At 66.5% G+C, this 54,692-nt stretch carries 55 protein-coding genes (2 of these 55 cut by a window edge); 29 read left to right on the top strand and 26 right to left on the bottom strand.

Annotation, left to right across the window (positions count from 1 at the left end; translation table 11 throughout):
* Both C6P64_RS03195 and C6P64_RS03190 read left to right on the top strand, forming a co-directional pair.
* On the top strand, positions 1-756 hold the end of the coding sequence (locus C6P64_RS03195) for an AMP-binding protein (protein WP_105747141.1). Its footprint begins 963 nt before the window's first position; only the last 756 of its 1,719 coding nucleotides appear in the window; its start codon lies off the left edge, out of view; its stop codon occupies positions 754-756.
* 7 nt (positions 757-763) lie between these two features.
* On the top strand, positions 764-1,519 hold the full coding sequence (locus C6P64_RS03190; RefSeq protein WP_105747140.1) for a 5'-methylthioadenosine/adenosylhomocysteine nucleosidase: 756 nt from the start codon (positions 764-766) through the stop codon (positions 1,517-1,519).
* A 42-nt stretch (positions 1,520-1,561) separates the two neighbouring features.
* Here C6P64_RS03190 and C6P64_RS03185 read toward each other — a convergent pair whose 3' ends face one another.
* Positions 1,562-2,551 carry a magnesium and cobalt transport protein CorA gene (locus C6P64_RS03185; protein WP_105747139.1) on the bottom strand — a complete coding sequence of 330 codons (990 nt, stop codon included), beginning with the start codon at positions 2,549-2,551 and terminating at the stop codon, positions 1,562-1,564.
* Between the two features lie 171 nt (positions 2,552-2,722).
* Positions 2,723-2,917, bottom strand: coding sequence for a hypothetical protein (locus tag C6P64_RS17855; protein WP_170073034.1), 195 nt, complete (start codon positions 2,915-2,917; stop codon positions 2,723-2,725).
* Positions 2,918-2,945: 28 nt separating this feature from the next.
* On the opposite strand from C6P64_RS17855, the gene hpf reads away from it, so the two are divergent.
* The 3 genes from hpf to hprK all read left to right on the top strand — a co-directional run bounded on the left by hpf (position 2,946) and on the right by hprK (position 4,842).
* Positions 2,946-3,278: a ribosome hibernation-promoting factor, HPF/YfiA family gene (gene hpf, locus C6P64_RS03180; protein WP_105747138.1), complete on the top strand. Its 333-nt coding sequence runs from the start codon at positions 2,946-2,948 to the stop codon at positions 3,276-3,278.
* Between the two features lie 129 nt (positions 3,279-3,407).
* The gene (locus C6P64_RS03175) at positions 3,408-3,878 is read left to right on the top strand and encodes a PTS sugar transporter subunit IIA (protein ID WP_105747137.1); all 471 of its coding nucleotides are present in this window, start codon (positions 3,408-3,410) and stop codon (positions 3,876-3,878) included.
* 10 nt (positions 3,879-3,888) lie between these two features.
* A complete protein-coding gene (gene hprK, locus C6P64_RS03170) occupies positions 3,889-4,842 on the top strand; it encodes an HPr(Ser) kinase/phosphatase (protein WP_105747136.1) in 954 nt (317 codons plus the stop codon).
* A gap of 10 nt (positions 4,843-4,852) precedes the next feature.
* Here the strand turns inward: hprK and fur are convergent, their stop codons facing one another.
* Positions 4,853-5,290: a ferric iron uptake transcriptional regulator gene (gene fur, locus C6P64_RS03165; protein WP_105747135.1), complete on the bottom strand. Its 438-nt coding sequence runs from the start codon at positions 5,288-5,290 to the stop codon at positions 4,853-4,855.
* A gap of 155 nt (positions 5,291-5,445) precedes the next feature.
* On the opposite strand from fur, the gene C6P64_RS03160 reads away from it, so the two are divergent.
* The 5 genes from C6P64_RS03160 (at position 5,446) to C6P64_RS03140 (ending at position 13,591) form a co-directional block, all read left to right on the top strand.
* Positions 5,446-6,012, top strand: coding sequence for an outer membrane protein assembly factor BamE (locus C6P64_RS03160; RefSeq protein WP_211296788.1), 567 nt, complete (start codon positions 5,446-5,448; stop codon positions 6,010-6,012).
* Between the two features lie 6 nt (positions 6,013-6,018).
* Positions 6,019-6,828: a 4-hydroxy-tetrahydrodipicolinate reductase gene (gene dapB, locus C6P64_RS03155; RefSeq protein ID WP_105747134.1), complete on the top strand. Its 810-nt coding sequence runs from the start codon at positions 6,019-6,021 to the stop codon at positions 6,826-6,828.
* Positions 6,829-6,967: 139 nt separating this feature from the next.
* Positions 6,968-10,105, top strand: a complete 3,138-nt coding sequence (locus C6P64_RS03150; protein WP_105747133.1) for an MASE3 domain-containing protein — start codon at positions 6,968-6,970, stop codon at positions 10,103-10,105.
* Between the two features lie 115 nt (positions 10,106-10,220).
* Entirely contained in the window at positions 10,221-13,001 is a 2,781-nt protein-coding gene (gene leuS / locus C6P64_RS03145) for a leucine--tRNA ligase (protein WP_105747168.1), read from the top strand.
* 5 nt (positions 13,002-13,006) lie between these two features.
* Positions 13,007-13,591 carry an LPS-assembly lipoprotein LptE gene (locus C6P64_RS03140; RefSeq protein ID WP_245911612.1) on the top strand — a complete coding sequence of 195 codons (585 nt, stop codon included), beginning with the start codon at positions 13,007-13,009 and terminating at the stop codon, positions 13,589-13,591.
* On the opposite strand, the gene C6P64_RS03135 is transcribed toward C6P64_RS03140, so the two are convergent.
* A complete protein-coding gene (locus tag C6P64_RS03135; RefSeq protein ID WP_105747131.1) occupies positions 13,522-13,824 on the bottom strand; it encodes a DUF2917 domain-containing protein in 303 nt (100 codons plus the stop codon). The two genes, C6P64_RS03140 and C6P64_RS03135, sit on opposite strands and share 70 nt — an antisense overlap.
* Positions 13,825-14,007: 183 nt before the next feature.
* Here C6P64_RS03135 and C6P64_RS03130 point away from each other — a divergent pair, with 183 nt between their 5' ends.
* A complete protein-coding gene (locus tag C6P64_RS03130) occupies positions 14,008-15,483 on the top strand; it encodes an aminotransferase-like domain-containing protein (protein WP_105747130.1) in 1,476 nt (491 codons plus the stop codon).
* 20 nt (positions 15,484-15,503) lie between these two features.
* Here the strand turns inward: C6P64_RS03130 and rocF are convergent, their stop codons facing one another.
* Positions 15,504-16,445, bottom strand: coding sequence for an arginase (gene rocF / locus C6P64_RS03125; RefSeq protein ID WP_105747129.1), 942 nt, complete (start codon positions 16,443-16,445; stop codon positions 15,504-15,506).
* Positions 16,446-16,490: 45 nt separating this feature from the next.
* Between rocF and holA the strand changes: the two genes are divergently transcribed.
* On the top strand, positions 16,491-17,543 hold the full coding sequence (gene holA, locus C6P64_RS03120; RefSeq protein WP_105747128.1) for a DNA polymerase III subunit delta: 1,053 nt from the start codon (positions 16,491-16,493) through the stop codon (positions 17,541-17,543).
* Between the two features lie 28 nt (positions 17,544-17,571).
* Here the strand turns inward: holA and C6P64_RS03115 are convergent, their stop codons facing one another.
* A complete protein-coding gene (locus C6P64_RS03115; protein WP_105747127.1) occupies positions 17,572-18,537 on the bottom strand; it encodes an AraC-like ligand-binding domain-containing protein in 966 nt (321 codons plus the stop codon).
* Positions 18,538-18,694: 157 nt separating this feature from the next.
* Between C6P64_RS03115 and C6P64_RS03110 the strand changes: the two genes are divergently transcribed.
* From C6P64_RS03110 to C6P64_RS03090, 5 genes are read left to right on the top strand one after another with little or no spacing between them, the layout of a single operon-like run.
* Positions 18,695-20,146 carry an aldehyde dehydrogenase gene (locus C6P64_RS03110; protein WP_105747126.1) on the top strand — a complete coding sequence of 484 codons (1,452 nt, stop codon included), beginning with the start codon at positions 18,695-18,697 and terminating at the stop codon, positions 20,144-20,146.
* A 53-nt stretch (positions 20,147-20,199) separates the two neighbouring features.
* Positions 20,200-20,487 (top strand): c-type cytochrome, encoded by a 288-nt coding sequence (locus C6P64_RS03105; RefSeq protein WP_105747167.1) that lies wholly within the window; start codon positions 20,200-20,202, stop codon positions 20,485-20,487.
* Positions 20,488-20,498: 11 nt separating this feature from the next.
* The gene (locus tag C6P64_RS03100; protein ID WP_105747125.1) at positions 20,499-21,023 is read left to right on the top strand and encodes a hypothetical protein; all 525 of its coding nucleotides are present in this window, start codon (positions 20,499-20,501) and stop codon (positions 21,021-21,023) included.
* A 16-nt stretch (positions 21,024-21,039) separates the two neighbouring features.
* Entirely contained in the window at positions 21,040-22,590 is a 1,551-nt protein-coding gene (locus C6P64_RS03095) for an FAD-binding oxidoreductase (RefSeq protein ID WP_105747124.1), read from the top strand.
* A gap of 41 nt (positions 22,591-22,631) precedes the next feature.
* The gene (locus C6P64_RS03090) at positions 22,632-23,516 is read left to right on the top strand and encodes a SphA family protein (protein WP_105747123.1); all 885 of its coding nucleotides are present in this window, start codon (positions 22,632-22,634) and stop codon (positions 23,514-23,516) included.
* A 65-nt stretch (positions 23,517-23,581) separates the two neighbouring features.
* On the opposite strand, the gene C6P64_RS03085 is transcribed toward C6P64_RS03090, so the two are convergent.
* The 4 genes from C6P64_RS03085 to C6P64_RS03070 all read right to left on the bottom strand — a co-directional run bounded on the left by C6P64_RS03085 (position 23,582) and on the right by C6P64_RS03070 (position 26,245).
* The gene (locus C6P64_RS03085) at positions 23,582-23,962 is read right to left on the bottom strand and encodes a rhodanese-like domain-containing protein (RefSeq protein ID WP_105747122.1); all 381 of its coding nucleotides are present in this window, start codon (positions 23,960-23,962) and stop codon (positions 23,582-23,584) included.
* A gap of 73 nt (positions 23,963-24,035) precedes the next feature.
* Positions 24,036-25,145, bottom strand: coding sequence for a 3-deoxy-7-phosphoheptulonate synthase (locus tag C6P64_RS03080; RefSeq protein WP_105747121.1), 1,110 nt, complete (start codon positions 25,143-25,145; stop codon positions 24,036-24,038).
* Positions 25,146-25,158: 13 nt separating this feature from the next.
* Positions 25,159-25,776, bottom strand: a complete 618-nt coding sequence (locus tag C6P64_RS03075; protein ID WP_105747120.1) for a 3'-5' exonuclease — start codon at positions 25,774-25,776, stop codon at positions 25,159-25,161.
* 43 nt (positions 25,777-25,819) lie between these two features.
* Positions 25,820-26,245, bottom strand: coding sequence for a hypothetical protein (locus C6P64_RS03070; protein ID WP_146115853.1), 426 nt, complete (start codon positions 26,243-26,245; stop codon positions 25,820-25,822).
* Positions 26,246-26,397: 152 nt separating this feature from the next.
* Here C6P64_RS03070 and C6P64_RS03065 point away from each other — a divergent pair, with 152 nt between their 5' ends.
* From C6P64_RS03065 to C6P64_RS03055, 3 genes are all read left to right on the top strand, one after another.
* Positions 26,398-27,606: a sensor domain-containing diguanylate cyclase gene (locus C6P64_RS03065; protein WP_146115852.1), complete on the top strand. Its 1,209-nt coding sequence runs from the start codon at positions 26,398-26,400 to the stop codon at positions 27,604-27,606.
* Positions 27,607-27,752: 146 nt separating this feature from the next.
* Complete coding sequence (phaP, locus tag C6P64_RS03060; protein ID WP_105747117.1) at positions 27,753-28,307, top strand: TIGR01841 family phasin; 555 nt, start codon at positions 27,753-27,755, stop codon at positions 28,305-28,307.
* A 69-nt stretch (positions 28,308-28,376) separates the two neighbouring features.
* The gene (locus C6P64_RS03055) at positions 28,377-28,820 is read left to right on the top strand and encodes a BLUF domain-containing protein (protein WP_105747116.1); all 444 of its coding nucleotides are present in this window, start codon (positions 28,377-28,379) and stop codon (positions 28,818-28,820) included.
* A 281-nt stretch (positions 28,821-29,101) separates the two neighbouring features.
* Here the strand turns inward: C6P64_RS03055 and C6P64_RS03050 are convergent, their stop codons facing one another.
* Complete coding sequence (locus tag C6P64_RS03050; RefSeq protein ID WP_105747115.1) at positions 29,102-30,811, bottom strand: ABC transporter ATP-binding protein/permease; 1,710 nt, start codon at positions 30,809-30,811, stop codon at positions 29,102-29,104.
* A 192-nt stretch (positions 30,812-31,003) separates the two neighbouring features.
* Between C6P64_RS03050 and C6P64_RS03045 the strand changes: the two genes are divergently transcribed.
* Positions 31,004-31,537: a superoxide dismutase family protein gene (locus C6P64_RS03045; protein WP_245911611.1), complete on the top strand. Its 534-nt coding sequence runs from the start codon at positions 31,004-31,006 to the stop codon at positions 31,535-31,537.
* A 39-nt stretch (positions 31,538-31,576) separates the two neighbouring features.
* Here the strand turns inward: C6P64_RS03045 and ydfG are convergent, their stop codons facing one another.
* Positions 31,577-32,323, bottom strand: a complete 747-nt coding sequence (gene ydfG / locus C6P64_RS03040) for a bifunctional NADP-dependent 3-hydroxy acid dehydrogenase/3-hydroxypropionate dehydrogenase YdfG (protein ID WP_105747113.1) — start codon at positions 32,321-32,323, stop codon at positions 31,577-31,579.
* Positions 32,324-32,401: 78 nt separating this feature from the next.
* Complete coding sequence (locus tag C6P64_RS03035) at positions 32,402-33,436, bottom strand: TRAP transporter substrate-binding protein (RefSeq protein WP_105747112.1); 1,035 nt, start codon at positions 33,434-33,436, stop codon at positions 32,402-32,404.
* Positions 33,437-33,584: 148 nt separating this feature from the next.
* Here C6P64_RS03035 and C6P64_RS03030 point away from each other — a divergent pair, with 148 nt between their 5' ends.
* Positions 33,585-34,016 (top strand): acyl-CoA thioesterase, encoded by a 432-nt coding sequence (locus tag C6P64_RS03030; protein WP_105747111.1) that lies wholly within the window; start codon positions 33,585-33,587, stop codon positions 34,014-34,016.
* Positions 34,017-34,026: 10 nt separating this feature from the next.
* On the opposite strand, the gene C6P64_RS03025 is transcribed toward C6P64_RS03030, so the two are convergent.
* The gene (locus C6P64_RS03025) at positions 34,027-34,965 is read right to left on the bottom strand and encodes a LysR family transcriptional regulator (RefSeq protein ID WP_105747110.1); all 939 of its coding nucleotides are present in this window, start codon (positions 34,963-34,965) and stop codon (positions 34,027-34,029) included.
* Between the two features lie 467 nt (positions 34,966-35,432).
* Between C6P64_RS03025 and C6P64_RS03020 the strand changes: the two genes are divergently transcribed.
* Together C6P64_RS03020 and wrbA are read left to right on the top strand one after the other, a co-directional pair.
* On the top strand, positions 35,433-36,998 hold the full coding sequence (locus C6P64_RS03020; RefSeq protein WP_105747109.1) for a methyl-accepting chemotaxis protein: 1,566 nt from the start codon (positions 35,433-35,435) through the stop codon (positions 36,996-36,998).
* Positions 36,999-37,207: 209 nt separating this feature from the next.
* Entirely contained in the window at positions 37,208-37,810 is a 603-nt protein-coding gene (gene wrbA, locus C6P64_RS03015) for an NAD(P)H:quinone oxidoreductase (protein WP_105747108.1), read from the top strand.
* A 47-nt stretch (positions 37,811-37,857) separates the two neighbouring features.
* Here wrbA and C6P64_RS03010 read toward each other — a convergent pair whose 3' ends face one another.
* The 10 genes from C6P64_RS03010 to dnaA form a co-directional block, all read right to left on the bottom strand.
* Positions 37,858-39,042, bottom strand: coding sequence for an acetyl-CoA C-acyltransferase family protein (locus tag C6P64_RS03010; protein ID WP_105747107.1), 1,185 nt, complete (start codon positions 39,040-39,042; stop codon positions 37,858-37,860).
* 141 nt (positions 39,043-39,183) lie between these two features.
* Positions 39,184-39,657, bottom strand: a complete 474-nt coding sequence (locus tag C6P64_RS03005; RefSeq protein WP_105747106.1) for a hypothetical protein — start codon at positions 39,655-39,657, stop codon at positions 39,184-39,186.
* A gap of 102 nt (positions 39,658-39,759) precedes the next feature.
* Positions 39,760-40,719, bottom strand: a complete 960-nt coding sequence (locus C6P64_RS03000) for an HNH endonuclease (protein WP_105747105.1) — start codon at positions 40,717-40,719, stop codon at positions 39,760-39,762.
* A 28-nt stretch (positions 40,720-40,747) separates the two neighbouring features.
* Complete coding sequence (locus C6P64_RS02995) at positions 40,748-41,581, bottom strand: protein NO VEIN domain-containing protein (RefSeq protein WP_245911610.1); 834 nt, start codon at positions 41,579-41,581, stop codon at positions 40,748-40,750.
* A gap of 181 nt (positions 41,582-41,762) precedes the next feature.
* A complete protein-coding gene (locus C6P64_RS02990) occupies positions 41,763-42,185 on the bottom strand; it encodes a hypothetical protein (RefSeq protein ID WP_146115851.1) in 423 nt (140 codons plus the stop codon).
* Positions 42,173-42,742 (bottom strand): type II toxin-antitoxin system MqsA family antitoxin, encoded by a 570-nt coding sequence (locus C6P64_RS02985; RefSeq protein ID WP_105747165.1) that lies wholly within the window; start codon positions 42,740-42,742, stop codon positions 42,173-42,175. Before C6P64_RS02985 ends, C6P64_RS02990 begins: the two co-directional genes overlap by 13 nt.
* A gap of 13 nt (positions 42,743-42,755) precedes the next feature.
* Positions 42,756-43,196, bottom strand: a complete 441-nt coding sequence (locus C6P64_RS18330; protein WP_211296787.1) for a hypothetical protein — start codon at positions 43,194-43,196, stop codon at positions 42,756-42,758.
* A gap of 37 nt (positions 43,197-43,233) precedes the next feature.
* Positions 43,234-45,864, bottom strand: a complete 2,631-nt coding sequence (gyrB, locus tag C6P64_RS02975) for a DNA topoisomerase (ATP-hydrolyzing) subunit B (protein WP_105747103.1) — start codon at positions 45,862-45,864, stop codon at positions 43,234-43,236.
* A gap of 92 nt (positions 45,865-45,956) precedes the next feature.
* Positions 45,957-47,063: a DNA polymerase III subunit beta gene (dnaN, locus tag C6P64_RS02970; protein ID WP_105747102.1), complete on the bottom strand. Its 1,107-nt coding sequence runs from the start codon at positions 47,061-47,063 to the stop codon at positions 45,957-45,959.
* A 58-nt stretch (positions 47,064-47,121) separates the two neighbouring features.
* On the bottom strand, positions 47,122-48,525 hold the full coding sequence (gene dnaA / locus C6P64_RS02965) for a chromosomal replication initiator protein DnaA (RefSeq protein WP_105747101.1): 1,404 nt from the start codon (positions 48,523-48,525) through the stop codon (positions 47,122-47,124).
* 250 nt (positions 48,526-48,775) lie between these two features.
* Here dnaA and rpmH point away from each other — a divergent pair, with 250 nt between their 5' ends.
* The 5 genes from rpmH to mnmE all read left to right on the top strand — a co-directional run bounded on the left by rpmH (position 48,776) and on the right by mnmE (position 52,943).
* Positions 48,776-48,910, top strand: a complete 135-nt coding sequence (rpmH, locus tag C6P64_RS02960; protein WP_105728622.1) for a 50S ribosomal protein L34 — start codon at positions 48,776-48,778, stop codon at positions 48,908-48,910.
* A gap of 42 nt (positions 48,911-48,952) precedes the next feature.
* Positions 48,953-49,408, top strand: coding sequence for a ribonuclease P protein component (locus tag C6P64_RS02955; RefSeq protein WP_245911609.1), 456 nt, complete (start codon positions 48,953-48,955; stop codon positions 49,406-49,408).
* Positions 49,395-49,685 (top strand): membrane protein insertion efficiency factor YidD, encoded by a 291-nt coding sequence (gene yidD / locus C6P64_RS02950; RefSeq protein WP_425436676.1) that lies wholly within the window; start codon positions 49,395-49,397, stop codon positions 49,683-49,685. The genes C6P64_RS02955 and yidD overlap by 14 nt, the downstream gene beginning before the upstream one ends.
* Positions 49,678-51,366, top strand: coding sequence for a membrane protein insertase YidC (yidC, locus tag C6P64_RS02945; protein WP_105747099.1), 1,689 nt, complete (start codon positions 49,678-49,680; stop codon positions 51,364-51,366). Before yidD ends, yidC begins: the two co-directional genes overlap by 8 nt.
* A 122-nt stretch (positions 51,367-51,488) precedes the next feature.
* Positions 51,489-52,943, top strand: coding sequence for a tRNA uridine-5-carboxymethylaminomethyl(34) synthesis GTPase MnmE (gene mnmE, locus C6P64_RS02940; protein ID WP_105747098.1), 1,455 nt, complete (start codon positions 51,489-51,491; stop codon positions 52,941-52,943).
* Positions 52,944-53,003: 60 nt separating this feature from the next.
* On the opposite strand, the gene C6P64_RS02935 is transcribed toward mnmE, so the two are convergent.
* Entirely contained in the window at positions 53,004-53,738 is a 735-nt protein-coding gene (locus C6P64_RS02935) for a heme-binding beta-barrel domain-containing protein (protein WP_245911608.1), read from the bottom strand.
* Positions 53,739-53,794: 56 nt separating this feature from the next.
* Positions 53,795-54,692, bottom strand: the 3' portion of a protein-coding gene (locus tag C6P64_RS02930) for a GGDEF domain-containing protein (protein ID WP_105747096.1). 257 nt of this gene lie beyond the right edge of the window; only the last 898 of its 1,155 coding nucleotides appear in the window; its start codon lies off the right edge, out of view — the gene reads right to left on this strand; the stop codon is at positions 53,795-53,797.

Raw genomic sequence — 54,692 nt, 5'->3', positions numbered from 1 at the left:
CTGGCCCATCCCGATTTCGACCGGGTCGACTGGAGCCACCTGCTGGTCTCGGTCGGCGGCGGCATGGCGGTGCAGCCCGAGGTCGCGCAGCGCTGGCTGGAACGCACCGGCAACCCGATCTGCGAGGGCTATGGCCTGTCCGAGGCCAGCCCTTCGGTCAGCTGCAATCCGGTCGTCGGCGCTGCCTTCGACGGCTCGATCGGCATGCCGCTGCCGGGCACCGGGATGATGTGCGTCGACGAGGCCGGCGTCGAGGTGGCCGTCGGCCAGCCGGGCGAGATCGCGATCCGCGGTCCGCAGCTGATGGCGGGCTACTGGCAGCGGCCCGAGGAGACCGCGCAGGCCATGCTGCCGGGTGGCTGGTTCCGCACCGGCGACATCGGCAGCATGGACGAACGCGGCTATTTCCGCCTGCTCGACCGCAAGAAGGACCTGATCCTGGTCAGCGGCTTCAAGGTCTATCCGAGCGAGGTCGAGGCCGTCGTGGCCGAGCTGCCCGGCGTGCTCGATTGCGCCGCCGTCGGCATGCCCGATCCGCATTCGGGCGAGATAGTCAAGCTCTGGGTCGTCAGGCGCGACCCGCAGCTCGACGAACAGCTGATCCGCGACCATTGCCGCAGCCGCCTGACCGGCTACAAGCGGCCGCGCCGGATCGAGTTCTGCACCGAGCTGCCGAAGAACCCGCTCGGCAAGGTGCTGCGCCGCCAGCTGCGCGACGCCGAGCTCGAGCGCGCACGCCATGCCCAGGCTCGATAATCGCGCCATGGGACAGACCATCGCGATCATCAGCGCCTTGCAGCAGGAACAGGCTGGCCTGCTGGCACTCATGCCCGGGCAGCAGCCCGAGCGCCTGGCCGGGCGCGAGTTCTGGCGCGGCCAGCTGCACGGCCACCAGGTGATCGCGGTGCTGTCGGGCATCGGCAAGGTGGCGGCGGCCACCACCACGGCGGTGCTGATGGAGCGCTTCCAGCCGCAGCAGCTGATCTTCACCGGCGTGGCGGGCGGCATAGCTGACGGGGTGGCGGTCGGCGACATCGTCGTCGGCAGCAGCTACCTGCAGCATGACATGGATGCCTCGCCGCTGTTCCCGCGCCACGAGCTACCGGGCTACGGCCGCTCGCGCCTGGCGGCCGACCCAGCCCTGCTGGCGCTGCTGCAGCAGGCGGCCGAACAGGCCATCGCCTGGCTGCCGCAGCAGCTCGACCCGGCCACCCGTTCCGCCTTCGGCCTGCATGCGCCGCGCGTGCATGCCGGCAAGATCATCACCGGCGACCGCTTCGTCGCCACCGCGGCCGAGAGCCATGCCTTGCGCGCCGAACTGGCGGCGGCGTTGGCGGTCGACATGGAGAGCGCGGCGGTGGCCCAGGTCTGCCACGACTACGGCGTGCCCTTCTGCGCCGTGCGAACCATCTCGGACCGCGCCGACGACCAGGCCCATGTCGATTTCCCGGCCTTCCTGCAGCAGGTCGCGCGCCACTACAGCGGCCGCATGCTGGAAGTGGCGCTCAGCCTGCTCTGAGTCGGCGCCCGCGACTGGCCTGCGGGCCCCGGTCCGCCCGGCTCACTTGAGCCAGCCGCGCTTGCGGAAATACCACATCGGTCCCAGCGCGCTGGCCACCATCAGGCTGACGACATAGGGGTAGCTGGCCGCTCCCAGGAACTGCAGCTCGGGGAACTGCAGGTTCATGCCATAGATGCTGGCGATCAGCGTCGGCGGCAGCAGCGCGACGCTGGCGACCGAGAAGATCTTGATGATCTTGTTCTGGTTGATGTTGATGAAGCCGACGGTGGCATCCATCAGGAAGTTGATCTTGTCGAACAGGAAGGCGGTGTGGCTGTCGAGCGAGTCGATGTCGCGCAGGATCTGGCGCGCGTCCTCGAACTGCTCGGCGCCCAGCATGCGGGTGCGCATCATGAAGCTGACCGCGCGCCGGGTGTCCATCATGTTGCGCCGGATGCGGCCGGCCATGTCCTGGTGGCGCGCGATCGCGGCCAGCGCCTCGCCGGCCATCTCGTCGCTCACATTCCCCGCCAGTACCTTGCTGCTGACCTCGTCGAGCTCGTCGTAGATCTCCTCGACCGTGTCGGCGCAGTACTCGGCATCGGTGTCGTACAGGCTCAGCAGCACGTCCTTGGCGTCCGAGATCAGGCCCGGCATGCGGCGCGCGCGCAGCCGCAGCAGGCGGAACACCGGCACGTCCTCGTCGTGGATCGAGAACAGCACGCCGTGGCTGTTGAGCCCGGCGTTCTGCTGGTTCAGGATGAAGGCCACCCGCACCGAGCGCGGTTCGTCCTCGTCGTCGATCAGGAAGTCGGAGCGGATGTGCAGCTCGCCGTTGTCCTCCTCGAAGAAGCGCGCCGACTCCTCGATGTCCTCGTCCATCGCGTCCTCGGGGATCGAAAGGCCGAAATGCTGGCGCACCCAGCGCCGCTCCTCGGGCGTGGGCGATTCGAGGTCGACCCAGATCGGCTTGAAGCGGGTCAGCTCCTCGAGGGATTCGATTTCTTCCTGGAACAGGCGGCCATTGGCCAGGGTGAAGACGTTGAGCATGGGCGGGCTCCCGTGGCAAGTTGGGGGGCGAACCGGGTTCGCGAGGGCGGTGAGGTGCTTTCAGCCGCCAGCCCGGCCCCCTCGCCAGCCCTAGCCGGTGTCAGGAGCGCAGCGCCGGCACTGAAAGCATGCGACTGGGGCTGCTTTCCATGGTGATTTCCGGAGGTGAGTTCAACCCGGATTATGGCATCCGCCGGCGCGCTTTTCCGGCTTCCGGGCCGACGTCGTGCAGGGTTTGCGACCTGGATCAACGGTCATGAAAATGGCGATCGAAAAATCGGGCGGACCCGCTTGCCAGTCCCGCTTTATGACGGCATAGTGGAGTCGGAAATAGCGATTTCCGCCACTGGCAAGTTGCAGTGGCATGGTCAATCCGAGCATAGGAGGCTCTTTTATGAACCTGACGATCAGCGGTCACCACCTCGAAGTCACGCCTGCCCTGCGCAGCTACGTCGCTGAAAAACTCGATCGCATCACCCGGCATTTCGATCAGGTTGTCGATATCAAGGTTCTGCTGTCCGTGGACAAGCTCACGGAAAAGGATCTGCGCCAGAAGGCTGAGTGCAACATCCACGTCAAGGGCAAGGACATCTTTGCCGAGAGCGTGCATGCCGACCTGTATGCGGCCGTCGACGAGCTCGCCGACAAGCTCGACCGCCAGGTCCTGCGTCACAAGGACAAGCTGCAGGAGCATCACCACGACAGCGCCAAGCGCACCCTGCAGTGAGCCCTGAGCCCGCTGTGGCACAATGCCTGTAGCGCAAAAAGCCGCTTGACGCCTCAAGCGGCTTTTTCGTTTTTCCGCGTCAGCTGATGTGGTTAGGCATAATTTGCGCTCCCATCCCGAGGCTGTCACATGAACCGACTCTCCGTCATATTGCCTGCTGACCAAGTTCTGGTGGCCGTTGAGGCCACCAGCAAGAAACGCGCGTTCGAGGAAGCAGGCCTGTTGTTCGAATCCCTGCATGGTCTCAACCGGGCTCTGGTCACCGACAGCCTGTTCGCCCGCGAGCGGCTGGGCTCGACCGGCCTGGGCCATGGCGTGGCCATTCCGCACGGCCGCATCAAGGGCCTCAAGCAGCCGCTGGCCGCGGTGTTCCAGCTCGCCCATCCGATCGGCTTCGATGCGCCCGACGAGCAGCCGGTCGGCCTGCTGATCTTCCTGCTGGTGCCCGAGGCCTCGACCCAGAAGCATCTCGAGATCCTGTCCGAGATCGCCGAGCTGCTCAGCGACAGTTCGCTGCGCGAGCGCATGAAGGGCAGCACCGACGCGGGCGCGCTGCACCAGCTGATCGCCGCCTGGCAATCGGCCCACAGCGCCGCCTGAGGCCCCTGCCATGAAACCCAAGGTCATCAGCGCCGATGCGCTGTTCGAGGACCACCGCGAAAGCCTGGGCTGGCAGTGGCTGGCGGGCCAGTCGGCGTCCGAGCGCCGCTTCGACGAGCTCGCGATCCAGCAGGCGCGTTCGAGCGCCGACCTGGTCGGCCACCTCAACTACATCCATCCCTACCGCATCCAGGTGCTCGGCGAGCGCGAGGTGCGCTACCTGATCCATTCGGGCCAGGACGACTGCCGGCGCCGGGTCTCGCGCATCGTCACGCTCGAGCCGCCGGTGCTGGTGGTGGCCGACGACCAGCCGGCACCCGATGCGCTGGTCTCGATGTGCGAGCGCGCGCATATTCCGCTGTTCTCGACCACCGGCTCGGCGGCCCATGTGATCGACGTGCTGCGCGCCTACCTGGCACGCCATTTCGCCGAGCGCGCCACGCTGCACGGCGTGTTCATGGACATCCTGGGCATAGGCGTGCTGATCACCGGCGAGTCCGGCCTGGGCAAGAGCGAGCTCGGCCTCGAGCTGATCTCGCGCGGCAACGGCCTGGTCGCCGACGACGCGGTTGATCTGTACCGGATCAACCAGAACACGATCGAGGGCCGCTGCCCCGAGCTGCTGCAGAACCTGCTCGAGGTGCGCGGCATCGGCCTGCTCGACATCAAGCAGATCTTCGGCGAGACCGCCGTGCGGCGCAAGATGCGGCTCAAGCTGATCGTGCACCTGGTGCGCAAGGAGACGATGGAGCGCGACTACGAGCGCATGCCGTCCGAGCCGCTGCACCAGGACGTGCTCGGGGTGCCGGTGCGCAAGGCCGTGATCCAGGTCGTGGCCGGACGCAACATCGCGGTGCTGGTCGAGGCCGCGGTGCGCAACACCATCCTGCAGCTGCGCGGCATCGACACCTATGCCGAGTTCACGCAGCGCCAGCGCGAGGCGATGGAGCGCGGGCCGCGCTGAAGTCCCGGCCTCAGCGCCGCGCGCGTGCGCGGTGCTCGCAGTCGGGCTTGCTGCAGCTGGCGTAGAGCGACAGCGCGTGCTCCTGCAGCTTGAAGCCGCGCTCCTGCGCGATCTGGTGCTGGCGCTGCTCGATCTCGGGGTCGTAGAACTCCTCGACCCGGCCGCAATCGAGGCAGACCAGATGGTCGTGGTGCTGGCCTTCGTTGAGCTCGTAAACCGCCTTGCCCGACTCGAAGCTGCTGCGCGTCAGCAGGCCGGCCTGCTCGAACTGCATCAGCACCCGGTAGACGGTGGCCAGGCCGATGTCCGAGCGGCCTTCGAGCAGCACGCGGAACACGTCCTCGGCCGTCATGTGGCGTTGCCGGCTGTTCTGGAACACGTCCAGGATCTTGAGCCTGGGCAGGGTGGCTTTGAGTCCGGTGCTTTTGAGTTCTTCGATATTGGACATGGATGACTGGCTGGCTGGGGTCGCCGGCGGACCCGGGCCCGGCGGGGCCCAGGCCGGGCCCGGCTTGGTCACGCCCCAAGGGCTACAATGACCCGGATCATATCGCCATGCGCTCCAGCCTGCGCATAGGTTTCACCTTTGACCGCAGAGACATGATGTTCATCCCTTCCCCGCTGCGCCCCCGCACCGTCGGTGCCACTGTGCTTGCCGTCTCGGCCCTGCTGGCCCTGTCTGCCTGCTCCAGCGCAGGCAAGGTCGGCGAGACCGTCAGTTCGCTCGGCGGCATGCTGACGCCCTATCAGAGCGATGTGCTGCAGGGCAATGTCGTGACCCGCGAGCAGGTCCAGGCCCTGCAGACCGGCATGCCGCGCGAGCAGGTGCGCAACATTTTGGGCACGCCCCTGCTGGCCAGCGCCTTCCATGCCGACCGCTGGGACTATGTCTTCAGTTTCCGGCGCCAGGGCCAGCCCGTGCAGCAGCGCAAGGTGACCCTGTTCTTCAAGCGCGATGCGCTCGAGCGCGTGCAGGCCGACGACCTGCCGTCCGAGCAGGAGTTCGTCTCCTCGCTCGACGTGCGGCGCAAGGGCGCCAAGGTGCCGCCGCTGGTGGCGACCGAGGCCGAGCTCAAGGCCTTCGCCGAGAAGAACCGTGCTGCCGAGCCCGAGAAGACCGTTCCGGCTGCCGCCCCTGCGGCCAGCTACCCGCCCCTAGAATCCCGTTAATCCGCCATGAGCAACCCCCTTCACCGCGTCTGCATCGCAGGCGCCAGCGGCCGCATGGGCCGCATGCTGATCGAAGCCGTCCAGAATGCCGACGACTGTGTCTTGAGCGCCGCGCTCGACCGGGCCGGCAGCCCGGCGCTGGGCCTGGATGCCAGCGGCTTCATGGGCCAGGCCAGCGGCGTGGCGATCGCCTCCGACCTCGACGCGATGGCCGGCAGCCAGTACCTGATCGACTTCACCCGCCCCGAGGGCACGATGGAGCACCTGCGCGCCTGCGTCAAGCATGACGTCAAGCTGATCATCGGCACCACCGGTTTCAGCGATGAGCAGAAGGCCGAGATCGCCGAGGCGGCCAAGACCATCTCGATCGTGATGGCGCCGAACATGAGCGTCGGCGTCAACGTCACCTTGAAGCTGCTCGAGATGGCGGCCAAGGCGCTCTCGACCGGCTACGACATCGAGATCATCGAGGCGCACCACCGCCACAAGGTCGATGCGCCGAGCGGCACCGCGCTCAAGATGGGTGAGGTGATCGCCGACGCGCTGGGCCGCGACCTGAAGGACTGCGCGGTCTACGAGCGCTACGGCCATACCGGCGAGCGCGATCCGTCGAGCATCGGCTTCGCGACCGTGCGCGGCGGCGACATCGTCGGCGACCATACCGTGCTGTTCGCCGGCATCGGCGACCGGATCGAGATCACGCACAAGTCGAGCAGCCGCGCCACCTATGCCCAGGGCAGCCTGCGCGCCGCGCGCTTCCTGGCCGACAAGCCCAATGGCCTGTACGATATGTTCGACGTTCTTGGCCTGCGTTGATCGGCTCTCGGCCTTCCAGGCCGTCGGAGCGTCGGTCAACTAAGGGGACTCAAAGCTGAAATGCAGCATGCGCCATGCCGTGGGGTGATGTCATTCTTGAGTCGGAATCAAGAAAATTTACTCAACAGCAGAGCGTCGCATGAGCATATTCGGCATCGGTAGGCACTATGCCAGCCAGCTAGACAGAGGCAGTCGATACGATCCCTGGAGTCTGTGGGTCTTTCTTTCGCTGGCGCTGGCCATCATGGCGCTGGCGCGCACCGAGCATTACCTGCTGTTCCACACGATGGCCGAGATCATCGCCATCATGGTCAGCTTCTCGGTGTTCTCGCTCGCCTGGGCCACTCGCCATCACCTGTCCAACAGCTATCTGGCCGTGCTGGGGTCGTCCTACGGGGCGATCGGGCTGGTCGATGTCTTCCATGCCCTGACCTTCCAGGGCATGACCCTGCTGCCGGGGGTCACCACGAGCCAGCCGTCCCAGCTGTGGCTGATCGCACGCCTGATCGAGGCCGTCGGCACCGTGCTCGCGGGCCTGTTCGTGCGCCGTCCGGTCGATTTCCTGCGCCTGGCGCTGGGTTTCGGCCTCGTCGGCGGCGTCGGCGTGCTGCTGACGCTCAATGGCTGGCTGCCGCCGACCCTGGTCGAAGGCGTGGGCCTGACCACCTTCAAGGTCGTGATGGAGTACGTGATCATCGGACTGACGTTGGTCGGTGCCTTCCTGCTCTGGCGCGAGCGCGAGGCCTTCCCGCGGCGGGTCTACTGGCTGCTGATGGCCTCGCTGCTGGCGGCGATGATCACCGAGTTCTTCTTCACCCAGTATGTGAACTTCTACGACTTCGCGAACGAGGCGGGGCATTACTTCCGTCTGTTCTCGGTCGTCTTCGTCTACCTGGCGCTGGCCTTTGTCGGCGTGCGACAACCGGCCGAACTGTTCCTGGCCGAGCTGAAGGCGAAGGAGCAGCATCTGCACGACACCAACCGCCAGCTGCTCGAGGCCAGCAACCAGCTCAAGCAGGCACAGAGCATTGCCCATCTCGGCAGCTGGTACCTGGACATCCCGACCGATCGGCTGACCTGGTCGGACGAGACCTATCGCCTGTTCGGCATCCCGCTGGGGACGCCGATGAGCCTCGATTTGCTCTGGTCCCGGCTCTCGCCGGAGGACTTGCCCGTGGTCATGGCGGCCTGGGAGGCTGCGCTGGCGGGCGCCGAGTACGACGTCGAGCACCGCATCATCGTGGCGGGCGAAATGCGCTGGGTCAGGGAGCGTGCCGAGATCCGGCGCGGCCCGACCGGTGTGCCGCTCGAAGGCGTGGGCACCGTGCAGGACATCACCGAGCGGGTGCAGACCGAGCAGATCCTGCGCGAGAGCGAGCACCGCCTGCGCGCGATCATCAATGCGTCGCCGGTCCCGATGGCCATCAGCAACGGGCTGCAGGTGAGCTACGTGAACCGGGCTTTCGTCAAGGTGCTGGGCTACACCCTGGACGACATGCTGGACATGGATGGCTTTCGCATCCAGGCCTATCCCGATCCCGACTATCGCACGCAGCTGCGCGAGGAATGGCGGCGCAGGCGTGAGAATTCCATGTGCGACAGTAGCCCGTTCGAACCGATCGAGGTACGCATCCGCTGCAAGGACGGCAGCTTCAAGACCATGCTCGGCGAATCGGCCATGCTGCCGGGGCGCGACCTGCATCTGACGACCCTGGTCGACATCACCTCGCAGAAGAATGCCCTGACACGCATGGAGTGCCTGCTGGAGACGGCGATCGACGGCATCCATATTGTCGATGCCGAAGGCAATCTGGTGCAGTGCAGTCCGTCCTTCGCGCGCATGCTGGGTTACGAGGAGTCGGAACTCCTGAGCCTCAATCTTTCCGACTGGGACTGCTCCCAGCCCAAGGCCGAGTTGCAGGCCGGCATCCGCCGCCTGATGGAGCAGCCGGCGATCTTCGAGACCCGCCATTACCGCAAGGACGGCTCATGCCTGGAGGTGGAGATCAGCGCCAAGGGCATACAGCTCGATGGCAAGACCTATCTCTATGCCTCGAGCCGCGACATCACCGAGCGCAAGCGCATGGAGTCGGTGCTGGTGGTCGCGAAGGAGACCGCCGAGGCCGCCAACCTCGCCAAGAGCCAGTTCCTCGCCACCATGTCGCACGAGATCCGCACGCCGCTGAACGGCATCCTCGGCATGGCGCAGCTCCTGTTGCCGCCCACGCTGCCGGATGCCGAGCGCATCGACTACGCGCGCACCATCCTCAATTCGGGCCAGACCCTGCTGACCCTGCTCAACGACATCCTCGACGTGGCCAAGGTCGATGCGGGCAAGCTGGTGCTCGAATCGACCGTCTTCGAGCCGGCGCAGATGCTCGACGAGATGCTGTCGCTCTTTGTCGCCTCGGCGCAAGACAAGGGACTGGCGATCGACTGCCGCTGGCTCGGCCAGGCCAGCCACTACCGGGGCGATCCGCATCGCTTCCGCCAGATGGCGTCCAACCTGATCTCGAATGCCATCAAGTTCACCGACCGCGGCTCGGTCCTGATCGAGGCCAGCGAACAGGGCACGCGGGATGGCAAGACCCTGGTGAAGTTCGCCGTCACGGACACGGGCATAGGCATCCCGGCCGACCGGCTGCCCCAGCTGTTCAAGCCCTTCAGCCAGGCCGACAGTTCGACGACGCGCAAATATGGCGGCACCGGCCTGGGCCTGTCCATCGTCAGCAGCCTGGCCAAGCTGATGGGCGGTACGGCCGGGGTCGAGAGCGAACCCGGCAAGGGCTCGCATTTCTGGTTCCAGGTCTGGCTCGACCAGGTCGTCCAGGCCGAGGAGCCGCCAGCGGGTGCGCGGATCGCCCAAGGCAAGGATGCCAAGGCCCCCAGGCTGGCCGGTCGCGTGCTGGTGGTCGAGGACAACGCCACCAATCGCATCGTCATCCATTCCATGCTGAGCAAGATGGGGTTGCAGGTCGCGATGGCCGAGGATGGGCAGCAAGGCGTGCGGGCGGTGCAGGGCGAGCAGTCCTTCGACCTGGTCCTGATGGACATACAGATGCCGGTGATGGATGGCCGCTCCGCCACCCAGGCGATCCGCGAATGGGAGCGCCAGCAGCAGCGCGCCCACCTGCCCATCATCGCGCTGACCGCCGACGCCTATGAGGCCGACCGCCAGCAGGCCCTGGCGGCGGGCATGAACGACTTCCTGGCCAAGCCCATCCTCTACGACGCCTTGCACACGGTCTTGCTGCGCTGGCTGCCCCAGCCGGGCTGAGGCCCGGCTCCGCGGCCTGGCGAGCGGATGATTAGGCAGTATCACGGGCACAACGGCCTAAAATGCCATCCATTGGCCGGGCCAGATGGGCCCGGTTTTTGTTGCCAATATCGCCATGCAAGACAAATACCAGCACCAAGAGATCGAACGCGCCGCGCAGGCCCACTGGACCGCGGCCGATGCCTACCGCGTGAGCGAGGACGGCAGCAAGCCCAAGTACTACGCCTGCTCGATGCTGCCCTACCCGAGCGGCAAGCTGCACATGGGCCATGTGCGCAACTACACGATCAACGACATGCTGACGCGCCAGCTGCGCATGCAGGGCTACAACGTCCTGATGCCGATGGGCTGGGACGCCTTCGGCCTGCCGGCCGAGAACGCGGCGCTCAAGAACAAGGTGCCGCCGGCACAGTGGACCTACTCGAACATCGCCTACATGAAGCAGCAGATGCAGGCGATGGGGCTGGCGATCGACTGGTCGCGCGAGGTCGCGACCTGCCAGCCCGAGTACTACAAGTGGAACCAGTGGCTGTTCCTCAAGATGCTCGAGAAGGGCATCGCCTACCGCAAGACCCAGGTCGTGAACTGGGACCCGGTCGACCAGACCGTGCTGGCCAACGAGCAGGTGATCGATGGCCGCGGCTGGCGCACCGGCGCGCCGGTCGAGAAGCGCGAGATCCCGGGCTACTACCTCAACATCACCGCCTATGCCGAGGAGCTGCTGCAGCATGTGCAGCTCGGCAACGAGGCCGCGACGCTCGACGGCTGGCCCGACAAGGTGCGCCTGATGCAGGAGAACTGGATCGGCAAGAGCAGCGGCGTGCGCTTCGCCTTCCCGCACCAGATTCGCGGCCATGACGGCAACCTGATCCAGGACGGCCATCTCTACGTCTTCACGACGCGTGCCGACACCATCATGGGCGTCACCTTCTGCGCCGTGGCGGCCGAGCACCCGCTGGCCCTGCACGCGGCCGAGGGCAATCCGGCGCTGGCAGCCTTCCTGGAGGAATGCAAGCAGGGCGGCACCACCGAGGCCGAACTCGCGACCCAGGAGAAGAAGGGCATGCCGACCGGCCTGCTGGTGACGCACCCGCTGACCGGCGCACAGGTGCCGGTCTGGGTCGGCAACTATGTGCTGATGAGCTACGGCGACGGCGCCGTGATGGGCGTGCCGGCGCATGACGAGCGCGACTTCGCGTTCGCGCTCAAGTACGGCATCGAGATCAAGCAGGTGGTGGGGGCTCCGGCGGCGTCGGCCGGTACGGCGGGCTCCTCAGTCACAAGCTCCGATTCGTCGCCCGCCGCACCGACCGCCACCGCCTCCCTGGTGTTCGATAACACCCGCTGGCAGGACTGGTACGCCGACAAGGTCAACGGCGTCTGCGTCAACTCCGGCGTGCTCGATGGCCTAGGCCATGCGGCTGCCGTCGACCAGGTCGCCGAGCTGCTGGCCGCCAAGGGCCTGGGCGAGAAGAAGACCACCTTCCGCCTGCGCGACTGGGGCATCAGCCGCCAGCGCTACTGGGGCACGCCGATCCCGATCATCCACTGCGCCCAGCACGGCTCGGTGCCGGTGCCCGAGAAGGACCTGCCGGTCGTGCTGCCCGAGGACTGCGTGCCCGATGGTTCCGGCAACCCGCTGGTCAAGCACGAAGGCTTCCATGCCGGCGTGACCTGCCCGATCTGCGGCGCCGCGGCACGGCGCGAGACCGACACCATGGACACCTTCGTGGATTCGTCCTGGTACTTCATGCGCTACTGCGACCCGAAGAACGCCGACGCGATGGTGGCCGAGGGCGCCGACTACTGGATGCCGATGGACCAGTACATCGGCGGCATCGAGCACGCGATCCTGCACCTGCTGTATGCGCGCTTCTGGACCAAGGTCATGCGCGACCTGGGCCTGGTCAAGGTCGACGAGCCGTTCAGGAAGCTGCTGACCCAGGGCATGGTGCTGAACCACATCTATTCCCGCCGCACCGAAAAGGGCGCCAAGGAATATTTCTGGCCGCATGATGTCGAGCATGTGCTCGACGAAGGCGGCAAGATCGTCGGTGCCAAGCTCAAGAATGCGGTCGAGAGCGCCGATGGCCTGCTGCCGGTCGGCAGCGCGATCGACTACGAGGGCGTGGGCACCATGTCCAAGTCGAAGAACAACGGCGTCGATCCGCAGGACCTGATCGAGAAATACGGCGCCGACACGGCCCGCCTCTACACCATGTTCACCGCGCCGCCCGAGGCGACGCTGGAATGGAACGATGCCGCGGTCGAGGGCAGCTACCGCTTCCTGCGCCGGGTCTGGAACTTCGGCTACAAGCTGTCGCGCACCGACTGGGCCCAGGCCGTCGAGAGCGTGGCCCAGGCGCACAAGCTCAACGATGTCGCCTTCGGCAAGGAAGCCAAGGCGCTGCGCCGCGAGATCCATACCGTGCTCAAGCAGGTCGACTACGACTACCAGCGCATGCAGTACAACACCGTGGTCTCGGGCACGATGAAGATGCTCAATGCGCTCGAGGGCTTCGACGCCGAGGCCACGGCCGGCGGCCAGGTTGCACTGATCGAGGGCTTCGGCATCCTGCTGCGCTGCCTGTACCCGGCAACGCCGCACATCACGCACCAGCTCTGGAGCGGGCTCGGCTATGCCGGCGAGCTCGGCGAGCTGCTCGATGCGCCCTGGCCCAAGGTCGATCCGGTCGCGCTGGTGCAGGACGAGATCGAGCTGATGCTGCAGATCAACGGCAAGCTGCGCGGCTCCATCCTGGTGCCGGCCAGCGCCGACAAGGCCGCGATCGAGGCGGCGGCGGTCGCCAGCGAGCCGGTGCAGAAGCAGGCCAACGGCGCGGCACCGAAGAAGGTGATCGTGGTGCCGGGTCGCCTGGTCAACGTGGTGCTGTAAGGCCCATGCGCGCCGTCCCGACTTCGCCCTTGTCATCCGCTTCGCCGCAGGCTGGCCAGCCTGCGGCCTTGCCGGTCGAGCGCCGCGCCTGGCTGCGCGCTGCCGCTGCCGGCGCCTTGACGCTGGGCCTGGCGGGCTGCGGCTTCCGCCTGCGCGGCGCGCTCAAGCTGCCGTTTGCCAGCCTGCGCAGCAACCTGTCGGAGCGCAGCGAGATCGGGCGCGAGCTGCGGGCCCAGCTGCAAGCCAGCGGGGTGCAGCTGGTCGAGCCGGCGACGACCGGCCAGTCCCAGCCGCCGGCCGACATCGAGCTGACCGTGCTCAAGGAGCAGCGCGAGCGCGCCGTGGTCGGCATCACCTCGATCGGCCAGGTGCGCGAGCTGCAGCTGCGCGTGCGCTTCAAGTTCCGCGTGCGCAGCGGCAAGGGCCGCGACCTGATCGACGACCTCGAACTGCTGCAGGAGCGCGACCTGAGCTACGACGAGGCGCTCGTGCTCGGCAAGCAGGCCGAGGAGGAGCTGCTCTACCGCGAGATGCAGTCCGACATCGTGCGCCAGCTGATGCGGCGGCTGGCGGCGCTCCAGCCTGACTGAGCGGCAGCCGGGCGCAGCAGCGAGTAGCGGGCCGGCCCGGCGTCGGCCTCGAGCACCAGCCGGCCCGGGCCCAGCGTCAGGGTCTGGCCGGCCGCGACGAAATAGTCGTTCGGATCGCCCGTGGCAGTGACCCAGAGCCGGCCGCTCCAGACCCGCAGCCACAGGCCGGGGGCGGCATCCAGGGTGATGGCCTGTCCGGGCCGAAGTTCGATCGGGGATGATGAAGAGGTCATGAGCGGGTTCCTTCCGGTATCGCTCCACTGTGCTTGGACTGCAGGCGGTAGAACAGCCACAATGCGTCCCGATTCGCCGCCTGTCAGTCGTGACGGCGCGCCGATCTGTGTGGCCCGGTCTGGCGGCCATCTGTACTGCTCGACCTGTCCGGTTCCAGGCCTGGATTCGGCACAATAACCCGCATGAGCAACGCGTCGCCATCGGTCAAGACTCCCCTGTACGCCCAGATCGGGCAGCGCATCGGGCAGATGATCGATGCCCAGGTCTTCCGCGTCGGGCAACGCCTGCCATCGCTGCGTGACCTGGCCTCGCAGAACGGGGTCTCGGTTTCCACCGCGGTGCAAGCCTTCCATTGGCTCGAGGAGCGCCACCTGGTGGAGGCAAGGCCGAAAGCGGGTTATTTCGTGGCGCCGCGCAGCCGCCGGCCGGCCTTGCCCGCCGTCAGCTGCCCGCCCCGGCACAGCCTGGCGCTGCAGCGCAAGAGCCGTACCGAGACGATCGCGGTGTTCCAGCCCCAGGGCCAGGAGGTGACCTTCGGCGCCGCCTACCCGGTGGTCAGCTTTGGCGGTGCCTGTCCGAAGGATCCCCTGTTCTTCGATGACGACCGCGTCCGCGTCGCGCTGGCGCGGGCCACCCGCATCCATCGCCACAGCCTGATCGAATACAGCGACTCGCCGGGCACGCAGGCCTTGCGCGAGGCGGTGGCCCGGCGTGCCCTGCACCTGGGCTGCCAGCTGCTGGCCGACGACCTCATCATCACGTCGAGCTGCATCCATGCGGTCGGGCTGTGCCTGCGGGCCGTCACCAAGCCCGGCGACGTGGTGGCGCTGGAGTCGCCGACCCATTTCGGTTTCCTGGATCTGCTCGAGTCACTGAACCTGCGGGTGCTGGAAGTGCCGACCCATCCGAAGCAGGGCCTGTCACTGCCGGCCCTGCAATTGGCGCTGGACACGCAGCCGATCAAGGTCGTGCTGTCGGTGCCCACCCTGTCCAATCCGCTCGGGGCGGTCATGAAGCACTCTGACAAGCGTGCCCTGGTGCAGATGCTGGCGAGCCGGCAGATTCCCCTGATCGAGGACGTGGTCTTCAACGACCTGCTGGCGGCGGACGAGCGGCGCAAGGCCGCCAAGGCCTTCGACCAGGACGGGGGCGTGATGGTCTGCGGCTCGTTTTCCAAGACCGTGGCGCCCGGCCTGCGGCTCGGCTGGGTCGAGGCCGGACGCTGGAAGGACAGCGTGAGCATGCTGAAGCGGGTGCAGGGCGGCCCGACCAATGTGGTGCTCGAGCAGGCGTTGGCCGATCTGCTGTCGCAGGCCGGTTACGAGGCCCGCATGCGCCGTCTGGGTGCGCTGATGAAGGACCGGCTGCAGGAGGCCCGGGGACTGATCAACGACAGTTTCCCCCGCGGCACCCGGGTCAGCGATCCGTCGGCGGGCTATACCCTCTGGGTCGAGCTGCCCGGACAGCTGGATGCCATGGCCCTGTTCCAGCGCTGCGTGGCCGAAGGCATCACCTTCGGGCCGGGCGCGCTGTTCACCGCGACCGACCGCTTCCGCCACTGCCTGCGACTGAGCTTCGCCGGTGCCTGGACCGACGTGGAACGGCGGGCGCTGGCCAGGATCGGGGAGCTGGCCAGGCGCCAGGGCGATGCGCCGTGAGTCCGGGGCGCCACGGGCGCTCAGTCCGTGCTCCCGCTCCTCGGCCGCATCAGCGTGCTCTTGCCGAACAGGCTCTCGACCAGGTCCACCGCCAGCCGCGCGCTGCGGTTACGTTCGTCGAGCGCCGGATTGAGCTCCATCAGGTCCAGGCTGGACAGGCGGCCGCTGTCGGCGATCATCTCCATGCAGAGCTGGGCCTCGCGGTAGCTCGGGCCGCCGCGCACCGGGGTGCCGACGCCGGGCGCGATCTCCGGATCGAGGAAGTCCAGGTCCAGGCTGAGATGCAGGTGGGTGTCCGCATCGACGCCGAGCAGTGCCTGCTGCATCGCGTGCCGCATGCCGTGCTCGTCGATGTAGCGCATGTCGTAGACCTCCAGCCCCAGCTCGTGCACCAGCCGCTTCTCGCCCGGGTCGACGCTGCGGATGCCGAGCTGGCGCAGCTGTTGCGGCTGCAGCGCCGGCGCGTCGCCGCCGCCGAGCCTTGTCAGTTCGGCCGGCCCGAGGCCACACAGGCAGGCCACCGGCATGCCGTGCAGGTTGCCGCTAGGCGTCAGCTCGTTCGTGTTGCAGTCGGCATGGGCATCGAGCCAGAGCACGCGCAGGCGCCGGCCTTGTTCCCGGCAATGGCGCGCCACCGCGCTGATCGAGCCGATCGCCAGGCAATGGTCGCCACCCAGCAGCAGTGGCAGCCGGTCCTGCCGCAGCTCGGCCAGCACGGCCTCGTGCAGGCGCCGGTTCCAGGCGATCACCTGGCCCAGATGACGGTAGCCGCCTTGCGCCGGCTGGTCGGGGTTGGCCGGTCCGGCCAGGTTGCCCTGGTCAAGCACCCGCAGCCCGCGCTGTTCGAGCGCCGCCTGCAGGCCGGCGACCCGCATCGCCTCCGGCCCCATCGAGGCACCGCGCACGCTGGCGCCGATGTCGGTCGGCGCGCCGATCAGGCTGACGGTGCTTGAGCTGTCCATGCCGTTCTCCTCGGGGTTGGAGGTCCCACTCTACAATCAAACGCGATGCAAGTCCCTGCCCCCCAATTGCCCGCGCAGCTGCAGCGCGGGTTGAGAAGCCTCTACACCCTGCACGGTGACGATCCGCTGCTGCAGCAGGAGGCGGCCGACGCGATCCGTGCCGCCGCGCGTGCGCAGGGGCATGGCGAGCGCAGCGTGTTCACCGTCGCCGGCGCCCATTTCGACTGGAGCGCGGTAATGGCCGCCGGCGGGTCCTTGAGCCTGTTCGCCGACAAGCAACTGGTCGAGATCCGCATCCCTTCGGGCAAGCCGGGCAAGGAAGGCTCGGCCGCGCTGCAGCAGATCGCCGCCGCGGCGGCGGGCAGCGACAGCACGCTGACCCTGGTGCTGTTGCCGCGCCTCGATGCCGCGACCCAGAAGAGCGCCTGGTTCGGCGCCCTCGACGCCCATGGCGTGACGGTGCGCATCGATCCGGTCGAGCGCGCCCAGCTGCCGGGCTGGATCGCGCAGCGCCTGCAGCAGCAGGGCCAGCGCGTCGCCGCCGGCGAGCCGGGCCAGCGCATCCTGGCCTTCATGGCCGACCGGGTCGAGGGCAATCTGCTCGCCGCGCACCAGGAGATCCAGAAGCTGGCCTTGCTCTACCCGCAGGGCGAACTCAGCTTCGAGCAGGTCGAGAGCGCGGTGCTCAATGTCGCGCGCTACGACCCCTTCAAGCTGGCCGAGGCCGTGCTCGATGGCCAGCCGGCGCGGGTGCAGCGCATGCTCGACGGCCTGCAGGCCGAGGGCGAGGCGGCGGTGCTGGTGCACTGGGCGCTGGCCGACGACATCCGCGCGCTCAATCGCGTCAAGCGCGCCGTCGCCGACGGCCGGCCGCTGCCGATGGTGCTGCGCGAGCAGCGGGTCTGGGGGGCGAAGGAAAAGCGCTTCGAGCGCCTGCTGCCGCGCCTGTCGGCCGCCCAGCTGGCAGGCTGGCTGCAGGACGCGCACAAGGTCGACGGCATCGTCAAGGGGCTCAAGGATGCCGACTGGCCGGCCGATCCTTGGCAGGCGCTGCACCGGCTGGCGCTGGCGGTCTGCCGCGGCTGCGCGGCGCGCTAGCCGCCGGTCGGGGCGCTCCGCTGCCTGGCTAGTGCTGGCTCGCTGCCAGCGAGGCAGCGCGGAAATCGCTCGGCGACAGCCCGGCATGCTCGCGGAACACGCGGCTGAAATGCGCGCCGTTGTTGAAGCCCCAGGAGAACGCGATGTCGGTGATCGTGCGCGGCTGGTGCAGGGGATTGCGCAGGTCGCGCATGCAGGCCTGCAAGCGCCGCTGCAGGATGAACTGGGCCAGCGTGACCTCCTCGTCGGCGAAGGCTTGGTGCAGGTGGCGCTTGCTGCAGCGCAGCACCTCGGCAATCCGATCCAGCGACAGCGCCGGATCGCGTAGATGCTGGCCGATGTAGTCGCGGATGCGGTCCTTGAACGCCTCGCGCTGGGTCGCGCCATTGCCCCGCCCGGCCAGCTCCTGCAGCGACAGCCGCACCATTTCCAGGATCAGGTCGCCGGCGCCGCGCGCCGCCTCCGGCGTCATGCTCGGCAGCTCCTGGTAGGTGTGGCGCATGGCCTCGAGCGCCACCCGCGAGATGCCGCTGGCGCCGCCGACATGGCGGCCCATCAGCGAGTCGAGCCGCAGGCCGCGCTCGGTCAGCTGTTCCTTCGGCAGCATCACGATCAGGTGATGCGAGCGCTCGGGGTTGGCGACCTCGTAGCTGCCGGTGGTGTCGTAGATGGCCCAGCCGCCGGGCCTGACCCAGGCTTGCCGGCCATGCTGCTCGACGGCGGCATTGCCTTCCCAGGGCGCGATGATCTTGATGTAGCTGGCCTCGCTGGCACGCGCCAGCCGGGGGCTGCGGATCACGCGGTGGCGGTTGGCGTCGAGCCGGGTCATGATCACGTCACCGGCGCAGGCATTGCTCAGATGGCCTTCGAACACCTCGGCGCCATACAGGTCGGACTCCAGCCCGAAGAACAGCGTCGACATCCAGTCACGCCAGGCCTGGGCCCGCTCCTGCGACGGGAGTTCATCGGTGGAGAAGACGGAGCCAGTCATCATCTTTTAATTATCCGACAGACCCGCCGCAGCGACAAGGCGGTGCATTCCCTAGCGGCCTTGCGCTCTCAGTCAAGACTTTTGTGCGCTCAGGGACAAGCCCGCCGGGCTCCGGTTTCCTACCATCTGGCCCTCTTCAGATTTTTCCGGGGTGACCGAAATGAACGAAATCCAGATGCTGATCGGCGGCCAGCGGCAGGCTGCATCGAACGGCGCCAGCTTCGAGCGGCGCAATCCGCTCGACCACAGCGTGGCCACGCGGGCGCCGGCTGCCACGGTCGCCGATGCCCAGGCGGCTGTCGAGGCCGCGGCCAAGGCCTTCCCGGCCTGGGCCGCCATGGGTCCGGGCGAGCGCCGCGGCCTGCTGATGAAGGCTTCGCAATCGCTGGCTGCCAAGGCCGATGCCTTCATCGCCGCGATGGCGACCGAGACCGGCGCCTCTGCCATCTGGGCCGGCTTCAACGTGCATCTCGCCGCCGACATGCTGCTGGAAGCCGCGGCGCTGACGACCCAGATCGACGGCCAGGTCATCCCGTCCAACGTGCCGGGCAACGTCGCGATGGCGGTGCGCCAGCCCGCCGGCGTGGTGCTGGGCATTGCGCCCTGGAATGCCCCGGTCATCCTGGGCGTGCGCGCCATCTCGACCCCGCTGGCCTGCGGCAATACCGTGATCCTGAAAGGCTCGGAGCTCTGCCCGGCCACGCATGGCCTGATCATCGAGGCGCTGCAGGAAGCCGGCCTGCCGCCGGGCGTGGTCAACTTCGTCACCAACGCCCCGGCCGATGCCGGCGCGGTGGTGGAGGCCATCGTGGCGCATCCGGCGCTGCGCCGCGTCAACTTCACCGGCTCGACCAAGGTCGGCAAGCTGATCGCCCAGACCTGCGCCAAGTACCTCAAGCCGGCCGTGCTCGAGCTCGGCGGCAAGGCACCGTTCGTGGTGCTCGACGATGCCGACATCGACGCTGCCGTCGCGGCTGCGACCTTCGGCGCCTTCGCCAACTCGGGCCAGATCTGCATGTCGACCGAGCGCCTGATCGTCGACCAGGCCGTGGCCGACGAGTTCGTGGCCAAGCTGACGGCGCGCGCGCAGAGCCTGCCGCTCGGCGATCCGCGCCAGGGTCCGGTGGTGCTGGGCTCGGTGGTCGACATGGCCACCGTCCAGCGCTGCAACGCCCTGATCGACGACGCGCTAGCCAAGGGCGCCAAGCTGCTGTGCGGCGGCAAGGCCGACAACACCCTGATGCCGGCCACGCTGCTCGACCATGTCACGCCCGAGATGGAGATCTACCGCGAGGAATCCTTCGCGCCGGTCAAGGCCATCGTGCGCGTCAACGGCGTCGAGGAGGCCGTGGCCTGCGCCAACGACAACGAGTTCGGCCTGGCTGCCGCGGTGTTCGGCCGCGATGTCTCGCGCGCCTGGAACGTCGCCGGCCGCATCGAGTCCGGCATCTGCCATGTCAACGGTCCGACCGTGCACGACGAGGCCCAGATGCCGTTTGGTGGCGTCAAGTCTTCTGGCTACGGCAAGTTCGGCGGCCAGGCCGGCATTGACTCCTTCACCGAGCTGCGTTGGATCACGATCCAGAACCAGCCGCGTCACTACCCGTTCTGATCGGGTCGATTCTGAGCCTATACATCACAGAGGAGAAGCAATTGATCAACAAGATGACTTCAACCCTAGGCCTGGCCTTGCTGGCACTGGCTTCGGTCCAGCCGGTGGCGGCACAGTCCGTCAACGCGGGCCAGCAGTATTACCAGAAGATCTGCGCCAAATGCCATGAGGTGGGCACCGGCCCCGTCATCACGGGCCGTGGCCTGCCCGCGATCACCTATGTCAGCATCGCGCGCAACGGCAACCGTGCCATGCCGGCCTTCCGCGTTACCGACATCGACGACGCGACGCTGCAGCAGCTGGCCGACTACCTGGCCAGCACCCCGGTCAAGAACCCGTAAGGAGAGCCGTCATGAGCAATGACCGACGTTTTGTCCTGAAAGGCCTGGCCGCGGCCGGCCTGCTGGCCGCCATGCCCTGGGCGCAGGCGAGCACCCGCGCGGCAGCACCGCTGTCTGATGCCGGCGTCGCCGATGCCGCGACCCGCGTGACTCCGCTGGTCAGCGGTGGCGCGCTCGACGCGGCCTTCCTGGCCGGCGTGCGCAATGGCCTGGGCCAGCCGGCCGCCACCCTGGTCAACCCGCCGCTGCAAGGCCTGGAGGCCGCGACCTACCAGCAGCTCAATCTGCTGCTGAACGACGATACCCCGACCCTGCTGGTCGGCCTGCTCGACGATGCCGCCGCCACCCTGGTGCTGGACCTGGTGCGCTCGGCCGGTGGCCGCGTGCTGTCGGCCGAGGCGCACCGGATCGGCCAGGACAGCATCGGCCAGCAGCGGGCTGGCGAGCTGGGCCAGGCCCTGGTGGCTGGTGCGGCCACTGCCGGCCGCAGGCAAGAGAACGGCAATGCCTATGTGGCATTGCGCTGCGTGATCTGAACAGGAGCAAGATTCCATGACAAGCAAATACCAGGCCCTGCCCAAGGGCGTTAGCGAAAACCGTTTCGACGCCGCGATCAAGAAGTTCCAGGCGGCCCTCGGTGCCGACCAGGTGATGACCTCGGCCGAACACCTGCGCCCCTACACCAAGGTCATGATGTCGGTGCCCGATGCGCGGCACCAGCCGTCGGCCGTCGTCACCGCGACCAGCGTCGAGCAGGTGCAGGCCGTCGTCAAGATCTGCAACGAGTACAAGATCCCGGTCTGGACCATCTCCACCGGCCGCAACTTCGGCTACGGCTCGGCAGCGCCGGTCGAGCGCGGCCAGATCGTGCTCGATCTGAAGAAGATGAACAAGATCATCCACATCGACCCCGAGCTGTGCACCGCTCTGGTCGAGCCGGGCGTGACCTACCAGCAGCTCTACGACTACATCGAGGAGAACAAGCTGCCGCTGATGCTGTCGTTCTCGGCGCCGTCGGCGATTGCCGGCCCGGTCGGCAACACGATGGACCGCGGCGTCGGCTACACCCCGTACGGCGAGCATTTCCTGATGCAGTGCGGCATGGAAGTGGTGCTGGCCAACGGCGACGTGCTGCGTACCGGCATGGGCGGCGTCAAGGGCGACAAGGCCTGGCAGGTGTTCAAGTGGGGTTACGGCCCGACCCTGGACGGCATGTTCACCCAGTCCAACTACGGCATCTGCACCAAGATGGGTTTCTGGCTGATGCCCAAGCCGCCGGTGTTCAAGCCGTTCGAGATCAAGTTCGACAACGAGGCCGACATCAACGAGATCGTCGAGATGCTGCGCCCGCTGCGCATCGCCAACATCATCCCGAACGCGGTGGTGATCGCCGGCACGCTGTGGGAAGCCGCCACCTGTGGCGTGCGCCGCTCCGACTACATCACCGAGCCGGGCGCGACGCCGGATTCCGTGCTGGCGCAGATCCGCAAGGACAAGCACCTGGGCGCCTGGAACGTGTACTGCGCGCTCTACGGCTCGCCCGAGCAGGTCGAGGTCAACTGGAAGATCGTCACCGAGACCATCAAGCGCGCCGGCAAGGGCCGCATCGTCACCCAGGAAGAGGCCGGCGACACCCAGCCGTTCAAGTACCGCGCCCAGCTGATGTCGGGCGTGCCGAACCTGCAGGAATTCGGTCTCTACAACTGGCGTGGGGGCGGTGGCTCGATGTGGTTCGCCCCGGTCAGCCAGGCGCGCGGCAGCGAGTGCGACAAGCAGTTCGCGCTGGCCAAGAAGATCCTGAACAAGCATGGCCTGGACTATGTCGGCGAGTTCATCGTCGGCTGGCGCGACATGCACCACGTGATCGACGTGCTGTACGACCGCAGCAGCGAGGAGGAAACCCAGCGCGCCAACGCCTGCTTCAACGAGCTGCTCGACGAGTTCGAGAAGGAAGGCTATGCCGTCTACCGCGTCAACACCGCCTTCCAGGAGCGCGTCGCCCAGAGCTACGGCCCGGTCAAGCGTTCGGTCGAGCGCAAGATCAAGCGCGCGCTGGATCCGAACGGCATCCTGTCCCCGGGCAAGAGCGGCATCAACATCTAATCCGGTTTGAGAGTCCCCCCTGCGGGGGGCAGAGGAGACTTATGAAATTCAACACGATGAGTGCCGCGCTGGCCCTGGTGGCCACGCTGGCAGGCGGAGCTGCGCAGGCCGAAGGCCATTACGTCACCGGCGTCGAGGGCCTGCAGGGCTCGAGCGTGCCGCCGGCCGGCAACTACTACCTGGGCTATCTGGTCAACTACGACATCAACGGTTTCCAGGCCCCCGATTCCAAGGACGGCATCGGCGGTTCCGGCCAGGTCACCGCGCTGGCCAACCGCATCGTCAAGATCACCGATACCAAGCTGTTCGGCGCCGACTACGGTTTCGAGACCATCATCCCGGTGCTGCGCACCTCGGTGAAGGTCGGCCCGCTCGACGCCAGCGACAGCGGCGTGGGCGATGTCTACGTCGGCCCGCTGGTGCTGGGCTGGCATGGCCCGCAATGGGATGCCGTCGCGGCGGCCGGCATGTGGCTGGACACCGCGTCCAACACCCTGGGCGACCCGACTTCGCCGGGCAAGGGCTACAAGTCCACCATGCTGACCGGCGGCCTGACCTACTACTTCGACCCCTCGAAGACCATTTCCGGCTCGGCGCTGTTCCGCTACGAGTACAACGGCAAGAAGGACAACGGCGTGCGCCCGGGCGAGCAGCTGTCGCTGGAATGGGGCGTCGGCAAGAACTACGGCGCCTACTCGCTGGGCGTGGTCGGCTACAGCCAGTGGCAGCTGAGCCATGACAAGGGCACCGCTGCCGTCGCCGGCAAGGCCGAGCGCCATGCCGCCGGCCTCGAGCTGGTCTACCCGGTGGCCTCGGCGGGCCTGTTCCTCAAGGGCGCCGCCTACAAGGAATTCAGCGTGCACGGCGGCAGCGGCCCCGAGCCCAAGGGCAATCTGTTCCGCCTGAGCCTGGTCAAGCCGTTCTGACGCCGGCAACCAGCCTTGCCATTGAAGGGGCGTAGCTGGCGCAGGCCGGCTCCGCCCTTTTCATTTCATTCGAAGGCCGGCAGTTCGGGCTTGTGCACCGGCTTGCCGGCGGCGGCCCAGGCGTCGAAGCCGCCAGCGATCGACTGCACCTTCAGGTAGCCCATCTCCCGCATCGCGGCGGCGGCCAGCGCGGCGCGACCGCTGGTCTTGCAATAGATCACGAAGCTCAGGTCGCGGCTGGCCAGCTGCGGCGAGCCGCTGAGCTTGAACTCCAGCAGGCCACGCGAGGCATGGACCGCGCCGGGAATATGGCCGGCCGCGAACTCATCGGCCTCGCGCACATCGAGCAGCACATCGGCATCGCGGATCGCGGCCTCGGCTTGCGCGACGGAGATTTCGGCAACCTGCGCCTTGGCGGCGGCGACCAGGTCCATGGCGGTTTTCATGCGGGAGACTCCTGTCTGATGAACGGTGGGGGGTATCCTGCCATTGTCGCCCAGCGACCGGCCCGGGGCAAGCTCAGTCCACGTCGCCCTCGGCCGGCTGCTGCGCGCGCCGCTCGCGCACTGCCTGCGCGAGTTGCTGCAGCAGCGGCAGCGTCTGCTCGAAGCTGATGCAGGCGTCGGTCACCGACACGCCGGGCTGCAGCGGCTGGCCCGGCACGATGTCCTGCCGGCCCTCGCGCAGGTGGCTCTCGACCATGAGGCCGGTGATGCGGCGCTCGCCGCCCGCGATCTGGCCCGCGACATCGGCGCCGACCTCGAGCTGGCGCCGGTGCTGCTTGCTGCTGTTGGCATGCGAGCAATCGACCATCACCTGCTCGCGCAGGCCGGACGCGCGCAGCACGGCGCAGGCGGCCTCGACATCGGCGGCCGAGTAGTTGGGCTGCTTGCCGCCGCGCAGGATCAGGTGGCAGTCCTGGTTGCCGCGGGTCTCGAAGATCGCCGCCAGCCCCATCTTGGTCATGCCCATGAAGGCGTGTTCGGACTGCGCCGCGACGATGGCGTCGGCCGCCACCTTGACCCCGCCGTCGGTGCCGTTCTTGAAGCCGATCGGGCAGCTCAGGCCGCTGGCGAGCTGGCGATGGCTCTGGCTTTCGGTGGTGCGTGCGCCGATCGCGCCCCAGCTGACCAGGTCGCTGATGAACTGCGGCGACAGCAGATCGAGGAACTCGGTGCCGACCGGCAGGCCGATTTCCAGCACGTCGAGCAGCAGCGCGCGCGCACGTTCCAGCCCCTCGTTGATCGCGAAGCTGCCGTCCAGGTGCGGGTCGTTGATGTAGCCCTTCCAGCCCACCGTGGTGCGCGGCTTCTCGAAATAGACCCGCATCACGATCAGCAGCTCGTCGCGCAGCGCATCGGCCTGTTCCTTGAGCCGGCGCGCGTAGTCGAGCGCCTGCTCGTGGTCATGGATCGAGCAGGGGCCGACCACGACCAGCAGCCGGTCGTCCTGGCCGTGCAGCACGCGCGCGATCTCGGCCCGGCTGGCTTCGACCAGGGCCTGCGCCGGCTCGGGCGTCGGCAGCCATTCCTGCAGCAGCGCGGGGGTCAGCAGCGGGCGCACGGCGCGGATGCGCAGGTCGTCGGTGCGGGTCTTGTCCTGGGTATGGGTCTGGCTGGGGGTATGCATGGCAAGCGGAAAATCAGGCGGTGGCGCCGGCCTGGCGTTGCCAGAAGCGCGGCAGGGTGGCCTTGGAGCATTGCTGCAAGGCCTGCAAGAAATCATGTCCGGGCGCAGCGACGCCGTGGCGCTGGCGCAGGTCGCGCTGGATGCGCAGCAGCAGCTCGGCCGTGACCTCGGCATCGGACAGCGCCCGGTGTGCCTGGCCATGGCGCGGCAGGGCGTGGAAATCGGCCAGGGTGCCGAGCTTGTGGTTCGGCGCGTCCGGATAGAGCCGGCGCGACAGCAGCACGGTGCAGGCAAAGGGTTGGCTTGCGGCCAGGCCGAGCCGCGCCAGCTCGGCCTGCCAGAACTTGCGGTCGAAGGAGGCGTTGTGCGCGACCAGCGGCCGGTCGCCGACGAACTGCGCCGCCTGCGCCATCACTTGCGCCGCGGCTGGCGCGGCACGCACCATCTCGTTGCTGATGCCGGTCAGCTCGGTGATGAAGGGCGGAATCCAGACCCCGGCATTCATCAGGCTGGCAAAGCGGTCGACCACCCGATCCTGTTCGACCAGCACGATCGCGACCTCGGTCGCACGGCCGCCGGCTTCGGGCATCAGCCCGCTGGTTTCAAAGTCGATGATGGCAATCGCGCTCATGGTGGCGCTAGTCTAAGCCCTGCGCGCGGGCCGGGCCGTGGACTCAACCCGTGCTGGCGCGGGTACCGAGTCCGCTGCGCCAGGCCGACCGCATCTCGCCCTGCAGCCAGTCGCGGGCCTGCGGCAAGGTGTCGAACAGCGCCACCCGATAGACCGAGCGCTTCGAGCCGATCAGGATCGACTGCAACAGCTGGGCCAGCTCCGGATCGTTCTTCAGTCCGGCATAGACCGCCCGCACCTGCGGATTGCTGGCCTGCGCGCCGTACTGGATCGCGGCGAGCTCCTGCAGCAGGTCGGCGTCGAGCTCGTGGCTGCTGACATGGCTGAAATCATTGATCACGTAGCGGATGTCGTCGAAGCGCGGGTCGGCCTGTATCGCCTCGACCGAGCGCACGAACTCGTCAGCCGACACATGGCCCGACAGGCGCTTGAGCACCCCTTTGTGTTCCCAGATGATTTCGCAAGGCATGGCGGCGGATCGGCCCGGAGTCCGGTGTTGAGACAGGATGACCCATGGTAGATCATCCTAATGGTAATTACTATGCTGCAATGCCGCATGAATCCCTACCATCAAATGATATGTGTGCTAGAGGAACCGCGGCCTCTCGATTCGCCGCCCCATTGCTGACCGCCGGGCCCATCGCCCTGATCGCCTTGCCGCAGCCGGCCTGGGCCGGCTGGGCCGTGCCGCCCGCCGCTGCGCCGGCGACCGGACTGATGCTGGCCGCCGGACTGGTCTGGCTCTGGCTGGGCAAGCGGCGCTCCGACCAGGCCTTGCGTCGCAGCCGGCTCAGCCTGGCCGCGCTGCAGCAGGACGGGCAGGCGGCCGAGGCACGCTGGCAGGCAAGCGTCGAGCAGGCGGGCTGCGCCACGCAGGCTGCCACGGGCGAGCGCGACCGGCTCGAGCAGGCCCTGTTCGCCAGCCAGCAGAGGCTGCAGCGCCAGCTCGAATGCGCCAGCGAACTGGTGTTCGCGCTCGACCTCGACGGCTGCATCCAGCAGCTCTCGGCCAACTGGCGCGAGGCGCTCGGCGTGGACCCGGAGCGCCTGCTTGGCCAGAGCCATGCCTGGCTGGTGCATGCCGACGACCTGCCGGCCTGCCAGGCCATCATCGAGCGGGCGCTGGCGAGCCGCCGCCGGCAGGGCGAAGTCGAGTACCGGATTCGCCACGCCGAGGGCGACTGGCGCTGGCATGCAGCCCGGGTCGCGCCCCTGTTCGACCCCGGCGGACGCCGGGTCGGCCTGCTCGGCGTCGCGCGCGAGCTCGGAGCCGACCTGCGCTCGGGCGCATATCCTCGGGCACATTTCGATGCGCTGACCGGGCTGCCGGGTCGTCTGCTGTGCCTGGACCGGCTACAGCAGGCCTTGCTGCAGGCCGAGCGTCATGGCGGGCGCAGCGCCTGGCTGCAGATCGAGCTCGACCATTTCGGGCCCGTCAATGCGCGCTGGGGCCATGCCATCGGCGACCTGCTGCTGCAGGAAGTGGCAAGCCGGATTGCCTCCTGCGTGCGCCGCTCGGACACGGTCGGTCGCGGCGAGGGCGACCATTTCATGGTGCTGCTGCCCGCGGTCGGCTGCACGCGCGAGGCGCTCGAGGTGGCGGACAAGATCCGCCGCAAGCTGAGCGAACCGATGCTGTTGCGCGGCCAGCGCTTCGCGCTGACGAGCCGCATTGGCGTCGCGCTCTACCCCCTGCATGGCATGGACGAGGATGAACTGAGTGCCAGTGCCGGGCTGGCTGCCAGCCGCGCCAAGGACGCTGGACGCAATTGCGTCGCCTTGCCCGACCGCCTGCCAGACCCCTTGCACGAGCTTCCAGAGGCCGCCTGAATTTTTTTGTTGCACCGCAACAAAAAGTCTTGCACGAGTCCGATCCCACTCCTAGAATGGACTCCATGTTGCGGTGCAATATAAGTCTTGGGAGTCTTCCGGGGCAGGCGTCGCAGCAGATTTAATCCATATCCAGGAGGATTGCCATGCTGACCGTTGAACAAATCGTCTCGACCCAGAAAGACCAAGCCGCTGCCTTCTACGCGCTGGCCAACCAGGCTGTCACCGGCGTCGAGCGCCTGACCGATCTGAACCTCAAGGCACTGAAGTCGACCATGGCCGACAGCGCCGCCCAGACCGAAGCCCTGTTCGGCATCAAGGACGTGCAAGGCATCATTGCACTGCAGAACAGCGACCTCAAGGCTGCTGCCGAGAAGGCCAGCGCCTACGGCCGCGAACTGTACGAGATCGCCTCCGGTTTCGGCGGTGAATTCGCCAAGGTCACCGAAGCCCGCGCAGCCGAAGCCCAGAAGCAGTTCACCGCCTTCGTCGACAGCGCGGTCAAGAACGCTCCCAAGGGCACCGAGCAGGCCGTCGCCGCGCTGCAGAGCGCCGTCGCCACTGCCGGCACCGCGTTCGAATCGGTCCAGAAGGCTGTCAAGCAGGCTTCCGAGCAGGCTGCCGCCAGCATCGACACTATGACCCACAGCGCGCTGAACACGGCTACCGTGACCGACGTCAAGGCCAAGAAGGCCGCCTGATCGTCCTGCTCGCTCAGCCAGCCCCGCGCACCCTTGACCGGGTTGCGGGGCTTTTTCACGGGAGCGTCCATGGAACTCCAGCCCTTGCTACCAGCCATTGAAGGCCTGCTGTACCGGTCCCGGATCGTGAATCGCATCGGACCGCTGCACATGTTCCTGCTCGTCGAGCGGGCGCGGCTTGCCAACCAGGCTGAAGGGATCACCGGCCAGCTGATCTACCTCGATCACAGCTTCATGGAATACCTCGAGGGCCCAGCGGCGGCACTCGATGCCTTGTGGCACAACCTGAAGCAGGACCCCAGGCATTACGACGTCGAACTGCTGGCGCGCTTTCCGCTGATGCAGCGCCGTTGTGCCAACTGGCCGCTGATGTTCTCGAGCAACGCCTATTTCCAGCAGTACCAGATGACCGGCTTCTCTGCCGTACAGCCGGGCGACATGGAAGCCCTGCTGGAAGACTGCCTGGAACTGCAGCAAGCCGCGTTGACCAGGCCAGTCGCCGTTGTACCCTGACGGTCGGCCCTCCAGCGCCGAGGGCTGCGTGCGGCTTCTTGACAAGGCTGTGTACAAGATTGAAGGCATCAGCAGCTTATCCACAGACTTGGTCACGACGGCAGGCTTGCTCGCATCGACTCCCGCGCCACCGCGAACCTTGTCCACAAGCTTGTCCACTGTCCAGTCATTTGATTCGATGGCGCAAAAAAGCCTTGTCCACGGAAACTGGCGAGGCTCTACTACTACGACTATTTCTTTTATTAATCTAAAAAGAGTTAATAAGAGAAAAGATTTGAGTATCAATGCTGGAATTGGTAGTCCCGAGCCAGGCAAACGCACCAGTCTCCGTCGCCCCTGAGCTCGAGCACCTGCTGATGATAGGCCAGCAGGGTCGAGCGATGGCCAACGCTGATCAGCGTGGTCTGGCTGTCCAGCAGCTGTTCATAAAGCCGGCGTTCATTGGCCAGGTCGAGCGCGCTGGTCGCCTCGTCCAGGATCGCGTAGCGCGGCTGCGTCAGCAGCAGACGGGCAAATGCCAGCCGCTGCTGCTCGCCCATCGACAGGGTCTTTTCCCAGTCGAGCTCGGCGTCCAGGCCGCCCGAACGCTCGGCCAGGTCGGGCAGGTTGACGCGCTCGAGCAGCAGCAGCAGTTCCTGGTCGCCGATCTGGCGCTCCTGCCTGGGATAGAGCAGCTGGCTGCGCAGGCTGCCCAGCAGCATGTAGGGCTGCTGGGGCAGGAACAGGATCTCGTCCGGATGCGGGCGCAGGATCTTGCCGCTGCCGCTGTCCCAGAGGCCGACGATGGCGCGCAGCAGCGAGCTCTTGCCGCAGCCGCTGGCGCCGACGACCAGCAGGCCCTGGCCCGGTTCCACTGCCAGTGACAGATCCTGCACCAGCACCCGTTCGGCGCCTGGGGTCTGCAAGGTGACGCCGTCGAGCTCGAGCTGGCGCGCCCCCTCGATCGACTCGATGCGGCCGGATGCCTGCCTGTCGCCGCTACCGGCCGGGCTGTCGAGCTGGTGCGAGAAGGCATCGAGGCGCTCGATGCCGGCAGCGAAGCGGCTCAGGCTCTCGAAGTTGTCGATCACCACCGACACCGCGCTCAGCACCGCGGTGAAGGCACCGGCGGCGCGCACCGCCATGCCGACCTCGAGCTCGCCCGACAGCACGCGCTCGGCGATCAGCATGCTCGGCAGCACGATGGTCAGCATGCTGTAGCCATACTGGAACAGGTTCAGGAAGAACTGGCCCCGGATCAGCTGCCGGTAGTTGTCGTAGGCCAGGCCGAAACGGCGCCGGATCTGCTGCAGCTCCTGCGGTTCGCCGCGGTAGAGCGCGATCGATTCGGCCTTCTCGCGCACCCGCACCAGGCTGTAGCGCAGGTCCGCCTCGCGCTTGAGCTGGCGGAAGTTCAGTCCGGTCAAGGGCTTGCCGTAGACACGCAGCGTGATCAGCGTGCCGGCGATCGCATAGACCACCAGGAAATAGACCAGGGTGTGCGAGATGCCCCACAGCACCCGGCTGAAGGCGGTCAGCTGCATGGTCGCGCCGATCAGGATCAACAGGAAAAACAGCGAGCGCTGGGTGAAGGTGTTGATGTCCTCGGCGATGCGCTGGTCGGGGTTGTCGAGCGCCGCCAGCCCGTTGAGCGAGTAATAGTGGCGGTCGCCGAAGTAGCGCAGCAGGAAGCGCTGGGTCAGCCAGCGCCGCCAGTGGTTGCCCAGGTTGTCGCGCACCCAGTAGTAGCAGGCATAGGTCGGCACCGCGCCGACCAGCAGGCCCAGGCAGAGCAGGATCGCCTGCCAGAAGCGGTGGCTGTCGCGTGCCGCCAGTGCCGAAGTGAATTCGCCGGTCTGCTCATTGAGCAGCACGGCAAAGGCGGTCTGGCCCAGCAGCAGCAGCAGCAGCAGGATCAGCCGGCCCAGGGCCGGCCAGCGCTCTTCCGAGCGCCAGTAGGGCGCTGCGATGTCGAGAAAGCGCTGCCAGAGTAGGCGGTTGACGGGTTTCATGTGCGGCAGGTCGGTCCCGCTGGACGGGACGGGTTCCGATCATGCCCGCAAAAAAGCGCCACGGCACAAAATCTTTGCCTATCCGCTCATCCCCTTTGCTGCTATTGTCATGGCAGACATTAGCTGAATCTGATGGAATATCTAGGTTGTCTTTCTAGAAGCAAGGGGGATAAAGCTGTGAAATATGAGAAGTTGGCTTTCTTTTCCGGGGCTATCGCCCTGACCACGCTGAGCGCTTGTTCCTATCTGCCGACCCACCTGCCGGGCAACGAGCCGGTGGCCAAGGCCAAGCTCGAACCGCGTTCGGGCAGCCAGGTCAGCGGCAAGGTCAGCTTCACGCCGGTTGGCGGCAAGCTGCTGGTCGAGGCCCATGTGACCGGCCTGACTCCCGGCGAGCATGGCTTCCATGTGCACGAGGGCGGCGACTGCTCGGCCCCCGACGCCAGCGGGGCGGGTGGCCACTTGAATCCGGCCGGCATGCCGCATGGCCACCACCACCGGATGCAGCCGGGCCAGCGCCATGCCGGCGACCTGCCGAATCTGGTCGCCGATGCCAGCGGACAGGCCTATTACCGGGCCGAGGTCACTGGCCTCAAGGTGGAGCGCGGCGCGCATGGCCTGATCGGGCGCAGCGTGGTCGTGCATGCCGATCCGGACGACTACCAGTCGCAGCCCGCCGGCAATTCGGGCCGGCGCATCGCCTGCGGGGTCATCCAGGCGCAGTGATGGCCCGGGCTGAGCAGGGTAGTGGCCGGGGCGCGCGGCTCAGCCCCGCTGCACCACCAGCCCGCCGAAGGACTGTGCCACCGGCATCAGCTCGATCTCGTTGACGTTGACATGCGCCGGCAGGGTCGCGATCCAGTGCACCGACTCGGCGATGTCCTCGGCGCTGAGCGGCTGCACATTCGCGTAGACGCTGGCCGCGCGCGCGTCGTCACCATGGAAGCGCACATTCGAGAACTCGGTGCCGCCGCACAGGCCGGGTTCGATGTTGCTGACGCGCACGCCGGTGCCGTGCAGGTCGGTGCGCAGGTTCAGGCTGAACTGGCGCACGAAGGCCTTGCTCGCGCCGTAGACATTGCCGCCGGCATAGGGCCAGTTGCCCGCGGTCGAGCCGATGTTGATCACATGGCCGCGGCGGCGCTCCACCATGCCAGGCAGCAGGGCGCGCGTGGCCTGGACCAGGCCGGTGCAGTTGGTGTCTATCATGGCCTGCCAGTCGTCCAGGCTGGCCTGGTGTGCCGGTTCCATCCCGAGCGCGAGGCCGGCATTGTTGACCAGCAGGTCGATCTCGGCGAAGCCGGGCGGCAGCGCGCCCGGGACGGCTTCGACCGCGGCGCGGTCGCGCACGTCGAGCTCGAGCGGCAGCAATGCCTCGCCGAGCTCGTCAGCCAGCGCCTGCAGGCGGTCGAGCCGGCGCGCGGTCGCGACCACGCGATGTCCGGCCTGGACGAAGCGGCGCGCGATGGCGGCACCGAAACCGGCGGACGCGCCGGTGACGAAAACGATCATGTCTAGCTCCTGTGCGTTGGAGCAGACACTGTAGCGCGATAGCGGTCGCGATGCGGGCGGCCTGCCGCCCGCCCGGGCTCACTTGTTCAGGTACTTGTTGCCGATCGCATGCGCTTCGGCTGCCAGCTTGGCGCCGTCCAGGCCCTTGGCATTTGCCTGCTTGATCCAGTCGGCTTCGACCGAAGCCGCAGTCTTCTGCATCGCCTTGTAGTCGGCTTCCTTAATCACCAGCACCTTGTTGCCGTGCGCCAGCATGGCCTTGCGCGCGGCCTCGTTGCCGTCATCCCAGACCTTGGCGGTGCGCTCGAGCAGCGGCATGCCGCTGCGCTTGTCCAGCACGGCCTTGAGCTCGGGCGACAGGCTGTCGTACTTCTTCTTGTTCATCAGCAGCGCGAACGGGGTCTGGGTGAAGCCGGGCTGCTTGGCCGGACCCTCGATGTGGTACTTGGTCACCTCGTCGACCTTGACCGCTGGCAGCACTTCCCAGGGTGCCATGGCGCCGTCGATGATGCCCTTGGAGATGCCCTCGGTGATCTGTGCCGGCGGCATGTTGACCGGCACGCCGCCGAGCGCCTGCAGGAACATCGAGGGATAGCGCGAGGGGCTGCGCAGCTTCAGTCCCTTGAGGTCCTCGGGCACGATGACCGGCTTGCTCGCGGTGCTGATGACCACGCTGGAGCCGCTCCAGATCGACAGCACCTTGAAGTCCTTGAAGTCGTCCATGGCGTACTTCTGGGTGTAGTCCCACATCGCGAGCGAGCCGCCCAGGCTGCTGCGCGGCATGGTGAACGGCAGCTCGAGCGCCTCGGAGCGCGGGAAGCGGCCGGTCGAGAAGCTCGGCGAGACCCAGGCGATGTCGGCCACGCCGTTCTTGACCTGGTCGGGCAGCTGGGCCACGGTGCCGCCGAGCTGCAGCGCCGGGTAAATCTGGCACTTGAGCTTGCCGCCCGAGTCCTTGTCGAGCTCGGCGCACCAGGGCTCGAGCACCTTGCTGTGGAAGTTGTGGTTCGATCCCAGGTAATGCGAGACCTTGAGCGTGACCGTCTGGGCCTGCAGGGCGGTAGCGCCGAGCGCGAGGGGCAGGGCAGCAATCAGTGTAGTGATCAGTTTCATGCAAGGGTCTCCGGTGAAATGAGGTTTGAGGGACGGCCATTGACCATCCCAGCCGCTCTACTGTAATCCTTGCGCCTGCCGTCGAGTCGATCCGGCCCGAAGTGATACCGTAGCGATCCGATCTTCGTTACTTCTTGACCGTCCGACCATGCCACGCCTCCAGTTCCAGCCCGCCGCGCACTACCCCTTCGCCACCGACATGCCGATCCAGCCCGGCCAGATCAACGAGGGCGGCCATCTCGACAATGTCCAGCTGCTCGGCCTGGTGTCAGAGGCCCGCACCCGCTTCTTCGGCTGGCTGGGCTACAGCGTGATGGATGTCGCGGGCCATGCCTTCTTCGTCGCCGACCAGGCGGTGCAGTACCGCTCCGAGGGCCAGCCCGGCGAGGTGCTGCGCATCGAGATGACGCCGGCCGACCTCAATCCCAAGGGCTTCGACCTGCTGTTCCGGGTCAGCGAGTCGCAGTCCGGTCGCGAGGTGGCCCTGGGCAAGATCGGACTGGTCTGCGTCGACCTGGCCAGCCGCAAGCCCGGCCCCATGCCCGAGGCGTTCCGGCAAGCGCTGGCCTGCGCTGGCTGAACAGCTCGCTTCAGTGGCCGCAGCTGCTGCAGGCCTCGAGCGCCTGGCTGGCTTGCCGGCGGGTTTCCTCGACCAGATAGTCGAGGAAGACCCGGGTCCGCTGCGGAATGAACTTGCGGCTCGGCAGGGCTGCGTACATCGCCAGCCGGCCGGTGACCCAGGGCGACAGCAGCCGCACCAGTTCGCCCCGGCTCAGGTAGGGGGCCACCAGATCCATCGACACCGAGGTGATGCCGGCACCATCGAGCGCCGCGCGCAGCAGCGTATCGGTGTGGTTGGCCTGCAGCACGGGTTCGATCGCGACCTCGGCCACCTGCTCCGGTTGCTGCGGCTGCCACATGCGCCAGACCCGGGTCCGGACATTGGGCTGCTTGAGCCGCAGGCATTCATGCCCGATCAGGTCCTGTGGCCGTTCGGGCATGCCGCGCCGCCGCAGATAGTCCGGTGACGCCACCAGGATGGCTTCGGACTCCATCACCTTGCGCGCCACGATGTCGGCATCGAAGTGCTCGTCGGCTCCCAGCAGGGTGATGTCGAAATCCTCGATCGGCGCTTCCTTGAGCGACTCGACCTCGATTTCGATCAGGATCTTCGGGTAGCGGCGGCGGAACTCTGCCAGCAGCGGGGCAATCACATAGCTGGCCAGCACCGGCGGGGCATGCAGGCGCAGCAGTCCGGCCAGCTCGGTGGTGTGCGAGCTGGTCACGGCATGGGCCTCGTCGATGTCCTGCAGGATGTTGCGTACCCGGCTCAGGTAGGCCTGTCCGGCTTCGGTCAGCGACAGGCGCCGGGTCGTGCGCTGCAGCAGGCGCGTGCCCAGGTGCTCCTCCAGGTCCGCGACCAGCCGGGTCACCACCGGGGCCGACATGTCCATGGCCCGGGCAGCAGCGGCGAAGCTGCCCTCATCCACCACGCGCTCGAACACGCGCATCGACAGCAAGCGGTCCATCTTGTCTCCGGTTCGGCATTCAAGTCCTGGATTGTTTCTTCGTTGGAAACATCCATGTGACGAGATTGTTATTTATCTATCTGAATGGAAATTTCACAGTTGATGCTAGCAATGTAAAGCCTGCGTCGGCCACCTCGGCAGGCCCGCAAGCAGGTCAAGACCGAACTGGCCGAAGCCATCTGCAGCGGTCAGTCGTCGACGGCGCCCTGCGGCAGCGTGGTGTGCCCGGCCAGCGACAGCCAGTTGCGGCGGTCGCCGCTGATTGATCAAAATTTTTCTATTTTGCAGATATGAAATATCAATTAAGAATATTTCATATGTTAAAAAAGAAACATTAAAGTTCATCCTACGGGTCTGGACTGGCATCGCAGCGCTTGCCATGACCCGGTGGGCTCATTCATGCATGACGCGGCAGGTCGCGACCGGTCGAGCTCCTGCCGATCACTCCCCAAGAAAACGTTGACACGATGAACTTCAATGCGATGACAGTGGGCAAGCGCCTTTATCTCGGCTTTGGTGCCGTGCTGGCTATCCTGGTGGTGGTCACGCTGGTGGCAATTTCCAAGGTCAATGCGATCAACGCATCGCTCAAGGCGAACAACGACGAGCATGCGGCAATCCAGCGCTACGCGATCAATTTCCGTGGCTCGGTCCATGACCGGGCGATTGCGGTACGTGACGAGGTGCTCAGCAGCTCGGCGTCCGAGCGGCGGCAGCTGAGCCATGACATCGAGCAGCTGGCACAGTTCTATGCCGAGTCGGTCGGCCCGCTGGAAAGACTGCTGCAGTCCTCGGCCGATGCCACCGAGCTGCGGGTGCTTTACCGTGCGATCCAGGCCAGCGAGCAGCAGGCGGTCGCCTCCACCCAGGCCATCCTGGCCAAGCTCGAGGCGGGTGACCTGCAGGGGGCGCAGGCGCAGTTGTGGACCGAGGCCAAGCCCCAGTACGTGGCCTGGCTGGCCGCCATCAACAAGCTGATTGATTTCGAGGAGTCGCGCATCCAGACCCAGAACAAGATTGCCATGGGCGAGGCGAGCAGCTTCCTGGCGGTGATGCTGGCGGCCCTGGTGCTGGCCTTGCTCAGCGGCACGGCGCTGGCCTGGGCCATCCCGCGCAGCATCGTGCGTCAACTGGGCGCCGAACCCGTCGAGCTGGGCGAGGTGGCGCAACGCGTGGCCTCCGGTGACCTCGGCGCGGTCTCGGGTGCCGATCGCGCACCGGCGGGTAGCGTGCTGGCCTCGCTGGGCGCCATGCAGACCGGCCTGGCCCATGTGGTGGGCCAGGTGCGCCAGGCCTCGGACTCCATTGCCGCCGGATCGGCCGAGATCGCCAGCGGCAATGCCGACCTGTCGCGCCGTACCGAGCTGCAGGCCTCGCAACTGCAGCAGACAGCGTCCTCCATGGTGCAGATGAACACGACGGTGCAGGGCAATGCCGACACCGCCCGCCAAGCCACCCTGCTGGCTACCCAGGCCAGCGCGGCGGCCCAGAAGGGCGGAGAGGTGGTCAGCCAGGTGGTCACCACCATGGACGACATTGCCCAGAGTTCGCGCAAGATCAGCGACATCATCGGCGTGATCGACGGCATTGCCTTCCAGACCAACATCCTGGCGCTCAATGCCTCGGTGGAGGCAGCACGCGCCAGCGAGCAGGGCCGCGGCTTTGCCGTGGTCGCTGGCGAGGTCCGCAGCCTGGCGCAGCGCAGCGCCGAGGCAGCCAAGGAGATCAAGGGCCTGATTGGTGCCAGCGTGGACAAGATCGAGGCGGGCACCCGGCTGGTCAGCGATGCCGGCACCACCATGGAAGACATCGTCCGTCAGGTGCACCATGTCTCGGAATTGATCAGCGAGATCAGTGCTTCCACGCACGAACAGACCACCGGCATCGGCCAGGTCAGCGCAGCGGTCATGCAGCTCGACCAGAGCACGCAGCAGAACGCGGCGCTCGTGGAGCAGAGCGCGGCGGCATCCGCCAGCTTGCAGCAGCAGGCTTCCCGGCTGACTGACGTGGTCAGGACCTTCCGCTTCGACTGAGCGGGGCCGGCATTGGTCATGGCGAGCCCGCGGGCTTGAGTAGCCGCCCTGGACCCGGGTCTGCGACGCTGAGCGAGCTCCGGAAGGCTGTTCCCGGCCGATAGACAGAAGCGGCCGCTTGCTCCAAGATGCAGGCGGCCGTTTGCGATCCGGCATGCGGCCCATCCGGTTCTGCCCTTGCTGCCCTGTCCTCGCTTCAGGAGAAACCCATGTCCAAAGTTCTCGTGCTCTATTACTCGACCTATGGCCATATCGAGACCATGGCCCAGGCCGTGGCCGAAGGCGCCCGTGCCGCCGGTGCCCAGGTGGATGTCAAGCGGGTGCCGGAAACCGTGCCGGCCGAGATCGCGAAGTCGGCCCATTTCAAGCTCGACCAGGTGGCTCCGGTCGCGACCGTCGCCGAACTCGAAGGCTATGACGCCATCATCGTCGGCGCACCGACCCGCTTCGGCCGCATGCCCTCGCAGCTGGCGGCCTTCCTGGACCAGGCCGGTGGCCTCTGGGCGCGCGGCGCGCTGAACGGCAAGGTTGGCGGCGCCTTCACCTCGACCGCGACCCAGCATGGCGGCCAGGAGGTCACGCTGTTCTCGATCATCACCAACCTGATGCACTTCGGCATGGTCATCGTCGGCCTGCCCTACAGCTTCCAGGGCCAGATGACACTGGACGAGATCGTCGGCGGCAGCCCTTATGGAGCAACGACCATTGCCGGCGGCCAGGGCCAACGCCAGCCGAGCGTGATCGAGCTCGATGGCGCCCGCTACCAGGGCAAGCTGATCGCCGAGACCGCCAACAAGCTGTTCGGCCAGTAGGCCGGGGCAGGGGGCGGCAGGACGCCGTCCCCTGAAGCCTCAGTCGCTCAGAGCCGCTCGAAGATGGCCGCGATGCCCTGGCCGCCGCCGATGCACATCGTCACCAGCGCGTAGCGGCCGCCAGTGCGCTGCAGCTCGTACAGTGCCTTGGTCGCGATCACCGCGCCGGAGGCACCGATCGGGTGGCCGAGCGCGATCGCGCCGCCGTTGACGTTGGTCTTGGCCGGATCGAGGCCCAGGCCGCGCGAGACCGCGATCGCCTGCGCCGCGAAGGCCTCGTTGCTCTCGATCACGTCGATCTGGTCCAGCGTCAGGCCGGCCTTCTTGAGCGCGAGCCGGGTGGCCGGGATAGGGCCCTCGCCCATGACGTCGTTCGGCACGCCGGCGACCGCGTAGGAGGCCAGGCGCGCGATCGGCTGGTGGCCATGGGCGGCGGCGACCGCCGCATCAGCCAGCACGAAGAAGGCCGCGCCGTCGTTGATGCCCGAGGCATTGCCGGCGGTGACCGAGCCATCCTTCTTGAACGCCGGCTTCATCTTGGCCAGCGACTCCAGCGTAGTGGCGGGCTTCACATGCTCGTCGGTGTCGAACACGACCTCGCCCTTGCGCGTCTGCCTGACGATAGGCACGATCTGCGACTGGAAGCGGCCCTCGGCGATGGCCGTGGCGGCGCGGCGGTGCGACTCGACCGCGACCGCGTCCTGCTCCTCGCGCGTGATGCCCCACTTGGCGACCAGGTTCTCGGCCGTGATGCCCATGTGGCCGACGCCGAACGGGTCGGTCAGGGTGGCGACCATGGTGTCGATCAGCTGGGTGTTGCCCATGCGCGCGCCGTTGCGCATCGCGGCCGACAGGTAGCCACCGCGGCTCATGACCTCGACGCCGCCGCCGATGCCGTAGTCGCAGTCGCCGAGCAGGATGTTCTGCGCCGTCGTCACGATGCCTTGCAGGCCGGACGAGCACAGGCGGTTGACCGACATCGCGACCGAATCCATCGGCAGGCCGGCCTGGATCGAGGCGACGCGCGCCACATAGGCAAAGCGGCTTTCGGTCGGAATCGTGTTGCCCACTGTCACGTAGTTGATCGCCAGCGGATCGACGCCCGAGCGCTCGACCGCCGCCTTCATCACGCTGCCGGCGAGTTCGGCCGGCTCGATCTCCGACAGGGAACCGCCAAAAGTGCCAACCGCCGACCGCACCGCACTGAGTACCACCACGTCACGCTGATTCATGTCTGCCTCTTTTTGAAGAAATGCCCCGCGTCTGGATGCGCGAAGTGAGCTATATGCTATGCCTTGGGGATTGCCGGGGTCTTACAGCTGCGGGCTTGGGAGGTCAGGCGGCATCGGCAGATCCGACCCCGGGTCGGCATGTCATTTCGAGCTTTTCGGGCGCTTGGCGCTTGCGGGTGCGGACATGCGGTCCAGCATCAGCTGGATCATCTGTTCCGTCATCGCCATGCGCCGCTCCATCTGCAGGTGCATGCCCATCATGTCGCCCATCGCAGGGCTGCCCTCGGCGCCGGCTGCAGCCGCACTGCGCATCTGCGCCATCATGGCCATGCCCGACTGCATCAGCTTCATTTGCTCGTCCAGCAGTGCCGCACGCCTGGCCGGGGTCCTGGCGGCCTGCATCTTCTGGTGCATCGCCTCCATGGCCTGCAACTGGCGATGGAACGCTTCTGTGGCGGGAGTCGGCATCGGCGCGGCCTGGATGGCCGCGGCGGCGGGAGCATTGCCTTCTGGCTGGTGGGCGGAATGCTCCTCCTCGGCCTTGGGGGGTTGAGTCACGGCGCAGCCGGAAACCAGCAGGACCGTGATCAGCCCGGTGACGGTGTACAAACGCATGATGTTCTCCCTGTTCTGGAACTTGCCGGAGGGTAGTTTTGAGGCGGCTGGTGCCAGAAGTCAATCGAAAATTGATCGCTGCGCCCATATTGCCACCGTGATTCAGCCGCGGTGCTGGCGCAGCTGGGTCAGCCGCCATTCCAGCGACTCGCGCTTGGGAGTGAAGCGCGCCTCGCGCGGCAGGAAAAGGGCTTGGCCGTGCAGCTGGGTCAGGCGGGCGAAGTCGGGGATGCGCCGGTCGAGCAGGCGGCTGACATGCCATTTCAGGTCCGGCCCGGGCGCGATCAGATACCGGTCCATCGCCCAGTGCATGTCGGGCGTCAGCGCCAGGCCGTTGCGCGGGTCGTCGTCGCCGGCTGCGCTGAAGGGATGGATATGCGCGGCCTCGACCATGGCCTCGCCGGTGGGCAGCAGGAAGCGTTCGCCACTGGCGGCGCAGCGGTAGTCGTAAAGCTCGATCACCACGCGGCGGAAGGCCGGATCGCGCACATAGGCGGGCGGCGGGGCCTCGGCGGCGGTCAGTGCCACGCCCTGTCGCAGTTGATGTTCATAGCGGCTGACCTCGCCGGCCCTGGCCGCGACCGCGCGCAGGTCTTGCAGGCCGCGGTCCAGCCAGTGCGTGGAGAGCGTGTCGGCCAGCGCCTCCAGCGATTCGGGTTGTTGCAGCAAGGCGAACAGCTCCGGGTCCAGCGTGGCGCAGGCGATGTTGTCCGTGATGTCGCGCAGGCTGCGCGCGGTGGACAGCGCGGCCAATGCCGTGTCTCGCCCCGGCAGCGGCTGTAGCTGCCAGAAGCCGGCTGCGCCCCCGCGCAGCTTGCCCGCTAGGTGGAAGAAGGGGAAATAGGGATTGGGGTGGTCGCTGGGAGTGCGTACCGCGGCGAAGAAGCGCTGGTAGCGCTCCAGCAGCGGCGGCGCGAACAGGATGCGGTTTTCAGCCAGTCCGCCCGAGCGGGCCAGGTCCAGCAGCGCGAGCAGCATGCAGATTTTGTGCGGGCTGGCGCGGCCAGCGCGGACATTGACGTTCAGGCGGCGGAATTTGTCCTGGTACGACTTAAGGCTCATTTGTCAACGTAAACGTGGTGACTTCAGGTCAGCCGAAACTGGCCCGATAGGTGACCGGATCAAGCCTGCAGTGCTGCCCGATCGCGCCCTGCATGTCGAACAACCGAGGGGCCTTCCGGAACTCGAACAGCCGGTAGAGGTGGAACTGCTCCTTGGCAGCGTTCGAGCGATTCAGTTCGCCATTCGTGACGAAAAATGGCGTTTCACGGCCGAACGAGGTGGTCTTGACCTCGATGAATCGTTCCCGGCCGTTGGCATCGAACGACAGGATGTCGTAGCCCAGCCCGTCTCCCTTGGTTTTGGAGACATGCTCCACCCTGTCGGCAAGCCGTTGCTGCCCTGCCTGTACCAGGCGCCAGTGCTCATAGCCCAGTGCGAACTGCTCACCGGCCAGCCCCAGCGACTGGTTGTGCGCTTCGCGTTCCAGATAGTCGCGTTTGACCGGCTTGAAGTAGGGAGTACCAGCGGTTTCGGCAACGCGGTGTTGTCTAATCGGTGCGTCGGTCAGTATCTTGGAAAAGTCGGTTTGAACGGGGGTAATGGCCGGTTGCTGGACGGCGGCCAGCGCTGCCTGGTCTAGCATGGGCTTGAGTCGAAGCTGCTCCTCGACCACGATTTCCAGCAAGGCCTGGTAATTGCCACGCGGCTGGTAGCCCCGGATGTAAGGGTATCCCAGGTTAATCATCACTGCGCTGATGTTGCCGTGCTTGAACTCGATCGAGCCATTGCTGCGCTGGTTCAGCAGCAGCTGTAGCCTTCGTCTGTGTTCTGTCTTGTTGTAGGACTGACCTGCCAATTCCAGAGCGAGCATGTGCAGGTAGTCGGCCACGATTGCCTCGACTTCTTCGCGTGACCAGTCCATCCCTCGTTCCCCTCAATCAAGAAAAACGCCCATGAGCCTTGAGGCTCACGGGCATCAGTTTCGCAGATTTATTTGTTTTTTGACGATTAGACGTCGATATTCCCCGCCCTCAGCGCATTGCTCTCGATGAAGTCGCGGCGCGGCTCCACCTCGTCGCCGATTGGCATGATGCAAGCCTTGCTCACGCCAGCCCCAGTGGCAGGTTTCGGGTGTCGAGTCCCATGGCCTGCAGTTCACGACGGAAATGGGTCATGGTTAGGGGGTAGGCTTGGGCTACCAACAGGTATTGGTAGTCGTCCTGCTCCAGCAGGGTGGTCACGGTGGCTTCCTGAACTCCCGGCAAGTAGTGGAACTTGGCCTCGTATTCCCCCGAGAAGGAGGCCACCGGAGCACTTTCTGGTTCCGTTCGTGACAAGGCGTCCAGACGAATCTTCACGTTGACCTGAAGCCCAGCCCCCGGTACATTGGGTATGGCCAGGCCAAGCTGGATATCCTGTTGCATCTCCAGCATCAGGGCGGAGTCGTTGATTTCGCCGGGGTTCTCACCCCGGAATGCCAGCACGCGGAAGGCCACCAGCGTGGGCCTTGGGCTCATGGCTTGCATTGAACTTCTCCGTGAGCAAACTGCCGGAACTCGCGAGGGTTGTAGACCGCAGCCACTGCGTTTTCATCGGTTTTTTCGAGGCGCACGAGTACTGGCTTGGGATGTGCGGAGACCATCGGTTTCCGGGTCATGAATTCTGCGCTCATGCCTTTTTCCTCGACCAGTTCCCAGAAGCTCGTGGTGCTGCGCCTGACCAGACGCAACAGCGTGTCCATGGCTGCGGATTGAGCGACATCGTCGTTTTCGTATTTGCTGAACGCGACCGGTCCGCCACCGAAGAGACGAGCCGCCTGGGTCTGCGTCAGCCCATACTGCTGGCGCAGAGCGGCGATTTCCTGGCCGGTCAGCAAGCCATCGACCTGCTTGCGGAAAGCCAGCAATACCCGCTTGTTGCGCCGGCTTTCTTCCACGCTCGCAAAGTCGGACAGGCAGTGGTCACAGAACTTGTAATGCAGCGGAAGCATGGCCTTGTGGCCCTTGTATTCGGTCTCCGCTTGTTGCACCTGCTCGGTGACGTGACCCTCACCGCACAGCGGGCAGGGTTCCTGAGTGCTCATACCATCATCCATCTCAAACATGGCAAGACACTGTGAGTACCAACTTGCCCGTCTTGCCTACAGCAAATTTCAAGAAATATTCAACCGGCATAGTTTTGCCGGTAGCCGGCATGACCTCAAGCCTGCGGATGCTGTAAGCGTCGCAGGCAGCAAGTGCACCTCTGCCGTTTTCGCACCATTCGGAGTCGATGTAATCGGTCGCTTTCAGGCACCTGATCAGTTCGGCTACACGCGACAAGTCGTCATCGAAAAGCTTACGTATGTCCTTGCGACACTTCTCTGTCCAGGCGAACAGCTGACCTTCATCGTTCACCAGGTTTTGTATGCGTTCAAGATCATAAAGCGGGCCGCCATCAATCTTGACGCGGCCTGTACTCAGCACTTGTGGCGGATTACGGTTGTACTCCGACAGCACGATGGTTTTTACCATCATGGTAACCTGATTTTGCGGCATACCAATAGCCTTGCAAGGTTTCCGGGTTCCGGAAACCTCAGACGTCGATATTCCCCGCCCTCAGCGCATTGGTCTCGATGAAGTCGCGGCGCGGCTCGACCTCGTCGCCCATCAGCATGGTGAACACCTTGTCGGCCTCGATCGCGTCCTCGATCTGCACCCGCAGCAGGCGGCGCACCGTCGGGTCCATCGTGGTTTCCCACAGCTGGGCCGGGTTCATCTCGCCCAGGCCCTTGTAGCGCTGGCGCGCGGTGGTGCGCTCGGCTTCCGAGATCAGCCAGGCCATGGCCTGGCGGAAGTCGGACACCTTTTCTTCCTTCTGGCGCTCGCCCTCGCCGCGCAGCGCCTTGGCGCCTTCGCCCAGCAGGCCGCGGAAGCTGTGCGCGGCCTCGGCCAGCGTGGCGTAGTCGGCGCCGTGCACGAATTCCTGCGTCAGCACGCTGCTCTTGATGTTGCCGTGGTGGCGGCGGCTGATGCGCAGGATCGGCTTGTCGCTGCGCGGGTCGAGTTCGGCGCTCACCTCGGCCGGCACGCCGGTGCTGTTGAGCTCGCGCAGCTTGGCTTGCAGCGCGGGCGCGCATTCGGTCGCGGCTTCCAGCGTGTCGAGGTCGAGCTCCACCCCGTCGGCAATGGCGCGCAGCGCCTCGGCGTCGAGGAAGTTCGAGAGGCGCGCGATCACATGCTCGGACAGCTGGTGCTTGCGCGCCAGCTCGGCCAGCGTGTCGCCGCTCAGCAGCTGGCTCTGTGCACCGCCGGTCTGGATGCTGGCGTCTTTCAGCGCGATGCGCAGCAGGAAGCCGTCGAGCGCGGCGGCGTCCTTCAGGTACAGCTCTTCCTTGCCGCTCTTGACCTTGTAGAGCGGCGGCTGCGCGATGTAGATATGGCCGCGCTCGACCAGCTCGGGCATCTGGCGGTAGAAGAAGGTCAGCAGCAGGGTGCGGATATGCGCGCCGTCCACGTCCGCGTCGGTCATGATGATGATGCGGTGGTAGCGCAGCTTGTCGATGTTGAAGTCGTCGGCACCGCTCTTGCCCTTGGGCGCGTATTCGTCGGCGCTGGCCTTGCCGATGCCGGTGCCCAGGGCGGTGATCAGGGTCAGGATCTCGTTGCTGGCCAGCAGCTTCTCGTAGCGCGCCTTCTCGACGTTGAGGATCTTGCCGCGCAGCGGCAGGATGGCCTGGAACTTGCGGTCGCGGCCCTGCTTGGCCGAGCCGCCTGCGGAGTCACCCTCGACGATGTAGATCTCGCATTGCGCCGGGTCCTTCTCCTGGCAGTCGGCCAGCTTGCCCGGCAGGCCCATGCCGTCGAGCACGCCCTTGCGCCGCGTCATCTCGCGCGCCTTGCGGGCCGCCTCGCGGGCACGCGCGGCCTCGACGATCTTGCCGCACAGGATCTTGGCGTCGTTCGGGCGCTCCTCCAGGTATTCGGTCAGCGCCTTGGCGACGATGTCCTCCACCGGCGCGCGCACTTCCGAGCTCACCAGCTTGTCCTTGGTCTGGCTGCTGAACTTGGGCTCGGGCACCTTGACCGACAGCACGCAGCACAGGCCTTCGCGCATGTCGTCGCCCGAGACCTCGACCTTGGCCTTCTTGGCCAGCTCGTTCTGCTCGATGTACTTGCCGATCACGCGGGTCATCGCGGCGCGCAGGCCGGTCAGGTGGGTGCCGCCGTCGCGCTGCGGGATGTTGTTGGTGAAGCAGAGCACGTTCTCGTTGTAGCTCTCGTTCCACTGCATCGCGACTTCGACGCCGATGCTGGTGCCGGGGATGCCGCCGTAGCTGTCGGCCGGGCGCTCGCCTAGCGCGTGGAAGGTGGTCGGATGCAGCACCTTCTTGCCGGCATTGATGAACTCGACGAAACCCTTGACGCCGCCAGCGCCCGAGAAGTCGTCTTCCTTGCCGCTGCGCTCGTCCTTCAGGCGGATGCGAACGCCGTTATTCAGGAAGCTGAGTTCACGCAGGCGCTTGGCCAGGATCTCGTAGTGGAAATCGTGGTTCTGCTGGAAGATCTCGGTGTCGGGCAGGAAATGGACTTCGGTGCCGCGCTTGTCGGTGTTGCCTGCCACGCGCATCGGCGAGACCTCGACGCCGCCGACCTGCTCGATCAGGCGGTTCTGCACGAAGCCGCGCGCGAAGTCGATCTGGTGCACTTTGCCCTCGCGGCGCACCGTCAGCCGCAGCCATTTCGAGAGCGCGTTGACGCAGGACACGCCGACGCCGTGCAGGCCGCCCGAGACCTTGTAGCTGTTCTGGTTGAACTTGCCGCCGGCGTGCAGCTCGGTCAGCGCGATCTCGGCCGCACTGCGCTTGGGCTCGTGCTTGTCGTCCATCTTGACGCCGGTCGGGATGCCGCGGCCGTTGTCGGTGACGCTGATCGAGTTGTCGCTGTGGATGGTGACGACGATGTCGTCGCAGTGGCCGGCCAGCGCCTCGTCGATCGAGTTGTCCACCACCTCGAACACCAGGTGGTGCAGGCCGGTGCCGTCGCTGGTGTCGCCGATGTACATGCCGGGGCGCTTGCGCACTGCCTCCAGGCCCTCCAGGATCTGGATCGCACCTTCGCCATAGCCTTCCGATGCGCCGGCCTGGTGGGCGTCGATCTGGGGCTGGACGGTGGTGAAGGCCTCACCGGGGGCGTCCGCTGGGCTGGGCTGGTTGGCGTCGGTCATGGTCAAAAATCTCTCTCGCTTCAATGGCAAAACCCGCACGAAGGGGCGCGGGTTCGGGGGCGGCTGGGGGCAGATCTGCCGGGTCGTCCGCCTCAGATGCGCATCGGCATCACGACGTACTTGAAGTGCTCGTTGTCGGGGATGGTCAGCAGCGCCGAGCTGTTGCCGTCGTTGAGTTCCAGCCTGACCATGTCCTGGCTCATGTTGGCCAGGGCGTCGATCAGGTAGCTGACGTTGAAGCCGATCTCGATTGCGCTGCCGTCGTACTGGATGTCGAGCTCGTCGACCGCCTCTTCCTGGTCGGCGTTGTTGGCCGCCACGCGCAGGCTGCCGCGCTCGAGGTTCAGGCGCACGCCCTTGAACTTCTCGCTCGTCATGATGGCGGCGCGCTGCAGCGCTGCCAGCAGCGCACCGCGGCCCAGGATCACGATGTTGGGGTGGTTGCGCGGGATCACGCGGTTGTAGTCGGGGAACTTGCCCTCGACCAGCTTGGTGACGAATTCCATGCCCTCGAAGCGGAAGCGCGCCTGGTTGGCCGCGAACTGCAGCTCGATCGCGCCGTCCTTGTCGCTCAGCAGGCGCTGCAGCTCGAGCACGGTCTTGCGCGGCAGGATGACTTCCTGCTTGGGCACCTCGACGTCGAGCTCGGCGCTGGCGAAGGCCAGCCGGTGGCCGTCGGTCGCGACCAGGCTGAGCTTCTTGCCTTCGGCGACGAACAGGATGCCGTTGAGGTAGTAGCGGATGTCGTGCACCGCCATCGAGAAGCTGACCTGGTTGAGCAGGCTCTTGAGCGTCTTCTGCGGCACGCTGAAGGCGGGGCCGAAGCTGGGCGCTTCCTGCACCAGCGGGAAGTCCTCGGCCGGCAGGGTCTGCAGCGTGAACTTGGACTTGCCCCCCTTGAGGATCAGCTTGTTCTGCGCCGATTCCAGGCTCACCAGCTGGTCGGACGGCAGGGTGCGCAGGATGTCGATCAGCTTGCGCGCGCCGACGGTGGTCGCGAAGGCGGCATCTTCGCCGCCGAGGTCGACCTGGGTGCGGATCTGGATCTCGAGGTCGGAGGTGGTCAGCTGCACCTCGCCGGCGATCTTGCGGATCAGCACGTTGGCCAGCACCGGCAGGGTGTGGCGGCGTTCGACGATGCCCGCCACCGATTGCAGGGCGGCCAGCACTTTGTCCTGGGTCGACTGGAAGACGATCATGTTCAGGGCTTTCTTCTATTTCCGGTATGGGTCTGGGCCTAGCTTAAGCGATCCAGGCTCAGCCCTTGAGGGTCTGTTCGAGTACGTGCAGCTGCTGGTTCAGCTCGCTGACGGTCTGGCGCTCGGCGGCGATCTTGCGCACCGCGTGCAGCACCGTGGTGTGGTCGCGGCCGCCGAACAGCTCGCCGATCTCGGGCAGGCTCTTCTGCGTCAGTTCCTTGGCCAGGAACATCGCGATCTGGCGCGGCCGCGCGATGTTGGCCGGCCGCTTCTTCGAGTACATGTCGGCGATCTTGATCTTGTAGAAGTCGGCGACGGTCTTCTGGATGTTCTCGACGCTGATCTGGCGGTTCTGGATCGACAGCAGGTCCTTCAGCGCGTCGCGCGCGAGCTGGATCGAGACTTCTTTCTGGTTGAAGCGCGAGTAGGCCAGGATCTTGCGCAGCGCGCCCTCGAGCTCGCGCACGTTCGAGCGCACGTTCTTGGCGACGAAGAAGGCGACATCCTCGGGCATCGAGGCGCCCTCGGACTCGGCCTTGCTGATCAGGATCGCGACCCGCATCTCGAGCTCGGGCGGTTCGATCGCCACCGTGAGCCCCGAGTCGAAGCGCGACACCAGCCGCTCGTGGATGTCGGCCAGGCCCTTGGGATAGGTGTCGCTGGTCATCACGATGTGGCTCTTCTTGGTCAGCAGTGCCTCGAAGGCGTTGAAGAACTCCTCCTGCGTGCGTTCCTTGTTGGCGAAGAACTGCACGTCGTCGATCAGCAGCAGGTCGAGCGAGTGGTAGCGTTCCTTGAACTCGTCGAAGGTCTTCTTCTGGTAGGACTTGACCACGTCGGTGACGAACTGCTCGGCGTGGATGTAGAGCGCCTTGGCGCCGGGCCGGTCGGCCAGCAGCTGGTTGCCGATCGCGTGCATCAGGTGGGTCTTGCCGAGGCCGACGCCGCCATAGATGAACAGCGGGTTGTAGAGCTGGCCCGGGTTGTGCGCCACATGCATCGCGGCGGCGCGCGCCATGCGGTTGGCCGAGCCCTCGACCAGGGTTGCGAAGGTCAGCGCGTTGTTCAGGCGGTGCTTGTGCGTGTCGACCTTGGGTTCCGGTGCCGGGCTGTCGGGCAGTTCAGCGAACACCGGCCCTTGCTGTGTCTGGGGATTGCGCGGCGTCGGTGCGCTGGTGCGCTGGGCCGGCTCGCGCGGCGCGAGCGTGAGCTCGAGCGCCACCTGGCGGCCGGCCGCGGCTTCCAGCGCGGCGCTGATCTTGCCGGCGTACTGGGCCCGGATCCAGTCCATCTTGAAGCGGTTGGCCACGGCCAGCGTGACCCGGTCGCCGCTGTCCGAGACGCGTGCCTGCAGCGGGCGAATCCAGGTGTTGAACTGCTGCTCAGGGATGTCCTGTGCCAGCCGCTCGGTGCACGCTTGCCACAGGTCGGACGCATCGGGCAACAGGCTGGGTTGGCTCATGGGCAAGGGGAGGGGGAAGGGTGTGGAAAAACGCGGGAAAACTGCGGCGCGCGGGTCGCCGGGGTAGTGATTGTAGTGCGATCGGCGAGTTATCCACAAGCTGGAAAACTGTCCCGACCGCTGTCCCGGGGCATTCCTTGCGAAACAAGGTTTGTCTTCCGGGCCATTTTTTGTGATAATCATGGGTTTTTCCGACACCGTCAAATTTCAACCCGGCGTGCTGACAGCGGTGCGCCCACAGGAACCCATCATGAAACGCACCTATCAGCCCTCCAAGATCAAGCGCGCCCGTACCCACGGCTTCCTGGTTCGCATGGCCACCAAGGGCGGCCGCGCCGTCCTGAACGCACGCCGCGCCAAGGGCCGCAAGCGCCTGGGCGTCTAAGCTCCGGCGTCCCGGCGCGCCGTGTCGGTTCCGCCGACCCCTGTGTCCACGCAACGCATCCTTCAGCGCGCCCAGTTCGACGCGGTGATGTCGTCCGGCCCTCCCGTGGCCAAGACGGTGCACTTTGCGCTCCACATGGCCAAGAGCCATGAGCCGGGCGGTGTCCCCGACCTGTTTCCGGGCGGTGGCGCCTGGCTGGGCGTGCTCGTCCCCAAGCGCTGGGCGCGTCGCGCCGTGACCCGAAATACCCTGCGTCGGCAGATCTATGCCGTGGCGCGGGAACTGACCGCTGGCTTGCCGCAACTCCCCATGGTGGTGCGGCTGCGCAGCGGTTTTTCGCGTGGCGATTTTCCGAGCGCGACCTCCGATGCGCTCAAGCGCGAGGCGCGCGCCGAACTGCTGCAGCTGCTCGGCGAACGGCTGGCCAGGCGCCAGCGCGCGCCGGCCGTCGTGTCGCCCGCGACCCCTGCCCCCCAGGCTGACGATGCACCTGCCTGACCTGCCCCGGGATTGCCTGCTGGCCCTGGTCAGGGCCTATCGGCTGCTGCTGAGCCCCTGGGTCGGCTCGGGCTGCCGCTTCGAACCGACTTGTTCCGCTTATTCCCTGCAGGCGCTCGAGCGTCACGGCGCGGTGTTAGGCTCCTGGCTTACGCTCAGGCGCCTGGGCCGTTGCCATCCCTGGTGTGCCGGCGGCTGCGACCCCGTGCCCGAGCAGGCGCCGCGCCTGTTCTCCCGCCTCATTACCGACCCTACGGAAACGACCCGTCATGAGTGACATCCGCCGATCCATACTCTGGGTGATATTCGCCTTCTCGCTGGTCCTGCTCTGGGATGCGTGGCAGGTGCACAACGGCCGACCCAAGACCTTCTTCCCGGCACCGCAGGACAAGCCGGCCGCCAGCGCGCCGGCCAACGGTGCCCAGCCGGCCGCAGCCCTGCCGGGTACCGCGGCTGCGGCGCCCGTCGTGGCCGACGCCGCGCCCGCTATCCCGCGCCAGACCCATGTCGTCAGCACCGATGTCCTCAAGCTGAGCTTCGACAGCGAAGGCGGCTCCCTGGTCGGCGCCGATCTGCTCAAGCACCACACCACGACCGGCCAGTCCGATCCGGTGCGCCTGCTGCAGCAGAACGACCAGCACACCTATGTGGCGCAGACCGGACTGCTCGGCAGCGCCGCGCTGCCCAACCACAAGGTGGCGATGCGTCTGGTCGGCCAGGCCAGCGACCTGGCCGAGGGGCAGGACAGCCTGAGCCTGCGCTTCGAGTCGGCCCCGGTCGGCGGCGTGGTGCTGGCCAAGACCTACACGCTCAAGCGTGGTGGCTATGACATCGCGGTCAAGCATGAGGTGATCAACCAGGGCGCGGCCCCGGTCTCGCCGCAGCTGTATCTGCAGCTGGTGCGCGACGGCATGACCAAGGACAGCGGCGTGCCTTTCGCCTCGACCTTCACCGGTCCGGCGATCTACAGCGACGCGGCCAAGTTCCAGAAGATCCATTTCGAGGACATCGACAAGGGCAAGGCCGACTTCAGCAAGAGCGCCAACGACGGCTATGTCGCGATGGTCCAGCACCATTTCGCCAGTGCCTGGCTGCTCGGCGCCGGTATCGCGCGCGAGAACTATGCCGAGAAGGTGCCGGGCGGCGCCCTCTATCGTGCCGGCCAGAAGGTCGAGCTCGGCGCGATCGCTCCCGGCCAGAGCAAGGTCGTCGAGGCCCGTCTGTTCGTCGGTCCGCAGGAAGAAAAGCTGCTCGAGCAACTGGCCCCTGGTCTGGAGCTGGTGAAGGACTACGGCTGGACGACCATCGTCGCCAAGCCGCTCTACTGGCTGCTCGAGAAGATCCATGGCATCGTCGGCAACTGGGGCTGGGCGATCGTGCTGCTGGTGGTCGTGATCAAGGCGGCCTTCTATTGGCTCAATGCCAATGCCTACCGCAGCATGGCCAAGATGAAGGCGGTCAACCCGCGCATCCAGGAAATGCGCGAGCGCCTGAAGGACAAGCCGCAGCAGATGCAGCAGGAGATGATGCGCATCTACCGCGAGGAGAAGGTCAATCCGCTCGGTGGCTGCCTGCCGATCCTGATCCAGATCCCGGTCTTCATCGCGCTCTACACCGTGCTGCTGGCCAGCGTCGAGATGCGCAATGCGCCCTGGCTGGGCTGGATCACCGATCTGTCGTCCAAGGACCCGTTCTACCTGCTGCCGGTGGTGCTGACGCTGACCACGGTCATCCAGACCGCGCTGAACCCGCTGCCGCCGGACCCGATGCAGGCCAAGATGATGTGGATCATGCCGCTGGTGTTCTCGGTCATGTTCTTCAGCTTCCCGGCCGGCCTGGTGCTGTACTGGATCACCAACAACACGCTGACCATCCTGCAGCAGGCGCATATCAACCGCCGCATGGGCGTGCCGCTGAAGATCACGCTGCCGACCGAGCTGTTCAAGAAGGCGAAGTAAGCCGATACCCCAAGGGCCGCGCAAGCGGCCTTTTTTCATGAGGCGGAGCTATCCCCCGCCGCTGCTTCCGGTGCTGGCACCGGTTTCGTTGTCCGTCTCCGTTCCTGTCCGAGATTCCGAACATGCTGTCGCGCCATCAAGATCCCATCGTCGCCATTGCCACTGCACCCGGACGTGGCGCGGTCGGTATCGTCCGTGTCTCGGGCCGCGGCCTGGACCGGCTGGTGCAGGCGCTCTGCGGCAAGGCGCTCGCGCCTCGGGTGGCGAGCTACGGCCCGCTGCGCGACGCCGACGGCGGCGCGATCGACCACGGGCTGGCGCTGCATTTCCCGGCGCCGCATTCCTACACCGGCGAGGACGTGCTCGAGCTGCAGGCGCATGGCGGGCCGGTGGTGCTGCAACTGCTGCTGGCGCGCTGCCTGGCCGCCGCCGCCGAGATCGACCCGGCGACCGGGCAGCCGCGGCTGCCGGGACTGCGGCTGGCGCAGCCGGGCGAGTTCACCGAGCGCGCCTTCCTGAACGACAAGATCGACCTGGCGCAGGCCGAGGCGATCGCCGACCTGATCGACGCCAGCACCGAGGCGGCGGCGCGCAGCGCGAGCCGTTCGCTGGCGGGCGAGTTCTCGCGCGAGGTCGGCGAGCTGCGCGAGGCGCTGATCCACCTGCGCATGCTGGTCGAGGCCACGCTCGACTTCCCCGAGGAGGAGATCGACTTCCTGCAGAAAGCCGACGCGCAGGGCCAGCTCGACCGGCTGCAGCTGCGGCTGGGCCAGGTGATGCAGCGCACGCGCCAGGGCGCGCTGCTGCGCGAGGGCATCAAGGTGGTGATCGCGGGCCAGCCCAATGCGGGCAAGAGCTCGCTGCTCAATGCGCTGGCCGGCGCCGAGCTGGCGATCGTGACGCCGATCGCCGGCACCACGCGCGACGTGGTGCAGCAGACGATACAGATCGAGGGCGTGCCGCTGCATGTGATCGATACCGCCGGCCTGCGCGAGGGCGAGGGCATCGACGAGGTCGAGCGCATCGGCATCGCGCGCGCCTGGGGCCAGATCGAGGGCGCCGATGCGGTGCTGCTGCTGCACGACCTGACCCGCATCGGCCAGCCCGAGTACGACGCGGCCGAGCGCGAGATCGCCGCCACGCTCGAGTCCCGGCTGCCGGCGCGGGTGCCGGTGATCGATGTCTGGAACAAGGCCGATGCCGGCCAGGCGCTGGCCCCGCTGGCCACGGCTGGCCTGGAACCCCTGGCCGGCCATGCGCCGCACGAGCAGCTGCGCCTGTCGGCCAAGACCGGCGCCGGCCTCGACTTGCTCAGGAAGCGCCTGCTCGAGCTGGCCGGTTGGCAGGGCGGCGGCGAGGGCCTCTACATCGCGCGCGAGCGCCATGTCCAGGCCTTGCGCCAGGTCGGCGAGCATCTGGAATTGTCGGCGCTGCACCTGGCCCAGCAGGCCCAGTCGCTCGACCTGCTGGCCGAGGAACTGCGGCTGGCGCAGAACGCGCTGAATCAGATCACCGGTGCCTTCAGTTCGGACGATCTGCTCGGGGTGATCTTCTCGTCCTTCTGCATCGGCAAGTAGGGCGCTGCCGACGACCCCAGGCAACCCGTCTGGGTCGCAAGGCCTGGGCTGATCCTGGGCTTAATGGGCCGGCTTGTCGGCCACCTTGCGCAGGACATTCGAATCGGCATGGCTGAACTGATTGCCGTAGATGTTCAGCGCCGTGATCTGCGAATAGCTCAGGCTATTGTCCGGGTTGATGTTCATGCCAATCGAGAAGCCTTCGGTCTTGGCATTCTTGCGCATGAATTCGGTTTCGGCGAAGGCGGTCTTGGTGCTGGCGCTGAATTCATCCTTCTTGTTCAGCTCCCCTTCGGCGGAAACGCAGACCCCGCGCGGCACGCAGAAGGAATAGATGACCTTGGAATTCTTCTTGTCCCAGATCAGATAGCCCAGTTGGTCATGGAACTGTTGCTGGTCCGACTTGCGGAACACCTGCTGGCGAACCGTGAGGGCTTCCAGGTCCTGCTCGCTGGCATTGGTGGCTGCCGGGCCGGCCGAGATTTCAATCCGCTCGAAGAACGGACTGACGGCGGCCGAGCCCGGCGCGCGGGTCTTTTTCTGTGCCGGCGACACGTCCACCCCTTGATCGCCTTCCCAGACGCCAATGAAGCGGCTCAGCGGATTGACATCCTGGGCGTGGCTGAAAAGGCTTGCGCCAGCCATGGCCAAGCCCATGAATAAACGATTGAGTTTCATATTTCCCTTTTTTAGTGCATCGATTTTTCGTTTTCCAGGCGATAAATTGCCTGGAATTGTTCGCCGACTGACAGTGGATGGAACAATAAGGGCGTTCCATCCGCGGTAGTCAGGCATCTCTGCACTGTAAAGACAAACATTAAGCCCAGATTAACCGCCGAACCAGCCGGCCGTCATGCCAGCTCGACCCGGTTGCGTCCATTGGCCTTGGCCCGGTACATGGCCTCGTCAGCCCGCTCCAGGGCGGCTTCCTGCGATTCACCTTGGGCGACCAGCGTCACGCCTATGCTCACGGTCAAGGGGATCGGTCCCTGGGGGCCGGCGACGGGTTGGGCCTCGAGCAGCGCGCGCAACCGTTCGGCGACGCAGGTCGCCGCCTCGAGCCCGGTGTTGGGCAGGAAGATGACGAACTCCTCTCCGCCGACGCGGCCGATCACGTCCTCGTTGCGCAGATGCTCGCTGGCGAGCCGCACGAAGTGGCGCAGCGCCTGGTCGCCGCTGCTGTGGCCCCAGGTATCGTTGATGCGCTTGAAATGATCCAGGTCCAGTGCCAGCAGCGACAGGGGCGAGTTCATGCGCCGCATCAGCTTGACCGACTTGTCGAGCAGGATCTCGAAGGAACGGCGGTTGTAGATCCCGGTCAGCGGGTCATGCTCCGCGAAATGGCGCAATTCGGCTGTGATGTAGGCATTGGCCAGCATCACGATCCCGAAGGCACGCATGACCAGCACGACGATGGACTCGATCAGCACGAACTGCGCGACGAATTCCAGCCGCTCCGGATCGGTCGGGTCGGTCTGGACCAGCAACAGGCCCAGGCTGGTCGCCAGCATCGCCAACCCATGGGCGCCGCAGGCCAGGGTGAACAGGTAGCGTTCCGGCTGCCTGCGGATCTCCGCCGACAGCATCGCCAGCGCGCTCAGCAGCATCAGCGTGCCGCCGGTTCCCAGGGCCAGCGCCAGGCGCAGCCGGGGCTCGGGTTGCGGCCAGGTCAGGTAGCTCGCCAGACCCAGCACGACGAGCAGTGCCCAGCCGAAGCAGGTCCGCGTCCAGGGTTGCCGGCCGGTATAG

The sequence above is a fragment of the Malikia granosa genome (genome assembly GCF_002980595.1).
Taxonomy (GTDB): domain Bacteria; phylum Pseudomonadota; class Gammaproteobacteria; order Burkholderiales; family Burkholderiaceae_C; genus Malikia; species Malikia granosa.
Note: the sequence above shows the minus strand (reverse complement) of the source record. Positions and strands in the feature narration are given on the sequence as shown.

Excerpts from the sequence above, each read along its gene's own strand:
- hpf (WP_105747138.1), top strand. The coding sequence starts at position 2,946 with ATGAACCTGACGATCAGCGGTCACCACCTCGAAGTCACGCCTGCCCTG.
- yidC (WP_105747099.1), top strand. The coding sequence starts at position 49,678 with ATGAGTGACATCCGCCGATCCATACTCTGGGTGATATTCGCCTTCTCG.
- phaP (WP_105747117.1), top strand. The coding sequence starts at position 27,753 with ATGCTGACCGTTGAACAAATCGTCTCGACCCAGAAAGACCAAGCCGCT.
- holA (WP_105747128.1), top strand. The coding sequence starts at position 16,491 with ATGCAAGTCCCTGCCCCCCAATTGCCCGCGCAGCTGCAGCGCGGGTTG.
- C6P64_RS03185 (WP_105747139.1), bottom strand. The coding sequence starts at position 2,551 with ATGCTCAACGTCTTCACCCTGGCCAATGGCCGCCTGTTCCAGGAAGAA.
- C6P64_RS03095 (WP_105747124.1), top strand. The coding sequence starts at position 21,040 with ATGACAAGCAAATACCAGGCCCTGCCCAAGGGCGTTAGCGAAAACCGT.
- C6P64_RS02990 (WP_146115851.1), bottom strand. The coding sequence starts at position 42,185 with ATGCAAGCCATGAGCCCAAGGCCCACGCTGGTGGCCTTCCGCGTGCTG.
- C6P64_RS02985 (WP_105747165.1), bottom strand. The coding sequence starts at position 42,742 with ATGAGCACTCAGGAACCCTGCCCGCTGTGCGGTGAGGGTCACGTCACC.
- ydfG (WP_105747113.1), bottom strand. The coding sequence starts at position 32,323 with ATGATCGTTTTCGTCACCGGCGCGTCCGCCGGTTTCGGTGCCGCCATC.
- C6P64_RS03070 (WP_146115853.1), bottom strand. The coding sequence starts at position 26,245 with ATGCCTTGCGAAATCATCTGGGAACACAAAGGGGTGCTCAAGCGCCTG.
- C6P64_RS03135 (WP_105747131.1), bottom strand. The coding sequence starts at position 13,824 with ATGACCTCTTCATCATCCCCGATCGAACTTCGGCCCGGACAGGCCATC.
- C6P64_RS03080 (WP_105747121.1), bottom strand. The coding sequence starts at position 25,145 with ATGCATACCCCCAGCCAGACCCATACCCAGGACAAGACCCGCACCGAC.
- C6P64_RS03025 (WP_105747110.1), bottom strand. The coding sequence starts at position 34,965 with ATGGACCGCTTGCTGTCGATGCGCGTGTTCGAGCGCGTGGTGGATGAG.
- C6P64_RS03175 (WP_105747137.1), top strand. The coding sequence starts at position 3,408 with ATGAACCGACTCTCCGTCATATTGCCTGCTGACCAAGTTCTGGTGGCC.
- C6P64_RS03190 (WP_105747140.1), top strand. The coding sequence starts at position 764 with ATGGGACAGACCATCGCGATCATCAGCGCCTTGCAGCAGGAACAGGCT.
- C6P64_RS03010 (WP_105747107.1), bottom strand. The coding sequence starts at position 39,042 with ATGAATCAGCGTGACGTGGTGGTACTCAGTGCGGTGCGGTCGGCGGTT.
- dnaA (WP_105747101.1), bottom strand. The coding sequence starts at position 48,525 with ATGAGCCAACCCAGCCTGTTGCCCGATGCGTCCGACCTGTGGCAAGCG.
- C6P64_RS03100 (WP_105747125.1), top strand. The coding sequence starts at position 20,499 with ATGAGCAATGACCGACGTTTTGTCCTGAAAGGCCTGGCCGCGGCCGGC.
- C6P64_RS03050 (WP_105747115.1), bottom strand. The coding sequence starts at position 30,811 with ATGAAACCCGTCAACCGCCTACTCTGGCAGCGCTTTCTCGACATCGCA.
- C6P64_RS03020 (WP_105747109.1), top strand. The coding sequence starts at position 35,433 with ATGAACTTCAATGCGATGACAGTGGGCAAGCGCCTTTATCTCGGCTTT.
- gyrB (WP_105747103.1), bottom strand. The coding sequence starts at position 45,864 with ATGACCGACGCCAACCAGCCCAGCCCAGCGGACGCCCCCGGTGAGGCC.
- mnmE (WP_105747098.1), top strand. The coding sequence starts at position 51,489 with ATGCTGTCGCGCCATCAAGATCCCATCGTCGCCATTGCCACTGCACCC.
- rocF (WP_105747129.1), bottom strand. The coding sequence starts at position 16,445 with ATGGACAGCTCAAGCACCGTCAGCCTGATCGGCGCGCCGACCGACATC.
- wrbA (WP_105747108.1), top strand. The coding sequence starts at position 37,208 with ATGTCCAAAGTTCTCGTGCTCTATTACTCGACCTATGGCCATATCGAG.
- fur (WP_105747135.1), bottom strand. The coding sequence starts at position 5,290 with ATGTCCAATATCGAAGAACTCAAAAGCACCGGACTCAAAGCCACCCTG.
- C6P64_RS03055 (WP_105747116.1), top strand. The coding sequence starts at position 28,377 with ATGGAACTCCAGCCCTTGCTACCAGCCATTGAAGGCCTGCTGTACCGG.
- C6P64_RS02995 (WP_245911610.1), bottom strand. The coding sequence starts at position 41,581 with ATGGACTGGTCACGCGAAGAAGTCGAGGCAATCGTGGCCGACTACCTG.
- C6P64_RS03160 (WP_211296788.1), top strand. The coding sequence starts at position 5,446 with ATGTTCATCCCTTCCCCGCTGCGCCCCCGCACCGTCGGTGCCACTGTG.
- C6P64_RS03035 (WP_105747112.1), bottom strand. The coding sequence starts at position 33,436 with ATGAAACTGATCACTACACTGATTGCTGCCCTGCCCCTCGCGCTCGGC.
- C6P64_RS03075 (WP_105747120.1), bottom strand. The coding sequence starts at position 25,776 with ATGAGCGCGATTGCCATCATCGACTTTGAAACCAGCGGGCTGATGCCC.
- C6P64_RS03085 (WP_105747122.1), bottom strand. The coding sequence starts at position 23,962 with ATGAAAACCGCCATGGACCTGGTCGCCGCCGCCAAGGCGCAGGTTGCC.
- C6P64_RS02935 (WP_245911608.1), bottom strand. The coding sequence starts at position 53,738 with ATGCCTGACTACCGCGGATGGAACGCCCTTATTGTTCCATCCACTGTC.
- leuS (WP_105747168.1), top strand. The coding sequence starts at position 10,221 with ATGCAAGACAAATACCAGCACCAAGAGATCGAACGCGCCGCGCAGGCC.
- hprK (WP_105747136.1), top strand. The coding sequence starts at position 3,889 with ATGAAACCCAAGGTCATCAGCGCCGATGCGCTGTTCGAGGACCACCGC.
- rpmH (WP_105728622.1), top strand. The coding sequence starts at position 48,776 with ATGAAACGCACCTATCAGCCCTCCAAGATCAAGCGCGCCCGTACCCAC.
- C6P64_RS03030 (WP_105747111.1), top strand. The coding sequence starts at position 33,585 with ATGCCACGCCTCCAGTTCCAGCCCGCCGCGCACTACCCCTTCGCCACC.
- dapB (WP_105747134.1), top strand. The coding sequence starts at position 6,019 with ATGAGCAACCCCCTTCACCGCGTCTGCATCGCAGGCGCCAGCGGCCGC.
- C6P64_RS03115 (WP_105747127.1), bottom strand. The coding sequence starts at position 18,537 with ATGATGACTGGCTCCGTCTTCTCCACCGATGAACTCCCGTCGCAGGAG.
- yidD (WP_425436676.1), top strand. The coding sequence starts at position 49,395 with ATGCACCTGCCTGACCTGCCCCGGGATTGCCTGCTGGCCCTGGTCAGG.
- C6P64_RS03110 (WP_105747126.1), top strand. The coding sequence starts at position 18,695 with ATGAACGAAATCCAGATGCTGATCGGCGGCCAGCGGCAGGCTGCATCG.
- C6P64_RS03150 (WP_105747133.1), top strand. The coding sequence starts at position 6,968 with ATGAGCATATTCGGCATCGGTAGGCACTATGCCAGCCAGCTAGACAGA.
- C6P64_RS03090 (WP_105747123.1), top strand. The coding sequence starts at position 22,632 with ATGAAATTCAACACGATGAGTGCCGCGCTGGCCCTGGTGGCCACGCTG.
- C6P64_RS03005 (WP_105747106.1), bottom strand. The coding sequence starts at position 39,657 with ATGCGTTTGTACACCGTCACCGGGCTGATCACGGTCCTGCTGGTTTCC.
- C6P64_RS03000 (WP_105747105.1), bottom strand. The coding sequence starts at position 40,719 with ATGAGCCTTAAGTCGTACCAGGACAAATTCCGCCGCCTGAACGTCAAT.
- C6P64_RS18330 (WP_211296787.1), bottom strand. The coding sequence starts at position 43,196 with ATGCCGCAAAATCAGGTTACCATGATGGTAAAAACCATCGTGCTGTCG.
- C6P64_RS03105 (WP_105747167.1), top strand. The coding sequence starts at position 20,200 with ATGACTTCAACCCTAGGCCTGGCCTTGCTGGCACTGGCTTCGGTCCAG.
- C6P64_RS03140 (WP_245911612.1), top strand. The coding sequence starts at position 13,007 with ATGCGCGCCGTCCCGACTTCGCCCTTGTCATCCGCTTCGCCGCAGGCT.
- C6P64_RS03130 (WP_105747130.1), top strand. The coding sequence starts at position 14,008 with ATGAGCAACGCGTCGCCATCGGTCAAGACTCCCCTGTACGCCCAGATC.
- C6P64_RS17855 (WP_170073034.1), bottom strand. The coding sequence starts at position 2,917 with ATGCCACTGCAACTTGCCAGTGGCGGAAATCGCTATTTCCGACTCCAC.
- dnaN (WP_105747102.1), bottom strand. The coding sequence starts at position 47,063 with ATGATCGTCTTCCAGTCGACCCAGGACAAAGTGCTGGCCGCCCTGCAA.